Annotated in this window: 42 protein-coding genes, 6 tRNA genes and 1 other annotated feature; of the genes, 10 read left to right on the plus strand and 38 right to left on the minus strand. The window is 46.8% G+C overall.

Going from position 1 to position 52,167, the window contains the following annotated elements:
* Window positions 1–253: 253 nt before the first annotated feature.
* The 7 genes from corA to lptM all read right to left on the minus strand — a co-directional run bounded on the left by corA (window position 254) and on the right by lptM (window position 7,028).
* On the minus strand, window positions 254–1,204 hold the full coding sequence (gene corA / locus Xbed_RS04445; protein WP_086111741.1) for a magnesium/cobalt transporter CorA: 951 nt from the start codon (window positions 1,202–1,204) through the stop codon (window positions 254–256).
* An 88-nt stretch (window positions 1,205–1,292) separates the two neighbouring features.
* A complete protein-coding gene (uvrD, locus tag Xbed_RS04450; RefSeq protein WP_479688289.1) occupies window positions 1,293–3,458 on the minus strand; it encodes a DNA helicase II in 2,166 nt (721 codons plus the stop codon).
* Window positions 3,459–3,601: 143 nt separating this feature from the next.
* The gene (gene yigB / locus Xbed_RS04455) at window positions 3,602–4,318 is read right to left on the minus strand and encodes a 5-amino-6-(5-phospho-D-ribitylamino)uracil phosphatase YigB (RefSeq protein WP_086111743.1); all 717 of its coding nucleotides are present in this window, start codon (window positions 4,316–4,318) and stop codon (window positions 3,602–3,604) included.
* Window positions 4,318–5,232, minus strand: coding sequence for a tyrosine recombinase XerC (xerC, locus tag Xbed_RS04460; protein WP_086111744.1), 915 nt, complete (start codon window positions 5,230–5,232; stop codon window positions 4,318–4,320). The genes yigB and xerC overlap by 1 nt, the downstream gene beginning before the upstream one ends.
* Window positions 5,229–5,933: a DUF484 domain-containing protein gene (locus Xbed_RS04465; protein ID WP_086111745.1), complete on the minus strand. Its 705-nt coding sequence runs from the start codon at window positions 5,931–5,933 to the stop codon at window positions 5,229–5,231. Before Xbed_RS04465 ends, xerC begins: the two co-directional genes overlap by 4 nt.
* Window positions 5,934–5,980: 47 nt before the next feature.
* Window positions 5,981–6,805 (minus strand): diaminopimelate epimerase, encoded by an 825-nt coding sequence (gene dapF, locus Xbed_RS04470; RefSeq protein ID WP_086111746.1) that lies wholly within the window; start codon window positions 6,803–6,805, stop codon window positions 5,981–5,983.
* A gap of 34 nt (window positions 6,806–6,839) precedes the next feature.
* Complete coding sequence (lptM, locus tag Xbed_RS20655) at window positions 6,840–7,028, minus strand: LPS translocon maturation chaperone LptM (protein WP_086111747.1); 189 nt, start codon at window positions 7,026–7,028, stop codon at window positions 6,840–6,842.
* A gap of 75 nt (window positions 7,029–7,103) precedes the next feature.
* On the opposite strand from lptM, the gene cyaY reads away from it, so the two are divergent.
* Window positions 7,104–7,424, plus strand: coding sequence for an iron donor protein CyaY (gene cyaY, locus Xbed_RS04480; protein WP_086111748.1), 321 nt, complete (start codon window positions 7,104–7,106; stop codon window positions 7,422–7,424).
* Window positions 7,425–7,575: 151 nt separating this feature from the next.
* On the opposite strand, the gene Xbed_RS04485 is transcribed toward cyaY, so the two are convergent.
* Entirely contained in the window at window positions 7,576–10,176 is a 2,601-nt protein-coding gene (locus tag Xbed_RS04485; RefSeq protein ID WP_086111749.1) for a class I adenylate cyclase, read from the minus strand.
* 628 nt (window positions 10,177–10,804) lie between these two features.
* Here Xbed_RS04485 and hemC point away from each other — a divergent pair.
* From hemC to hemY, 4 genes are read left to right on the plus strand one after another with little or no spacing between them, the layout of a single operon-like run.
* Complete coding sequence (gene hemC, locus Xbed_RS04490; protein WP_086111750.1) at window positions 10,805–11,746, plus strand: hydroxymethylbilane synthase; 942 nt, start codon at window positions 10,805–10,807, stop codon at window positions 11,744–11,746.
* Window positions 11,743–12,483 carry a uroporphyrinogen-III synthase gene (gene hemD, locus Xbed_RS04495; RefSeq protein ID WP_086111751.1) on the plus strand — a complete coding sequence of 247 codons (741 nt, stop codon included), beginning with the start codon at window positions 11,743–11,745 and terminating at the stop codon, window positions 12,481–12,483. The genes hemC and hemD overlap by 4 nt, the downstream gene beginning before the upstream one ends.
* Before the next feature lie 20 nt (window positions 12,484–12,503).
* Window positions 12,504–13,661 (plus strand): uroporphyrinogen-III C-methyltransferase, encoded by a 1,158-nt coding sequence (hemX, locus tag Xbed_RS04500; protein WP_086111752.1) that lies wholly within the window; start codon window positions 12,504–12,506, stop codon window positions 13,659–13,661.
* Window positions 13,662–13,663: 2 nt separating this feature from the next.
* Window positions 13,664–14,869 carry a protoheme IX biogenesis protein HemY gene (hemY, locus tag Xbed_RS04505; protein WP_086111753.1) on the plus strand — a complete coding sequence of 402 codons (1,206 nt, stop codon included), beginning with the start codon at window positions 13,664–13,666 and terminating at the stop codon, window positions 14,867–14,869.
* 747 nt (window positions 14,870–15,616) lie between these two features.
* Here hemY and Xbed_RS04510 read toward each other — a convergent pair.
* The 19 genes from Xbed_RS04510 to trxA all read right to left on the minus strand — a co-directional run bounded on the left by Xbed_RS04510 (window position 15,617) and on the right by trxA (window position 33,665).
* Window positions 15,617–15,693, minus strand: a tRNA-Pro gene (locus tag Xbed_RS04510).
* 25 nt (window positions 15,694–15,718) lie between these two features.
* Window positions 15,719–15,805 (minus strand) — tRNA-Leu (locus Xbed_RS04515).
* Window positions 15,806–15,820: 15 nt separating this feature from the next.
* A tRNA-His gene (locus tag Xbed_RS04520) sits at window positions 15,821–15,896 on the minus strand.
* Window positions 15,897–15,996: 100 nt separating this feature from the next.
* A tRNA-Arg gene (locus Xbed_RS04525) sits at window positions 15,997–16,073 on the minus strand.
* A 148-nt stretch (window positions 16,074–16,221) separates the two neighbouring features.
* The gene (gene thrP / locus Xbed_RS04530; RefSeq protein ID WP_086111754.1) at window positions 16,222–17,607 is read right to left on the minus strand and encodes a bifunctional threonine/serine APC transporter ThrP; all 1,386 of its coding nucleotides are present in this window, start codon (window positions 17,605–17,607) and stop codon (window positions 16,222–16,224) included.
* Between the two features lie 322 nt (window positions 17,608–17,929).
* Entirely contained in the window at window positions 17,930–18,667 is a 738-nt protein-coding gene (gene wecG, locus Xbed_RS04535; RefSeq protein WP_086111755.1) for a lipopolysaccharide N-acetylmannosaminouronosyltransferase, read from the minus strand.
* Entirely contained in the window at window positions 18,654–20,096 is a 1,443-nt protein-coding gene (wzyE, locus tag Xbed_RS04540; RefSeq protein ID WP_086111756.1) for an ECA oligosaccharide polymerase, read from the minus strand. The genes wecG and wzyE overlap by 14 nt, the downstream gene beginning before the upstream one ends.
* Window positions 20,093–21,196 carry a TDP-N-acetylfucosamine:lipid II N-acetylfucosaminyltransferase gene (locus Xbed_RS04545; protein WP_086111757.1) on the minus strand — a complete coding sequence of 368 codons (1,104 nt, stop codon included), beginning with the start codon at window positions 21,194–21,196 and terminating at the stop codon, window positions 20,093–20,095. The genes wzyE and Xbed_RS04545 overlap by 4 nt, the downstream gene beginning before the upstream one ends.
* Complete coding sequence (wzxE, locus tag Xbed_RS04550; protein WP_086111758.1) at window positions 21,193–22,443, minus strand: lipid III flippase WzxE; 1,251 nt, start codon at window positions 22,441–22,443, stop codon at window positions 21,193–21,195. The genes Xbed_RS04545 and wzxE overlap by 4 nt, the downstream gene beginning before the upstream one ends.
* A 1-nt stretch (window position 22,444) precedes the next feature.
* Complete coding sequence (rffA, locus tag Xbed_RS04555) at window positions 22,445–23,575, minus strand: dTDP-4-amino-4,6-dideoxygalactose transaminase (RefSeq protein WP_086111759.1); 1,131 nt, start codon at window positions 23,573–23,575, stop codon at window positions 22,445–22,447.
* A gap of 1 nt (window position 23,576) precedes the next feature.
* Window positions 23,577–24,308, minus strand: a complete 732-nt coding sequence (rffC, locus tag Xbed_RS04560) for a dTDP-4-amino-4,6-dideoxy-D-galactose acyltransferase (protein WP_086111760.1) — start codon at window positions 24,306–24,308, stop codon at window positions 23,577–23,579.
* Entirely contained in the window at window positions 24,286–25,167 is an 882-nt protein-coding gene (rfbA, locus tag Xbed_RS04565; RefSeq protein ID WP_086111761.1) for a glucose-1-phosphate thymidylyltransferase RfbA, read from the minus strand. The genes rffC and rfbA overlap by 23 nt, the downstream gene beginning before the upstream one ends.
* Before the next feature lie 18 nt (window positions 25,168–25,185).
* Window positions 25,186–26,268 (minus strand): dTDP-glucose 4,6-dehydratase, encoded by a 1,083-nt coding sequence (gene rffG / locus Xbed_RS04570; protein WP_086111762.1) that lies wholly within the window; start codon window positions 26,266–26,268, stop codon window positions 25,186–25,188.
* Window positions 26,265–27,527, minus strand: coding sequence for a UDP-N-acetyl-D-mannosamine dehydrogenase (wecC, locus tag Xbed_RS04575; protein WP_086111763.1), 1,263 nt, complete (start codon window positions 27,525–27,527; stop codon window positions 26,265–26,267). The genes rffG and wecC overlap by 4 nt, the downstream gene beginning before the upstream one ends.
* Window positions 27,524–28,654 carry a non-hydrolyzing UDP-N-acetylglucosamine 2-epimerase gene (wecB, locus tag Xbed_RS04580; protein ID WP_086111764.1) on the minus strand — a complete coding sequence of 377 codons (1,131 nt, stop codon included), beginning with the start codon at window positions 28,652–28,654 and terminating at the stop codon, window positions 27,524–27,526. The genes wecC and wecB overlap by 4 nt, the downstream gene beginning before the upstream one ends.
* A gap of 157 nt (window positions 28,655–28,811) precedes the next feature.
* On the minus strand, window positions 28,812–29,885 hold the full coding sequence (gene wzzE / locus Xbed_RS04585) for an ECA polysaccharide chain length modulation protein (protein WP_086111765.1): 1,074 nt from the start codon (window positions 29,883–29,885) through the stop codon (window positions 28,812–28,814).
* 30 nt (window positions 29,886–29,915) lie between these two features.
* A complete protein-coding gene (wecA, locus tag Xbed_RS04590) occupies window positions 29,916–31,004 on the minus strand; it encodes a UDP-N-acetylglucosamine--undecaprenyl-phosphate N-acetylglucosaminephosphotransferase (protein ID WP_086111766.1) in 1,089 nt (362 codons plus the stop codon).
* Window positions 31,005–31,408: 404 nt separating this feature from the next.
* Complete coding sequence (gene rho / locus Xbed_RS04595) at window positions 31,409–32,668, minus strand: transcription termination factor Rho (protein ID WP_086111767.1); 1,260 nt, start codon at window positions 32,666–32,668, stop codon at window positions 31,409–31,411.
* A gap of 670 nt (window positions 32,669–33,338) precedes the next feature.
* On the minus strand, window positions 33,339–33,665 hold the full coding sequence (gene trxA / locus Xbed_RS04605) for a thioredoxin TrxA (protein WP_086111768.1): 327 nt from the start codon (window positions 33,663–33,665) through the stop codon (window positions 33,339–33,341).
* A gap of 120 nt (window positions 33,666–33,785) precedes the next feature.
* Here trxA and rhlB point away from each other — a divergent pair, with 120 nt between their 5' ends.
* A complete protein-coding gene (gene rhlB, locus Xbed_RS04610; RefSeq protein ID WP_086111769.1) occupies window positions 33,786–35,072 on the plus strand; it encodes an ATP-dependent RNA helicase RhlB in 1,287 nt (428 codons plus the stop codon).
* 43 nt (window positions 35,073–35,115) lie between these two features.
* Window positions 35,116–36,624, plus strand: a complete 1,509-nt coding sequence (gppA, locus tag Xbed_RS04615) for a guanosine-5'-triphosphate,3'-diphosphate diphosphatase (RefSeq protein WP_086111770.1) — start codon at window positions 35,116–35,118, stop codon at window positions 36,622–36,624.
* Between the two features lie 71 nt (window positions 36,625–36,695).
* Here gppA and rep read toward each other — a convergent pair whose 3' ends face one another.
* Complete coding sequence (gene rep, locus Xbed_RS04620) at window positions 36,696–38,726, minus strand: DNA helicase Rep (protein ID WP_086111771.1); 2,031 nt, start codon at window positions 38,724–38,726, stop codon at window positions 36,696–36,698.
* A 265-nt stretch (window positions 38,727–38,991) separates the two neighbouring features.
* Window positions 38,992–40,470 (minus strand): ketol-acid reductoisomerase, encoded by a 1,479-nt coding sequence (gene ilvC, locus Xbed_RS04625; protein ID WP_086111772.1) that lies wholly within the window; start codon window positions 40,468–40,470, stop codon window positions 38,992–38,994.
* Between the two features lie 156 nt (window positions 40,471–40,626).
* Here ilvC and ilvY point away from each other — a divergent pair, with 156 nt between their 5' ends.
* Window positions 40,627–41,508, plus strand: coding sequence for an HTH-type transcriptional activator IlvY (gene ilvY, locus Xbed_RS04630; protein ID WP_086111773.1), 882 nt, complete (start codon window positions 40,627–40,629; stop codon window positions 41,506–41,508).
* A gap of 69 nt (window positions 41,509–41,577) precedes the next feature.
* Here the strand turns inward: ilvY and ilvA are convergent, their stop codons facing one another.
* From ilvA to Xbed_RS19325, 6 genes are all read right to left on the minus strand, one after another.
* Entirely contained in the window at window positions 41,578–43,125 is a 1,548-nt protein-coding gene (gene ilvA / locus Xbed_RS04635) for a threonine ammonia-lyase, biosynthetic (protein ID WP_086111774.1), read from the minus strand.
* 2 nt (window positions 43,126–43,127) lie between these two features.
* Complete coding sequence (gene ilvD, locus Xbed_RS04640; protein WP_086111775.1) at window positions 43,128–44,978, minus strand: dihydroxy-acid dehydratase; 1,851 nt, start codon at window positions 44,976–44,978, stop codon at window positions 43,128–43,130.
* Between the two features lie 89 nt (window positions 44,979–45,067).
* Entirely contained in the window at window positions 45,068–45,994 is a 927-nt protein-coding gene (locus Xbed_RS04645) for a branched-chain amino acid transaminase (RefSeq protein ID WP_086111776.1), read from the minus strand.
* A 46-nt stretch (window positions 45,995–46,040) separates the two neighbouring features.
* On the minus strand, window positions 46,041–46,301 hold the full coding sequence (gene ilvM / locus Xbed_RS04650) for an acetolactate synthase 2 small subunit (protein ID WP_086111777.1): 261 nt from the start codon (window positions 46,299–46,301) through the stop codon (window positions 46,041–46,043).
* The gene (gene ilvG / locus Xbed_RS04655; RefSeq protein WP_086111778.1) at window positions 46,298–47,944 is read right to left on the minus strand and encodes an acetolactate synthase 2 catalytic subunit; all 1,647 of its coding nucleotides are present in this window, start codon (window positions 47,942–47,944) and stop codon (window positions 46,298–46,300) included. Before ilvG ends, ilvM begins: the two co-directional genes overlap by 4 nt.
* 144 nt (window positions 47,945–48,088) lie before the next feature.
* On the minus strand, window positions 48,089–48,184 hold the full coding sequence (locus Xbed_RS19325) for an IlvGEDA operon leader peptide (RefSeq protein ID WP_139837451.1): 96 nt from the start codon (window positions 48,182–48,184) through the stop codon (window positions 48,089–48,091).
* Between the two features lie 599 nt (window positions 48,185–48,783).
* Between Xbed_RS19325 and Xbed_RS04660 the strand changes: the two genes are divergently transcribed.
* Window positions 48,784–50,310: a YifB family Mg chelatase-like AAA ATPase gene (locus tag Xbed_RS04660; protein WP_086111779.1), complete on the plus strand. Its 1,527-nt coding sequence runs from the start codon at window positions 48,784–48,786 to the stop codon at window positions 50,308–50,310.
* A 55-nt stretch (window positions 50,311–50,365) separates the two neighbouring features.
* On the opposite strand, the gene Xbed_RS04665 is transcribed toward Xbed_RS04660, so the two are convergent.
* On the minus strand, window positions 50,366–50,704 hold the full coding sequence (locus tag Xbed_RS04665; RefSeq protein WP_086111780.1) for a MaoP family protein: 339 nt from the start codon (window positions 50,702–50,704) through the stop codon (window positions 50,366–50,368).
* Between the two features lie 116 nt (window positions 50,705–50,820).
* On the opposite strand from Xbed_RS04665, the gene hdfR reads away from it, so the two are divergent.
* Window positions 50,821–51,657: an HTH-type transcriptional regulator HdfR gene (gene hdfR / locus Xbed_RS04670; RefSeq protein WP_086111781.1), complete on the plus strand. Its 837-nt coding sequence runs from the start codon at window positions 50,821–50,823 to the stop codon at window positions 51,655–51,657.
* Window positions 51,658–51,854: 197 nt separating this feature from the next.
* Here hdfR and Xbed_RS04675 read toward each other — a convergent pair.
* Both Xbed_RS04675 and Xbed_RS04680 read right to left on the minus strand, forming a co-directional pair.
* Window positions 51,855–51,930 (minus strand) — tRNA-Trp (locus tag Xbed_RS04675).
* A gap of 8 nt (window positions 51,931–51,938) precedes the next feature.
* Window positions 51,939–52,015 (minus strand) — tRNA-Asp (locus Xbed_RS04680).
* Between the two features lie 66 nt (window positions 52,016–52,081).
* Window positions 52,082–52,167, minus strand: a sequence feature (5S ribosomal RNA rRNA prediction is too short).

Raw genomic sequence — 52,167 nt, forward strand, 5'->3', positions numbered from 1 at the left:
GTTCATTGCCTGTTCCTCCCCAGAGCGGTTTTTGGTGTGCACCAAAACTTTGCTCTTGGAACAGGCACTTCGTCAATTCCTTATCCGGAATTCGGGTTACTCAGATAATTTTCAATTCACTGACATCTTTAAAACCCAGATACTTGAGTAGGCAGACAGTCCCCCAAAAAATAGATGGCTAAGTAACAAGACCAGTGAAAGTAGCTGACAATGCAGCTACTTGGCAGATAAGAGAGAGATGACGGCGGGATGATTACAACCAGTTCTTCCGCTTAAAGTAGAGATAAGGCGCCAGTCCCGCAGCGATCATCAATCCAATGGCCGCAGGGTAGCCGAATGTCCAATTCAACTCCGGCATAAATTCGAAGTTCATGCCATAACTGGACGCCACCAGCGTGGGCGGCAGGAATACCACGGAAACAACGGAGAAAATTTTAATAATGCGGCTCTGTTCAATGTTGATAAAACCCATCGCCGCCTGCATCAGGAAGTTCACTTTCTGGAACAGGGATTCGTTGTGTGGCAATAGGGATTCGATATCCCGCAGGATCTCACGCGCCTGTTCCAACTGATTAGCAGGCAAGCGGGCACGACGCACAAGGAAGTTCAGGGCGCGCTGGCTATCCATCAGACACAAGCGGACTTTCCAGCCGATGTCTTCCTGTTCAGCAAGGTTGGACAGGGCTGAGTCAAACTCATCCCCCTGTTTGCCTTCCATTATCACCCGACTTAGGGATTCCAGCACACTGTAGATATTTTCAATCACGTCGGCCAACTGTTCGATCTTGGTTTCGAACAAGTCCATCAGCAGTTCATAGGCATTCCCGTCAACCAGAGTCTGGTTACGGGCGCGCATTCGGTATAATCGAAATGCAGGGAGTTCACGCTCTCGCAATGTGTAGAGACGACCGTCGCGAATAGTAAAGGCGACTGTCGAGTTGCCAGCATGGTCTTCGGCGTCTTCAAAATAGAAAAATGAGTGGACGTGCATACCATCTTCATCTTCAAAAAAACGGGCCGATGCCTCAATGTCATCCAATTCAGTGCGGGTCGCCAAGACTTGTCCCAGCTCATTCTGGACCCGGAGACGATCACTATCCCCCAGCCCCACTAAATCTACCCACATGGAGTCAGATAACTGATCACCTTCTTCAAATTCAAGACGGAGCAGGCGATTATTCTCTAATTTAAATGCGTTCAGCATGTACCATAAGTCTCCTTATTTTCCCTACGTTGATCGTAAGGCGCGAATGTTACGCTCAGAAGAAAAAATTTGTCAACATTCGACCGGATTATTGGCCCGTTTCGAGTCTGGCATAAGCCGCCACCAGCCACTTGATGCCTTCACCCTGAAACGCGATTTGCAAGCGACAATGTTCCCCACTGCTTTCAATGTTGATAATTGTCCCTTCACCAAATTTGGGATGGCGTACACGCTGCCCAAGGGCATAGCCACTGTCATTGGCGCTGATAGGCGTACCCAGCCGTTTATGACTGACCGGACGGGATACCGTCGCCCGCAAACGGACTTCTGTGACACATTCTGTCGGCAATTCCCCAATAAAACGCGATGGGCGGTGGTTCACTTCCTTACCATATAAACGGCGGCTTTCTGCGTAGGTCAGCGTCAGTTTTTCCATCGCCCTTGTGACCCCCACATAGGCCAGGCGACGTTCTTCTTCCAGCCTCCCGCCCTCTTCAATGGACATTTGGCTTGGGAACATGCCCTCTTCCATGCCGACAATAAAGACTTGCCGGAATTCCAGACCTTTTGCCGAGTGCAGAGTCATCAATTGCACGGCATCCTGATAAGCATCAGCCTGACCTTCCCCTGATTCAAGCGCGGCATGAGAAAGGAAGGCTTGCAGTGGCATCAGGTCTTCGTCTTCATCCTGATAACTGAATTGGCGGGTTGCCGTGACCAATTCTTCAAGGTTTTCGATACGCGCCTGAGCTTTTTCGCCTTTTTCTTGCTGATACATAACCCATAGACCAGAATCCCGGATAATGCGATCGGTTTGGATATGCAGTGGCATTTCCTGTGTTTCCGTTTCCAGCGCCTCAATTAATTCGATGAAACGCTGCAATGCCGATGCCGCCCGCCCTGCCAGCACTTTCTCCTGAATCAATGACAGGCAGCTTTCCCATAACGTTTTTTGCTGGTCACGCGCGACTTGACGCACAACATCCAGCGTTCTGTCACCGATGCCGCGCGTGGGCGTATTCACCACACGCTCAAAAGCTGCGTCATCATGGCGGTTTGCCACCAAGCGCAAATAAGATAAGGCATCTTTTATTTCCTGACGCTCGAAGAAACGCTGACCACCATAAATGCGGTAAGGCATGGAAACCTGCAACAAGGCTTCTTCCAGGACACGGGATTGAGCATTACTGCGATAGAGGATCGCACATTCTTTCAGTGCCCCGCCATTATCCAACCAATGCTTGATACGACCGACAACATAGCGGGATTCATCCAGTTCATTGAAGGCGCAGTAAAGTGAAATCAGCTCGCCTTCACTCCCTTCTGTCCACAATTTTTTGCCCAAGCGATCGCTGTTATGCGCGATCAGGGCATTGGCAGCCTTAAGAATATTGCTGGTCGAACGGTAGTTTTGCTCCAGGCGGATGGTTTCCGCGCCGGGAAAATCCTTGAGGAAGCGCTGGATATTTTCCACCTGCGCGCCCCTCCAGCCGTAAATGGACTGATCATCGTCACCGACAATCATCACCTTACCGCTATCGCCAGCCAGCAGGTGAATCCAAGCGTATTGAATACTGTTCGTATCCTGAAATTCGTCTACGAGAATATTAGTAAAACGTTCACGGTAGTGTTGCAGAATTTGGGGTTTATTTAACCACAGTTCATGGGCACGCAACAGCAGTTCGGCAAAATCGACCAATCCTGCGCGATCACACGCCTCTTGATAGGCTTGGTAGATTTTCAGCCATGTCGCTTCTACGGGGTTACCATAGCTTTCAATGTGTTGAGGACGCAGCCCTTCATCTTTTTTGCCGTTGATGTACCACATGCCTTGGCGAGCCGGCCACTGTTTGTCATCCAGATTCATCGCCTTGATGATGCGCTTGATTAAGCGATGCTGGTCTTCGCTATCGAGGATTTGGAAATCCTGCGGCAAATTGGCATCAAGATGATGGGCTCGCAGTAAACGGTGGGCGAGACCATGAAACGTGCCTATCCACATGCCTCCCTGACTGGTTCCAATCAGGTTTTCAATTCTATGACGCATTTCAGCGGCGGCTTTATTGGTAAATGTGACCGCCATGATGGAAAACGGGGAGGCATTTTCAACTGACAGTAACCAAGCGATCCGGTGAACCAATACGCGCGTTTTACCGCTGCCAGCACCAGCCAGCACCAGCATATTAGTACGGGGTGCCGCGACCGCCTCGCGTTGTTTATCATTCAGGCTTTCGAGCAGAGAAGAAACGTCCATAATTACCATCAGTTAGTTTTAATGACTTATTTTTCAATGACTTATTTTTCAATGAATTAGTTTTCAATGAATTAGTTTTCAATGGCCCTGTTTGGGTATATCACTCAGTCTCACTGTTCTTTTATACAGATTACAATCTGAAATTATATCAGTGCTATCAAAGAAGCCAAATCAGAAATCTCAACATGTGGAACCAAGCGTCCCTCAGGTTCCTGCATGAGATCTTTATGCTCAATGTTAATCCAGCAAGCCTGCATTCCACTACGCAGCGCCCCTTCTACATCCGTGCTTAAGTTATCGCCCACATGCAGGATCTGATGTGTGGGTAAATTCAACCGGTCAGCCGCCAGATGGTACATATCCGGATAAGGTTTCGCGCGTCCATCCTGACCGGCTTTCAGCACAAACTTGAAATAAGGGGCAAGCCCACATGCCGCAGGTTCAGCATTCCCATTGGTGATCGCCACCAACGGAATTTTTTCCGCCAGTACGGACAGGGTGTGATGGGTCGATTCCGGAACGGTGATTTGATTACGCCAGTATGCAAAGCAGGACATCATTTCATCCGTACCACGCACCGTTTCCTCATGATTAAAACCGTAGTGATTGAACATCAGCTCTACGGACTGCCGACGCCATGATGTAACGTCGTGGTAAATATCAGGCGCCAGTTCAAGAACGGCCTGACGATATAAATACAGATCTTCACTCTCAAAGTGACTAAACTTGGCATCGTAGCGCCTGATAAAACACAACACTTCTTTTTCGGTTTTATCGATGACAGGATGGTTATCGTAAAGAGTATCATCCAGATCGAATGTCATCGCAGCAAACGGCGCGATAGGCCGATAAAAACGCATTATGATTTCCCTCGTTTGGCTCTTGGGTGGGCTACATCATAGACTTTGGTTAAATGCTGGAAATCCAGATGGGTATAGATTTGCGTCGTTGACAGGTTGGCATGACCCAGCAATTCCTGTACAGCACGCAGATCACCACTGGATTCCAGAATATGCGTGGCAAAAGAGTGGCGCAATTTATGGGGGTTGATATGACTGTTTACACCTTGCCGAATGCCCCACTGTTCAAACCGTTTTTGTACGTTACGGGCAGAGATCCGTTTCCCGCTCTGGGAGGAAATGAAAACCGCATTATCTTCCGGCTCAAACAGCTCCCGCATTTCCAGCCAGCGCTGAAGCCATTCCTGCGCCATACGGCCAAACGGCACCTTACGTTCTTTGCTGCCTTTACCGAGCACCCAGACTTCACCACTTTCCAGATCCAAATGGTGACAATCAAGGCCAACCAGCTCAGACAGACGCAAACCTGCGCCATACATCACTTCCAACATGGTTCGGTCACGCACTGACAAAGGGTCATTTAAATTGATGTTAAGCAGTTGGTTAACTTCATCCACATCCATGTTTTTAGGTAAGTGGCGTTTCTTACGGGGCGCGCTGACACTCTTGGCGGGGTTGGCAGCCAATTTCCCTTGTGTCACCATCCAGTCAAGAAAGCTGCGCAAGGAAGAAAGGCGCAGGGCAAGACTGGCAGACTGCAACCCTGCCCGACGACTGCGGGAGACAAACATTCTGACTTTCACCGGATCAAGCGCCTGCCATTCACGCATTCCGATCTCCAGTGACATTTCCGCCAGCACGGCCAAATGGCGTCGATAGTTGGTTATCGTGACCGGGCTTAAACGCCGTTCAACCCTCAGATAGTGCAAAAAGACTTCTACCGGCTCCAGCAGCAGATCGATCGGCTGATTCATGCGCGTTCAATCCAGCGAGATAATAGTCCCGGCAATAGCTTCGACAAATGGTCGAGAATGTCAGTTCCCATACCTTCGTGATAATGCTGTTTATTATGGCTATTGAAGATCACCATCCCCAAATCCCCTTGTGACCCTAAAAGGGAAATTGCCACTGAACCCACATGACGGGCTTGTGGCATCAACAATAAAATTTCCGAGCCATACAAAGTGCCAAGGTAATGATTGGTATCACCAAATCGCTTAATGCGAACAGGCTCAAAAGCGTGGCGGGATATCGTCAACTCCGGTGAATTCAGTGGTGCTCCAAGATGCCATTTATCACTGAACAGTCGAATATAGCTGTTACTTAAACCCAGCGTTTTTGACCATAAACTCAAGCGGGAAAGGAAATCCTGCAAACTTTTGGCACCAGAGAGATCTGACAATAATTGCAGCAGGCGGCTGAACAGCACTTCATTCTGTTTTGCCTGCTCCACCAGATGGATCAAATCATCTTCCAGGTAGCTGATACGTTTTCTCTGACGGTTCATATGCCATTCCATCAAAGAAATGCACTCCCGCACCGGATGGGGAACTCTTATCTTATCGACCATATTGGCATTGCGGATAAAAAAATCGGGATTATTCAGCAAATAATCCACTACCGCCTGATCATCCAGCCTGTTTGCGATATGCAGTGGTTCGTCTTTTTCACCCATTTCCAATGCCCCATATTACAAGAATGATTCAATAAACACTGAATCAATCATAAATGAATCGTGCCATCATAAACGTGGGTTGCAGGCCCAGTCATAAAGAGGGGGTTACCCGGCCCATCCCAGCGGATTTGCAAGGAACCGCCGGGAAGATCGACTTGAACCTGCTTATCCAGAAGATTTTGCTGGATACCTACCGCCACGGCGGCACATGCACCGCTGCCACATGCCCGCGTCTCGCCGGCACCACGCTCGAAGACACGCAGCCGAATACGGCTCCGGTTTATGATCTGCATAAAGCCAACATTCGTCCGCTCAGGAAAACGTTCGTGATTTTCCAGCACCGCTCCCAACACGTCCACCTCAGCCGTCTCTACATCTTCAACCTGTATGACACAGTGGGGATTTCCCATCGACACGACACCACAAAGCACTGTGCGTTCGATTGCCCGGATAATATAGGTCTTTTCGGCTTTCTGGGCACGAAAGGGAACCCGTTGCGGCTCAAAGTCTGGCTCTCCCATATTGACACAGACTTGATCATCATTTGTGATGCTCAATACCATCCGCCCTGCCCGCGTACTGACCTTGATATCACGCTTATTGGTCAGCCCCTTCAGACGAACAAAACGGGCAAAGCAACGCGCCCCATTGCCGCATTGGGAAACTTCGCTGCCATCAGAATTAAAAATGCGGTAGTGGAAGTCTAAGTCAGGATCATAAGGGGCTTCAACCATCAAAAGTTGATCAAAACCTATCCCAGTATTCCGATCAGACAGACGGCAAATTAATTCCGGAGAAAAATAAACATTTTGGGTCACTGCATCAACGACCATAAAATCATTGCCAAGACCGTGCATTTTGGAGAACTGCATATACGACTCCAAGAAAAATCACATTACCGGCTCACTATTTTTGAGCATCCGCTGGCGTGTTATTTGATATATTCTTTGGTTGCGCCCTATCCACATTGTTCACAGGGGGCTGTGTTGCAGATGCCTCTGCGGGTGGAAAATAGAGAGGACCTTTCAAACCGCAACCAGTCAGAGAGAGTAGTGTTATGATAGTCAATGACCAACGGAGTTGTTTTTTCATCATATTAATGCCTGTGATTCATACGCCAATACTCTCTATAATCGCAGCTAGGCCCTGAAAAGCAAATAGGAAATAAACATGAACGATAGCGAATTTCATCAATTAGCCGATCAATTGATGCTTCATCTTGAAGAACAATTGGATAATTATGATGGAGATGCGGATATTGACTGTGAAACCAATGGCGGCGTGATGACGCTAAGTTTTGAAAACGGCAGCAAAATCATCATTAACCGCCAAGAACCTTTCCATCAAATTTGGCTGGCCGCCAAAAATGGGGGTTATCATTTTGATTATCGGGATAGCCAATGGATTTGTGATCGCAGTGGGGATGATTTTATCTCCATGCTGGCACAGGCCATCACTGAGCAGAGCGGTGAGCCATTTCAATTTTCGTGACTCTTTGTCGTTTATACCTGACAAAAGCCATTTTTTTATAAAAACTGTCACCTTATAAAAACGGTCACTGTATAAAAACAAGCGCCTAATCAAACAGGCGCTTAGAGAATTTGATGGAGACAATGACTTTTTTCAATTAATGGTACAGCTATCAATAATGGTACAGCGAACGATAAGACTCATGCGCCCGAGATGGCTCTTCGAAGCGCCCATCAAGATGGAACCTGGTGTTGTTGGTTTCCATCTCATCCAGTGGGAACGTCCCCTCCACAAATGGCGTGACATGAGTACGTTCGCCTTTCTTAATGATTTGGTAGAACTGCGGCAGGTTGAAATTGATAAAACTGGAGCCATAAGTAAAGCGATCATGCGAGGAAGAATAAAAACGGCTGATATCACGTACCAGCTCCTCTTTGCTTCCTTCACAATGGGAGTAAATTTCTACCCGATTTGATTCGTCAAGAATATAGATATTGAATCCTTGTTCATTTTCTATGTCTTCGAAAAAAAACTGGATCATGCCCTCACAGGCAAACCCGTCGATTACCGGGGGTAAATGTTTTTCCTTGGTGTCAATCTTAACGGGCAAACCGTGCAGTTTGGTATTGGAAATTGCACCATAGAACTCCACCGCATTTTCCAATTTTTGTACCGAAACGTTGAGCCGTTCAAAGAATAATCCCCAGGTTTGGCCTGAAATTCGTAAGGCTTTAAAACGATTGGGGTTCTGACGATTACTGGAAAGACGCAATTCTATACATTCGGAAACCAATTGCCGGATACGGGTACAGATAAGCCCACTCAAGTGTTGGCTATAACAAAAGACCTCAACGTCAGACGGAGGTGCGGCATCCTGATGCATTTTGCCTAATATGGTCTTCAATGCTTCCAGGACTGATTGTTCACCACTGAAATGCAGGGTTCTTACTTCATTCCATGAATTGCGGTAAAGCAAATCGATACTGCCTACCAAACATTGTTGCAATTCACCAAAACTGAAAACATTCAGCTTCCTTAAATCAAAATGCACAAGCTGATTGGAAAAGGCCACGGTAGGATCTTCTTCCAAATTGACAATAATTGCCAAGTGACGAATTTCACAAGGACTGTACAACGCTTTTGGCGTGGGTGCAGGTAAACGGATGGGGAAATGCGTCGCAATATCATTGACCAGATCACACAATTTATTTCTGTCGCACTGAGATTTCCCGTGATGAATGTGAATCCGGGTCTCTTTGGTCAATAAGCCATTGAAATAGGTCCAGGAAACTAATTTATTCAAATAACGGTTATATTCCAGCGGCTGATACCCAATGATCGATTCTATCGTCGGGGCACGATTGTAAAGATACCAACCACTGCGGTTGATACGCCCCGGAGGAACATAAATGAAAGTCAGGTCCTGCTCAGACAAATCTGGCGATATCTGCGGATTCACCAGGGTCACTTTACCGGGTAATGCTTCAAAAGCCGCATATAATTTGCGGGTCAATACCCCGATATCCTGCGGGCTGGCGCTGACACTTAAATTGTTGCGGCGGGCAAAACGGATCAGGTTGCGATAACTTTGCATCATGGTATCGAGCAATTCATTGTGGGCTTCACGCACCTGCTCAATCTTCCACGCGCTGCGATTATCCAGCATGGCCAATTTGTTGCCATCCCAGCCCCATTCATGCACCAACTGGGACATGACTTGACGACGCCAGCCTGTGCAACCCCTATCATCACGGCTGTCCAGTAACTTCTCACAGACCTTCAGGTAAAAACAACGACGCGCCAAGTCCAGGCGCGTCAGATCGTTTGTGGCCGTAAGATAACGGGTGACGCGCTCCAGCATCATGCTATAAGCATCAAGGCCAAAGGAAACAATCGAGCCATCATGGAAGTATTGCTTCATTTCCATTGCCAGAAGTTTGCCATTGGGGTATTCCCATGAATAAGCCTCCAGAAGCAGGCTTTTCAATACCGCCTTATAAGGGGAATCCACACTTTTATAAAGCTGCCAGAGGCTCGCGCCAAAATATTCTTCCGCAGATAATTCACTCAACCCGCCGAGATCCAGCCATTCATTTGGCGTTAAAACACCTTGTGCATAGAGGGAAAGGACATATTCGTCGTAATGCGCTTCTTCTTCCACAGGAACCATCGCCCACAGCAAGCGCTTACCCGCCATACAGACCGCCGTGCGATAAAATTCATCAAGCAGGAGAATGTGTTGGGTAGAACCGCAATCTTCACCGTTCAGACTGCCACTGGCATTGTGCCGAAAGCGATTTTCATCAATCAGAAAAAAGGTAACCTCAATCCCCAGTGTCGCGGCCCACTGTTCTATCAAGGTACATTTTTGCTCCAGTAACACTTTCTCATCATTATCCAACCAGGATTGATGACAAACCCAGATATCCACGTCAGAGGAATAACTTTGCCCGATAGAAGAGGTACTGCCCATTGAGTAAATGCCTGTAATCGGCAATTCACCATTAGAGGTCTGTGACAAGGCACCAGCAAGCTGGTTTTCCAAATCATTAATCCAAAACTGCTGTGATTCATCAGGCGTAAAAAAACAAACGCCATGGGGAGCGTTGCCTTTGATATAACCCGGCATCATTGGATGATGATAATGTAATAATACTGGAATTAAACTATAAACTTGCTTAAAAGCGTCACTCATTGAGCTAGTTGCGCGTTCTAGTCTAAGTTGGTTAATTGCATCCAGTCGCTGCTTCAGCGTTTCAATATAGAGATACAAGAGTTTCGCCTGATATCAGTTCCAGTGCCCGAAGTAGTCCCCTGTTTCCGATAACGCATGGTATTACAAGATCATTTAAAATTATTTTTACAAACTTATTGTCGGAAACGTGATCAATTTAACACCTTGCAGTCGAAGCGTAAAGTATGCGCGACTCTCTCCCTCCCTTCCCCACAGTAGTCAGGTAACAATTAATTTATTGTAAAATAAGGAGTTAAGCATAATATCGATACATTAATATGTTTTTTTAAATAACTATTATAGTTGATTATTTTTCATATAGGCGATGTAAGGTATTGTAAAGCATCAGACTTCCATCATTATTTCTCCTAATAATATTTTTTAATTGTTAATCGCCTTTCTTCGTTTTTTACTATCCAACTCTTCTTGAATTTTTAATTTGCTTTTAAATCAGTCTGTTTGTTTATTTTCACTATTTAAATAAACATTATTTTAATATTTAAAATTATTTTTATCTCATAACCTGTATATCCATCGCCTATTTTGCTTTTTCTTGTGTTTTCGTAACTGGAAAAAAAATCATTGAAATGTTAAAACTGGCACTATTTTCTCACTAATTGGTGGCTAACGAGTGGCTAACAAGCCGCTATGCCCAATAGACTTATCCATGACAATGAAAATCATTCGCATCGCTACCCGCCAAAGCCCATTGGCTATGTGGCAGGCGCAATATGTTCAAAAACAGTTGGAACACTTTCATCCCGAATTGAAAGTCGAGCTGGTTCCAATGGTCACTCGTGGCGATATTATCCTCGATACACCCTTGGCAAAGGTGGGGGGCAAGGGCCTGTTTGTGAAAGAGTTGGAACTGGCATTGCTTGAAAAGCGCGCGGATATTGCTGTCCATTCCATGAAAGATGTCCCGGTCGAATTTCCTGCCGGTTTGGGGTTGGTCACAATCTGTGAACGGGATGATCCACGGGATGCTTTTGTTTCAGTAAAATATGCGTCGCTCGATGACTTACCGGCTGGCAGTATTGTTGGGACTTCCAGCTTACGCCGTCAGTGTCAAATCTGCCAGATTCGCCCTGATCTTGTCGTCCGCGATTTGCGCGGTAATGTCGGCACTCGCCTGAGCAAACTGGATAACGGCGATTATGATGCCATTATCCTTGCCGCCGCCGGGCTAAAAAGGCTGGGGCTGGAAGAACGCATTCGTATGCCATTGGCACCAGAGTTACTGCTGCCTGCCGTCGGTCAGGGCGCGGTAGGGATTGAATGCCGGCTTGATGACCCGCAAACCCGTGAATTACTGGCGCCCTTGAACCACGCCAAGACCGAAACTTGCGTTCTCGCTGAACGAGCCATGAATACCCGCCTTGAAGGGGGTTGTCAGGTTCCGATTGGCAGTTATGCCATTTGGCAAGGAAGCAATATCTGGCTGCGTGCCTTGGTTGGCGCTCCTGATGGCAAAACAATCGTGCGCGGTGAAAGAAGAGTCTCACCAGAAGAGGCCCGTCAGGCTGGAGTGGCGCTGGCGGAGGAATTATTGGAAAAAGGTGCCCGCCAGATTCTGGCTAACGTATATCAGAGGAATCCACCTGAATGAGCATTTTGATCACCCGCCCTGCTCCCGCAGGAGATGAATTGGTCAAACGACTGCGGGCTGTCGGGAAAACAGCTTTCAGCGCACCACTCATCGAAATTTATCCGGGAGCCGATTTGCCATTGTTGTCTCAAAAGCTGCAATGCCTGTCTGCGGGGGATCTGGTTTTCCTGTTATCAAAAAACGCCGTTCATTATGCCAATGAGCGGCTGGTTCAAGAAGGTCTGTCATGGCCCGATAAGCTATCTTATTATGGCATCGGCAAATCAACTTCCCTGATGTTTCATCAACAAACCGGGTTGGAAATTTTCTGGTCTGGGCAGGGTGAAACCAGTGAAGACCTACTGCAACTCCCCGCCCTACAACAGATGAACAATAAAAAAATTTTATTGCTCCGGGGAAATGGGGGACGTGAAGTCATTGCTTCTACACTAAGGATACGGGGAGGCACCGTGGATTACTGTGAATGTTATTCACGGCAACCTGTCAAATACCATGCAGCCGACTTCAGTCGTCACTGGCAGCAATGTGGTATAAAAACCCTCGTTGTCACCAGTGGCGAAATGTTGCAACTATTATATAACTTAATCACTGACAGCGATGGAAAAGCCTGGTTATTGGGTTGCTATTTAGTTGTGGTCAGCGAACGCCTTGCCAAGATCGCCCAAACATTAGGCTGGCAGACAATCAAAGTCGCCAAGAGTGCAGACAATGACGCCTTAATTCAGGCGCTAAAATAAACCAATATGGGATGTCCATTATGACGGAACAAAAGCAATCCACCGATGCGGTTGAGACAAAACACCCTCAGCAGCCTGAAACGGCTCCCCATAAACCCAAACGTTATGGATGGGTGGGCAATACCCTCTCAATTGCCATTTCGTTGGCGATAGGTGTGGGTGGCCTTTACATTTATTATCATGGTAAACAGCAGAACGCCGTATTAAGTGCCGAAAATCTCGCTCTTCAGCAAGAGCTTGCCTCTCTGACACAACAGCAGTCTGCCGATAAACAAAATTTTGATACCCATCTTCAGGCACTACAATCTTCCTTACAGCAATACAGCTCACAAAATCAGCAACTAGATGACCGCCTCGAAGAGCTTCAAACCCGTATTTCAGCCCTTTCACATACGGATCTCGAAAGCTGGCGACTGGCACAGGCAAGTTCCCTCGTCAAGATGGCGGGACGCAAGATATGGAGCGAACAAGATGTCACGACGGCCATTGCATTACTGAAAGATGCCGACCAGAACCTTGCTGAGATGGATGATCCCAGTTTGATCTATGCCCGCAAAGCTATCATGGCAGATATCGATTCTCTGACCAAAATCAAGCAGACTGATTTGGATGGTATTATTCTGACGCTGAATCAGCTATCAAACCAAGTCGATAACTTACGTCTGGACGATCAAGTAGAACAGACTGAGCCAATGGAAACCAATAACCACGAAATCTCGGCTTCACTTTCCGACTGGCGTAAAAACCTGAGCAATAGCTGGCACAGTTTTATGGATAATTTCATCACTGTCACTCCACGGGATGGCAGCAAAGAACCCCTGTTGGCACCGAATCAGGATTTTTATCTACGTGAAAATATCCGTTCCAAACTGCTGATTGCCGCACAAGCCGTTCCCCGCCATCAAAATGAAATTTACCAGAAGGCGCTTGGCTCGGTTGACGAGTGGGTAAGAAGTTATTTTGATACCTCGGTCACCGATGCAAAAAACTTTTTAGCGGATGTTGACTCACTGGAAAAACAACCACTCTCTATTGATGTTCCTGAGCAACTCAGTAGCCAGCCAATACTGGCAGACCTGGTACGCAAGCGGATCTACAACTTACCGCATTCTGTACAATCGCAACCGGCTCCCGCAGAAGCGTCCGGTCAGGCAGAAACCTCTGTTGAGGGGAGCTGAGTATGCTGAGAATATTATTGCTATTCATTATCCTGATTGTGGGCTGCATACTTGGCCCCTTATTGTCCGGGCATCAGGGGTACGTTTTGATCCAAACGGACAGTAAGAATATCACCACCAGCATCACTGCTCTGGTGATTATGTTCCTTTTGTTACAGTTCCTGCTGATTTTCATCGGCTGGTGTTATCGTCGGTTAAAGCGTACCAGTACATTCACTCATAGCTGGATTTTTGGTGGCTATAAACGCAGTCGGGCACGCTCACAAACCAAACAGGCACTGCTCAAACTGGCGGAAGGGGATTTCAAGCAGGTTGAACGCCTGATGACCCGTAATGTTGATCATGCAGAGCACCCTGTCGTGAACTATTTATTGGCCGCAGAAGCCGCCCAGCAGCGGGGAGATTATTTCCGTACCAACCAGTATATTGAGCGTGCCGCAGAAGTTGCAGATAAAGATCAACTCCCTGTCGACATTACCCGCGTGCGTATCCAACTGGCACAAGGCGAAATTCATGCCGCGCGCAACGGGGTGGATAAGCTGTTGAATGATGCCCCGCGCCATCCTGAAGTATTGCGACTGGCTGAACAGGCTTACACGCTTTCAGGTGCTTATCAATCACTAATTGATATCTTGCCGACAATGATAAAAGTTGATCTGCATAGTGAGGACGAGATCCTTAAATTGCGTCAGCAAGCCTATATCGGGTTAATGAATCAGGTGATGGCAGAAAAAGGCAGTTCCGGCCTGAAAGAATGGTGGAAAGACCAAAGCCGCAAGATCCGCAATGACATCATGTTACAAGTGGCTATGTGCGAACATTTGATTGAGTGCAATGATCATGACACTGCCCAGCAAATCATTCTGAATGGATTAAAACAGCAATATGATGAGCGTCTCCTGCTATTGATTCCACACCTTAAGGGCAGTGACTCCGAAGCCATACAAAAAGCGCTCGCCCATCAATTAAAGCAACATGGTGCAACCCCCTTGCTCAACAGTACCCTGGGACAAGTTGCTTTGCGTCATGGTGAATGGGCTCATGCTGAAACCGCATTTAAAGCCGCTCTTGCGCAGCGACCGGATGCCCATGATTACGCATGGCTTGCCGATGCACTCGATAGATTGCAAAAACGCGAAGAAGCCGTTCAGACCCGTAATAAAGGCTTTATGCTCACCCTGAAGCGCGATAACACCCCTGAATCCTGACCAAGCATAAACCACGATATTCCCCACCACAGTTAACGATAATCTCTGCCAAATCGTTAACTGAGGTGCGCCGGATTTCATTTCTACCGGTTTCTACAGGCAAAAAAAAACACCTATCAAAAAAGACAGGTGCATAAATACAATCAGGTTTACAGACGGATAGTGCCTCACTCAACGTTGTGTCCGGTTTGTGATGAAAAGACAGTGATGCTTACTCATCTATAACGTGGACCATAGGCACTGATAATCAGCTCTACATCATCCTGGGGTTTATGAAGCCATATGCTGTCATAAGAAGTGGGATGAGTATCTACAGGCCATGATAATGCATTTTACGTGCCAATCTTTTCAATCAAAATAAATTTCCCTTACCCGCGTGCTGATTGACTTTCCATAATCGACATTCTGACTTTTACCAAAAATCACCCAAAATACCGTCTCCCATTTGAGACACCTTTTAAGATGCTTACATATAGCCAATAAAAATCATGCAGTTAAATGTCATCATTTTGAGACACTTAATGATGCGGTTTGTCGTTGAAATACAACATTTATCTAAAAATCACTTTTAAAACACTGAGTTGATGCATTAAAAAAAGCGATATTCTTCGATTTTATGCCAAAGGAATCACCGAGAAAGTAGAGGAAAATAATGAGAAAACCAGAATGTTTTTATCGGAAAGGAAACTTTTATCGACAGGAAAATAGAAAGAAAAATCCCCGCAATAGCGGGGATTTTTCAGAATTTGGTCGGCGAGAGAGGATTCGAACCTCCGACCCACTGGTCCCAAACCAGTTGCGCTACCAAGCTGCGCTACTCGCCGAAATGCTTTTTCAAGCTCTTTTTTATGGTGCGAAGGGGGGGACTTGAACCCCCACGTCCGTAAGGACACTAACACCTGAAGCTAGCGCGTCTACCAATTCCGCCACCCTCGCGTATCATAAAAAAGATGGGGTGGCTAACGAGACTCGAACTCGCGACGACTGGAATCACAATCCAGGGCTCTACCAACTGAGCTATAGCCACCATGACAGTTTTTCATATACTGTTTACTGCTTCTTACTACTTTTGCAACGAACTGCTTTAACCACGATAACTCATTGCCACTGCTCTTGCACGCTTAAAATGGCGCGCCCGACAGGATTCGAACCTGAGACCTCTGCCTCCGGAGGGCAGCGCTCTATCCAGCTGAGCTACGGGCGCTTAACGCCGTTGCGGTGGAGGATAGTACGGATTTAAAGTCGTACTGTCCAGTGCTTTTTTAAAAGAAATGATGCGTTTGATTACGCTTTGTTCATTTGGCTGATAAAGACAGCAGATTTCCATCGCAACGGGTTTAATCGTGTAAGAATCAATCGGTCAAACTAGGTTGGTTTTTCCTGCAAATAAATTTTGTTAGCCAATAAATCAATGACACTATCAACAAAAATATCCCACCGACCATCAGTGAGAAGCGGGTATCTGGATTAACGGCCATTCCCACCAGAACACAACAAAGGAAAATCAATGTCAGATAATTGACATAAGGGAACAGGATCGATTTAAACTGATGCTGTTTCAAGGCTTCCTCATGGTGTTTGCGGAAGCGCAATTGACTCACCAGGATCACAAACCACGGCACCATGCCGGGTAATACGCTGGCACTATAAACGTAAACAAATACCGACTGTGGGTTTGGGATCAGGTAATTGAGGCTGGAACCTGCAATCAGGCAACCAATGGTGATGGCTATACATTTCACCGGCACACCATTTTTCGATAACTTCAGCAGTGAGGCTGGCAACTGGCGGTTTTGCGCCAAGGCGTACAGCATTCTGCCACCACTGTACATGCCGCTGTTACACCCAGAAAGGGCGGCAGTCAGCACAACAAAGTTAATCACTGCGGCCGCAGAAGCAATCCCGACTTTAGAAAAAGTCATCACGAATGGGCTGCCATGCGTGCCAACGTCTGTCCACGGGAACAGCGTCACAACAATAAAAATAGCACCCACATAGAAAATCAGAATACGCCACAGAATATTGTTGATCGCTTTTTTGAGCGTCACTTGTGGATTTTTCGCTTCACCCGCAGTAATACCCACCAGTTCAACGCCCTGATAAGATGCGACAACAATACACAAAGCAAACAAAAAGCCTTTCCAGCCACCAGAGAAAAAACCACCATGCGAGGTCAGGTTATCTAATCCAATGGGTTGCCAATCATTCCCCAAGCCAAAGAAAATTAAGCCAACACCAACCAAAATCATCACAATAATCGTCGTGACTTTGATCATGGCAAACCAGAATTCCAATTCACCATACAGGCGTACCGCCGCCAAGTTCGCCAGGGCCACTAACCCGACCGCGACCAGTGCAGAAACCCACTGGGGTAATTCCGGGAACCAGAACTCGGCATAAACACCGATGGCCGTGATCTCTGAAATTCCCACCGAAACCCACATGAACCAATAGCCCCATGCCGTCAGGCAGCCCCAATAAGGGCTAAGGTATTTATGGCCGAAAGCCGCGAATGAACCCGTGACAGGTTCAAGGAACAGCATTTCTCCCATCGAACGCATGATGAAAAAGACAAAAAGTCCAGCAATAATGTAAGCCAGCAAAACAGAAGGACCGGCCCATTTCAATGTACTGGCTGATCCCATGAACAACCCTACGCCGATTGTGCCACCTAGCGCAATCAGCTCAATATGACGTGCCTCAAGTCCCCTTTGCAGGCTCTGTTTTGAATCACTCATAAAACTCCCTATCCACTTTTATGATGTCTATATTTGCAAACAGAAAAAATACAGGAATTGATAATCAATCGTTGTAAAAAAGGCTGGGATCAAAACACGTTTTGCCCATCAGTGAAATAAAAAATTATAAAATTGCGCTGATACCTGTTTTATCGGGTATCGCTGTTGGCGTGAGCAGCATCATTAATGACCCGTGCCTAACCACATAACAAGATAGTGATTTCATGCTTTGACTAAATACCAAGACACCACAGATGGGATAGAACGCGGGAACCTGCTACGTATGATCAACATAGCAGGCTGAAAACGAAAAATTACCGGGCTAGAGCTTACCACCGTAATAATAACCCAGGAACCTCAATAGCTTAATCTGCCTACGGATGCGACTTGGCTGGGATAGTAGACGATACAACCACTCTAAACCTAAATTTTGCCACATTTTCGGGGCACGTTTGATATGTCCGGTAAAGACGTCATAAGTCCCCCCAATCCCCATATACAACGCATCGGGATGGATTTTCCGGCAATCACGCATGAAGATCTCCTGTTTCGGTGATCCCATTGCGACAGTAATAATCGCAGCACCACTGGCATGGACCCGCTCAAACAACGCTTCACGCGCTTCCGGTGCAAAATAACCATCCTGGCTGCCCACGATATTGACATTCCATTGGGTACGCAATTTATTCTCTGTCTGAGCCATGACATCCGGTTTTCCACCGACCAAAAAAACCGGTGTCCTTTCACGACCTGCCCGTTCCATCAAGGCTTCCCACAAGTCGGCTCCCGCAATCCGGGCCACATCCGCATCAGGGTATTTACGGCGAATTCCCCGCACGATGCTAATGCCATCGGCATATAAATATTCGGCTTCATCCAGCAACATATTCAGCGCATTATCGTTTTCTGCCGTGAGAACTTTTTCTGCATTAATCGCAACCAGCGTCCCTGTTTTTACTTGGCCATTCTGGAAAAGATGATCAAGAAAATGCGACATACCACGAAATCCCCAGATATTGAGGCCACGAATACGGTATTTAGGAATGCTATTCAACGCCATTTTTTTTCCTTACATCCAAAATAACGGATGGTTTTTGCGGGGCCGCCAAATTACTGACCACCAACTTTCTAACCAGCCCTGCACTTTCAAACAACCAATACAGTAATTTTGCCGCGACCAAACATAAGCCAAAGACAATGCAAAAGAACACAACCCGGGAAACGAAAGAATCCACCCCCTCACGGGCCAGTACAATCATGTTAAAAATTGCACCAAAACAGAAAGCCTGCAAGATTGCGGCCTTATAACGATTAGTTTCCTGCTTCCCGGCTTCATAAATCCAGTCAAACCATTTGATAATAAAACCGACTGCAATCGCGCCCAGAGGGATAAAGAACACGCCGCCCATCACCACAAGCGAACCAATCAGCGTGGGGGAAATCGCAAGGCCGGAGTGGTTATTCAGCACATCCCATGTGAAGTAATTCGCCGTATTCCAGACCAGACCCGGTCTGTCCGGCCACAACCAATTGGGAATAAAAACATAAAAATCACGGATAATCGGCGCCAAACCCTGAAACTCTATTTTGTCGTAGTTATCCAGCAGCAGGGCCAGGTTTTCCCAAGGAGAGAAAGTATCCCGCGTGAGATACAGGAAAGTATAAAATGCTTCCGCACCACTCACATCCAAACCGTAGCGTTTTAACGCCAGCCAGAACATACCGACAATGCCGAATATGCCCGCAGCAAATAACATCCACAAGGTGATCCAGCCACGGACAATCCCAATAAACAGGAACAGGGCAAAAGCAATAATGATGTTAGCCCGTGTTCCGCCAACAATCACATAAGTCAGGATGCCAAAACCAACCGTGCCCACTAAAAAACATATCCAGCGGATTTTAGTCGGGTTCAGAAAAAAGACCACCAACATGGCAGGAATGAAGAAATAAAAGAAACGCTTGAGTGCCACGCCGGAAACTTGACTGGAGAATATCTGATTATAGGACTGTAACTTAAACAATAAGAAGCCGTTCTGCATAAAGAACGATCCCACCGTAACAATGGCAATACCGGCAAGCAGCAACCATGTGAGATTCGTTTCCACTCGATTCATGCTGAACAGGGGCTTTCTGATTGAAGCCATCGGTGATGTTGCAGGCTCTATCGTATGTTTGCGGGTTTTATCGCTCAGGGGCGTTTTATAGCTCAGGCGTGTTTTATAAGCCACATAATAAATGGCGTAGAAACAGCCAGATGCCAACATAGCATGCAACAACGAAGCGACAGGCACAACCTGTACATCAAACTGGAACACTAACATGCTGGTCAGCGGGAATCCGAAATAGAATGTCAACAAATACAACAATGAAAAGAAGACATTAAAGTTAAAACGGACACGCCGAAATTCTTGATACGTCAAGGTCAGAATAAGGACCAATGAGATCACGTAAACGACAAATAGCCCACCGAATTGTGTCAAGGTCATTGATGCTCTCCAGATACCGCCACCAATAGGGCGGTTTTCCACCCCTCAATGAAATTGGGATCAAAAAAGGCAATCGCCTTTTTATCGAGGGACAGCATCTGACGCTGTGCTTCCTGCACCCAGTGTTTATTCAGTTCATCGCCATCAAACAGAACAGGAACCTGCTGTTCCGTCAAATCATGCCAGAATGGATTTTGCCGGCTCAGAACAAACGGAATACCAAATTGGATCAGCAAACAGAGTGTTCCAATCCCCTGCTGCCGGTTGAAGATGAAATAGCCCAAATCGCATTGACGCAGTAAGGACAAATAGTCATCAAACGCCATTTTATCTTGCAAGATGCGCACGTTTTGCGCCGGAAACAGCGATAATGCCGTTTGCTCTACGCGCTGGATATAGGCTTGGTTATTTTCGGGGTAGCCCATTGGAATAATCACCTGTGCCTCATCCCCAAACTGATGGTGGATCTTATGCAGTGCTTCTATATGACGATTGGATTGATCCCCTGAATTCCCCAGCAAGATAGTGATCCCTTGCGGTGAAAATGTTTTTTCCGTTACGGTAAGAGCCGGGTTCATCCTGGTTGGGAAGTAAAGCACTGACGATGGCACCTGCGGTTTGGATTGGCCTGTGTGCCGGAAAAAATGCCGGAGATCACCGCGCGTGGCAAATATATGCCCTACTCGCTTCTGCGCCAAACGGCGAAGCAGATAGAACAAACGGAATTTCAGTTGGCGGGATTCTTCATATAAGTCAGCGCCCCATGCATGCCAGCAAAATTGATGCCGCTTGATTTTGCCCATCAATAAAGCCAGCCACAAGGCAGCATTAAACTGCCCGTGGAAAAAGAAACGGGTGGTCCTATTTGCCTGTGCCTTTTTGATCACCGCCCGTGAAAGAGCGGCTTTGCTATCATAAACAGCGATCGTCAGGCCGGAATAATTCGAATTCGATAGCCATGTATGGTCTTTGGACACCACCATAAAACACGGTTTGGCCGGAAAATTTATTTCCTGAGCCAAGACGTCATTAAAGAAACGCAGCAACGTTTGATTGTGATGTGGGATATCCGATCCCAGAACGTGAATTAGGGTTGTCATGCTCGCCTGCGATAAATAATAAATACGCTACAACAAAGAATGAAATAAACAATATAAGTGGCCATATATGACTGAGCCGCTCCCAATGCCCCATTTTCCGGTATTAACCAATGGGAGAAACCCGTCAGTAAAAGGAACTGACTGACCTCAGCCAGAACATAAAAACGCAGTGCCGCTTTCGCTATCACCAGATAACCAAAAACATAAGCGCCGACTTTCAACACGTCGCCCACCAACTGCCATGCGAATAACCCCCGCATTGCGGTAAATTTGTCTGAAAACAGCAGCCAAATGACAAAATCACGCAACAACCAGACAGACAAGCTGGCCGCAGCCACAGCAGGTAAGACAAATTTCAGGGCCTTTACGATTTCGCGGGTAATATCTTGTTTATTCTCCAAACGGGAAAGCGTTGGCAGCAGATAGACCGTGAAAGAGGCCGTAATAAATTGTAAATAGGCATCCGATATGCTGCTCACCCCCTGCCAGATGCCGACGTCTTCCCAGCTATATCGTGCCGCCAGCAGGTTTCGCATCATGACATAAGCCACGGGCAACGTGATGGAGGTCAGCAATGCCATCAGGGTAAATTTTCCCAAATGGCCGGCAATCGCCCGATCCCACATCGGTTTCAAGGCGGAAAATGCAATAGTCTTGCGGCGCAGGATCATCAACCCAGCCGGCAGGACCACTAACGCAGGCACCAAAGCCAGCCCGGCCAATGCACCTTCATATCCCCCCAGCCAATAGCAGAGGCTATAGGCCATCACCCCCGTCAGACTGCCCAAAATAATCGCCAGCGCATTTCCCTGAGCATCCCTGAATCCTTTCAAGATAGCCAGAAAATAGTTGGCGTAAGCGATCCCCATTTGAATAAATGCGAGCGCCTGCACAACCGTTTTGTAATCGTTATGACCAAACAAAGCCCTGCTGATGGTGTCACTGAACAAGAGGAGAACCACCGCCAGCAGGGTCGAAAAGCCCAGAATAATCGAGGATGATGTGCCCAACACGCGCCTGAGTTTTTCCGGGTGCTGATGATGTTGCGCCACGTATTTGGTGACACCATTAAAAATCCCCGCACCCGACAGTACGCCCAATACGGTAATAAGCTGGCGAAAGTTGCCTGCCTGCCCCACTCCCGTAGGGCCAAAAGACACCGCCAGCAGTTTAATGACCAGCAGCCCGGCCCCGATCTTGATCAGTGTGGAACCTGCCGTCCAGACAGAAGTTTTGGCAAGTGACATATCAGGCAAAAAATTCCTTGATACGACTGATGACCACTTGCTGCTCTTCATCAGTGATGTTGTAAAACATCGGCAAACGCACTAAACGGTCACTTTCACGGCTGGTAAAGCGATCTTCTCCGTGGAAACGGCCACACTTTTCGCCGGCAGGACTGGTGTGCAATGCGACATAATGGAATACGCTCAGGATGCCGTTTTCTTTCATGTAATGATTAAATGCACTGCGCTCTTCCATATCTTTCAGCTTGATATAGAACATATGGGCGTTGTGTTCAAAGCCTTCTGGAATGATTGGTAAGGTCAGGTGCCCCGCATCCGCCAATGGTTTCAGCGCCTGATAGTAGTTATCCCACAAGGTCAGACGACGCTGGTTGATTTCCTCAGCCACTTCCAATTGCCCCCACAGGTAGGCCGCTTGCAGGTCAGACAACAGGTAGCTGGAGCCGATATCACGCCATGTGTATTTATCGACTTGCCCACGGAAGAATTGGCTGCGGTTAGTGCCTTTTTCACGAATAATTTCAGCACGGGCAATCATGGACTGATCATTGATTAATGTTGCACCGCCTTCACCACCGGCCGAATAGTTTTTGGTTTCATGAAAGCTGAAACAGCCGATATGTCCAATCGTGCCCAATGCTCGGCCTTTATAAGTTGACATCACGCCCTGTGCCGCATCTTCCACCACATACAGGTTATATTTTTCCGCCAGCGCCATGATAGTCTCCATTTCACAGGCGACTCCCGCATAATGTACTGGCACAATGGCACGGGTTTTTTCTGTAATGGCTGCTTCAATTTGGGTTTCATCAATATTCATGGTATCAGGACGGATATCCACGAACACAATGGTTGCCCCGCGCAGGACAAAAGCATTGGAGGTCGAGACAAAGGTATAACTCGGCATGATGACTTCATCACCCGGTTGGATATCCAGCAAAATCGCCGCCATTTCCAGTGAAGCCGTACAAGAGGGGGTCAACAGTACCTTTGGACAGCCAAAACGCTGCTCCATCCAGGTTTCACAACGTTGGGTAAATTCACCATCACCACACAATTTACCACTGGCCATCGCTTGTTGCATGTATTGCAGTTCAGTGCCGACTATCGGTGGTTTGTTAAATGGAATCATTTCATCCTCTGTATAACCAATATGCAGTGCTCTCAATGATGGCACCGCGACGTGTATAAAGGCGCAAGGCAGTGATGTTACTGATTTGTGTTGCCACTCTCAGCCGTTGTATCTGATGGTTCTGACACCATTGCTGCGCCGCCGACATTAATTTTTTGCCAATTCCCTGATGGTGATGACCCGGTACGGCGGCCAATAAGCCAATGCGCGCCTCATGGCTACCCCTATTTCTGAGGGTGACAAAGCCCATCATTTTACCGTGTTCATCATTGATAAGCAGGCATTCATGGTCAAACGTGCCCAAAACCGCTTTTTCGACCCAAGCCGCATAGAATCGACCACTGTCATCCGGCTGATACCACGGAGAACGGAAACGGCTGGCCGTAAAGACATGAGATGCGACTGATCTTAATTCGGGTATATCTTGTGGTTTTGCAGAAATCAGTTTTTGTTCTGCTTGCAGTTGCTTTCCGGTATACGCAGCCGTGTTCTCTTGCGCTTCAATCGATAACAACAAATCGGCTTCACCTTCCACCAAAGAAAAGCCTAAAGCGGACAGCCCATCAATGATGGGCGTTTGTTGAGCGGGAATTTTTGCCTGCACCAGTGCGTATTTATCCAACCGGGCAGCCGTCAGCACCGCCGCCTCGGGTGAGAAATTCAGGCGCGCAGTGGACAAACCAAAGAACCGGCTATCCCAGACCAGAGGTTCAAGGTTGGCGTGAATAAACATTGAGCAAATCCATTAAATATTTGCCATAGCCCGTTTTAGTCAGTTCCAAAGCCGCCATTTTTAATTGTTCAGCGCTCAACCAACCGTTACGCCAGGCTATCTCTTCCAGACAGGCGATTTTGAAGCCTTGGCGTTTTTCAACGGTCTGAACGAAGGTACTGGCTTCAATCAAGCTGTCATGGGTTCCTGTATCTAACCAAGCAAAACCACGCCCTAATAGTTCAACGTTCAATTCGTCACATTCCAGATACATCTGGTTAATGCTGGTGATTTCTAATTCACCACGGGAAGAGGGCTTCACTTGTTTAGCAAAATCGACCACTTTGTGGTCGTAAAAATAGAGCCCGGTTACCGCCCAGTTAGATTTAGGCTGCACCGGTTTTTCTTCGATGGAAAGTACCCGATATTGCTCATCAAATTCCACGACGCCAAATCGATCGGGGTCCATCACTTGATAACCAAATACGGTTGCTCCGGTTTCACGCGCCGCCACACTTTGCAGTTTTGGGCTAAATGACTGACCAAAAAAGATATTATCACCCAGCACCAGACAGCAGGCATCACTGTCAATAAATTCTTCACCAATCAGAAACGCTTGGGCCAGACCATCTGGAGAAGGCTGTTCGGCATAACTCAAATTAATGCCAAATTGCTCGCCATTGCCCAGTAGCCGTTTAAAAGCCGGTAAATCATCCGGTGTAGAGATAATCAGGATATCGCGGATCCCCGACAGCATTAACACTGACAGCGGATAATAAATCATCGGCTTGTCATAAATCGGCAATAATTGTTTTGATACGCCACGCGTTATTGGATATAAACGGGTGCCAGAGCCTCCCGCCAGTATAATTCCTTTCATGCTGTCCCCCAGATGGGCTTATTCATTTCCCAGCCCAAGACGCTCACCGGCATAAGAACCATCCTGAACCCTACGCCACCAGTTTTCATTTTCCAAATACCATTGCACGGTCTTGCGAATGCCGGATTCGAAGGTTTCTTGTGGACGCCAGCCCAGCTCACGCTCAATTTTCGCTGCATCAATCGCATAGCGCCTATCATGCCCGGGGCGATCCGTCACATAAGTCACCAAATCCCGATAATGTGCTATTCCCGCCGGTTTTGGGCACAGGTTGTTGAGCGAAAATTCTTCCAGCAAGGCACAAATCGTTTCCACAACCTCGATATTTTTCCGTTCGTTATGTCCACCGATGTTATAGGTTTTACCGGGTTCGGCCTGGGTGACGACCAAATACAATGCCCGCGCGTGATCTTCCACATACAGCCAGTCACGGATTTGCTCCCCTTGACCATAAACAGGCAGAGGCTTACCCGCCAACGCATTCAAGATCACCAAGGGGATCAGTTTTTCCGGGAAATGATACGGCCCATAGTTATTGGAACAATTGGTGATCACGGTCGGTAAACCATAAGTACGCCGCCATGCCCTGACCAAATGGTCGCTGGAAGCCTTTGATGCCGAGTAAGGACTGCTTGGTGCGTAAGGCGTGGTTTCCGTGAAGAAACCCTCTTCATCCTGCAAATCCCCATAAACTTCATCGGTTGAGATATGGTGAAAGCGGAATTCCGCTTGTTTTTTCTGATCCAGCGACTGCCAAAATGCGCGGGCAGCTTCCAACAAAGTATAAGTCCCTATGATGTTGGTTTCGATAAAAGCGGCCGGCCCATCAATGGAGCGATCAACATGACTTTCTGCCGCCAGATGCATAACCGCGTCCGGTTGGTATTGCTGGAATACATGATCCAAGGCATCGCGCTGGCAGATATCAACCTGTTCGAACGCATAGCGGGGGTGATGAGCCACCGGAGCCAATGACTCAAGATTGCCGGCGTAAGTCAGGCTATCGACGATGACAACACGGTCTTCCGTCTGATTGATGATGTGGCGAACAACCGCAGAGCCGATGAAACCAGCACCACCGGTGATAAGAATACGTTTCAACGCCAAACTCCTTTGGTATCAACAACCCATTTTTGCTTTATTGCATCACAATGAATGGCTTTAAACTGGCTGTGATCCACCAGCATCAATACAACATCGGCTTCTGCCAATGCCGGTTCCACATCCATTAATTCAACCAGACCTTTCAATGCGTGAGGCAGTTCATGGACATTCGGCTCAACCGCCACGGTTTGCCCTGCATGCCACTGCGCAACCATTTCTGTGATATGCACAGCCGGGCTTTCGCGCAAATCATCAATGTTCGGTTTGAACGCCAACCCAAAACAGGCAATTTTAATTTCATTCGCCCGTTTACCACTTTCAGTCAAACAATCTGCCACCGCAGCTTTTACTTGATCAACCACCCAAAGCGGCTTGCTATCATTGACCAAACGCGCGGTATGAATCAGACGCGCTTGTTCAGGATTTTGGGATACGATAAACCACGGATCGACGGCAATACAGTGCCCACCCACCCCCGGACCCGGTTGCAGGATATTTACGCGCGGATGACGATTTGCCAGACGAATCAGTTCCCAGACGTTGATGTCCTGTTCGGCACAAATCAAGGAAAGTTCGTTGGCAAACGCGATATTGACATCACGGAAACTGTTTTCTGTTAATTTGCACATTTCTGCCGTTTTGGCATTCGTGATAACACATTCGCCTTCAAGGAAAATGTTGTACAGCTCACTTGCCCGGCGGGATGATTTGGCCGTCATTCCCCCCACCACGCGATCATTTTTGATCAATTCCACCATAACCTGACCCGGCAACACACGTTCAGGACAGTAGGCAATATCAATATCCGAATTTTCACCCGCCTGTTGGGGGAATGAAAGATCAGGGCGTGCCGCAGCCAACCACTGTGCCATTTGTTCTGTGGCACCCACCGGCGAGGTGGATTCCAGAATAATCAAATCGCCTTTCTTCAAGACTGGTGCAATTGATTCCGCCGCAGAACGCACATAAGCCATGTCCGGCTCATGCTCTCCCTTGAAAGGCGTAGGGACAGCAATCAAGAAAGCGTCCGCAGTTTGTGGAACCGTTACGGCTCTCAGGTAACCGCCTTCAACCGCGATTTTCACCACTTGTTCTAAATCAGGTTCAACGATATGGATCGCGCCACGGTTAATCGTTTCTACCGCATGTTGATTGACATCCACACCGATGACGGTCTTTTTGCGCGAGGCAAAGGCGGCGGCGGTAGGTAGGCCGATATAACCCAGGCCGATCACAGAAATTGTTTCAAAACTCATAATGTCACCTGATTTTTCTTCAATGCGTCAAGAATTCGCTGGCAAGCCTGACCATCACCGTAAGGGTTATGGGCGTGGCTCATGTGTTGATAGGCGATGTCATCCGTCAATAGGCGTGTAACTTCTGCAACGAGAGTTTGTGTTTCTGTCCCCACCAGTCGCACCGTCCCCGCATCAACCGCTTCTGGCCGTTCCGTGGTACTGCGCATGACCAGTACCGGTTTTCCCAGAGAAGGCGCTTCTTCCTGAATTCCCCCTGAATCCGTCAAGATCATGTAGGCATGATTCATCAAATAGACGAAAGGCAGGTAATCCTGAGGCTGGATAAGGATCACGTTATCAATATCATGCAGAATACGCTTAACCGGCTCACTGACATTGGGGTTCAGATGAACAGGGTAAACCACCTGAACATCGGGATGCGCTCTGGCAATCTGGGCCAGCGCTTCGCATATGCGCTCAAATCCCTGACCAAAGCTCTCCCGACGATGGCCCGTCACCAGAATCATTTTCTTATTGGGATCAATAAAGGGATAAAGCTCAGCAAGCTGACCATACATGGTTTTGTCATTCATGATACGGTCACGTACCGACAGCAGGGCGTCAATCACCGTGTTACCTGTAACAAAAATACGGTTTTCTGCAATGGATTCTTTTAAGAGGTTATTGCGGGAATTTTCCGTCGGTGCAAAATGGTACATCGCCAGGTGCCCTGCAATCTTACGATTGGCTTCCTCCGGCCAGGGAGAATAAAGATCTCCGGTTCTCAACCCCGCTTCAACATGGCCCACCGGGATATGCTGATAAAATGCGGCCAGGCTGGTTGCCATCGTCGTCGTCGTATCACCATGCACCAACACCACATCCGGCTTGAATTCTTCCAATACAGGCTTGATGCCTTGCAGGATACGGCAGGTAATATCGGTAAGATCCTGCCCTTTTTGCATGATATTGAGATCAAAATCCGGCGTTATTCCAAACAAGTGCAACACCTGATCCAACATCTCTCTATGTTGGGCAGTGACACACACTTTTGCGTCAAAGGCCGTATCCCTAGCCAATGCGTGTACCAACGGTGCCATTTTGATGGCTTCCGGTCGAGTACCAAACACAGTCAACACTTTCACAGTGGCTCTCTTATTTTGTCAATCATTGCGCATGCTTCCACAAAAGCGGAGGGTTAATCACCATCTCCATCCCTGCTTCCGAGCAATGTGCATACAGAATGCAGGCTACCGGGAACAGTCATTAACCCTGAAAAACCGATGAATTATTTACATGAAGTTATTTATATGAACTGATGGGGCAGCGTGAACGCCTTACCAAAGCGACTCCTGCGCCAACCAACATACCAATGGCACCCCACATGATCATCATGAAAGTACGGCGAGGGCTGGCTCGGTTAACAGGTTCCTCAGGAGTCCTGAGATAACGATAAGTCTGGAAGGTGTCTTGCAGAGTGGGGCCGACATTCAATGTCGCCAGCATCGCCATGTTTTGATCATAATCAATGCTGTAATTGGGACCCGTAGCTTCCAATGTTTCAATCTGGGCTTGCAATAATGGCATTCCCAACATAAACATTTTGGATTCCGGCAATTCTTCGATAGGAATATTCGTTTGGTTTCGGTGAATGCCTTGTTTCTCTGCCACTTTCAGTGATTGCTGCAAAACATTCAATTCCCGATTGTACATTGCCTTGGCGACCATCTCCTGACGTTTAACCAAGGCTTTCATTGATTGGGTTCGTGTCGCCCATGCCCCTTTAATTTCGTTGTTCAGGTGGGTGCTCGCCCGTTGATTGGCAAACGCAATATATTTACGTAACAGTTGGTTCGCATCAACGGCGGTTTCTACCGTTAGCCTGATATTGTCATTGAGTGTTTTTCTGTCATCACTCCGTGTGATCTTAATATTGTTGATCAATTCTTCCAGCAACACGGCATCCGCTTTAGCACGCCCTTCCCTGCGCTGTTTGTAATAATCAGAAGAAAGCCAAAATTCACGACGGGTATCATACGCTGCGACCTGTGTCATGAATTCTTTGTATGCCCCGTCTGGAATGGTCGGCAATTGTGCCTCAGGTGAGGCATTGATGTGAGTGTCCAGATTGCGCAAAAATTGTTGTTGCGAATAATAGCTACCCAGATTATTGGTTGTCGGTAAATCCACAGTAGCGGTTGCGCTCCACTTTTGCTGCATCAGATAAGATGCACCCAGAGCGACGGCAGCGAAAATGATTGCCAGTGCGATAATCCATATCTTTCCACGCCACAGAGCATGACACAGTGCACGAATATCCAGTTCATGCTCTATAGTCTGTTGATCCTGTTTAAATTGCGTTTCTGAATTTATCACTGCACAAAACCTCTTTGATAAGTCAATGTGTTAATGATGACTTGTTGCCCGACGCATACGACGTTTACACCGTTTGATAAAACGGGCCACCCGCCATGCTCGTTTGATGCAATAGCCATATAGCATAAAAGCAAGCAAAAATAATGCCAACATCACCCATTCAGGCACAAAACTTAACCGTTCGCCAATAATTCCAATTGATGCCAATAAAACCGCCGCCAGAGTAATCAAGATGAATGCCTGACGGGAAGTAAACCCAGCACGCATGATTAAGTGGTGAATATGTTGGCGATCTGGGGAAAACGGACTCATGCCCTTGCGCAATCGACGGTACATAATGGCCACCATGTCCATCAATGGAATCGCAATGATCCAAAGTGCTGTCACCGGACGAATAGCAGGGCTTTCCCCTTGAGTCGTTGCAGTCAGTAGCCAGATAATGGTAAAGCCGATGAGGGTACTTCCCGCATCCCCCATAAAGACTTTGAAGCGTTTCCCGACCAATCCGAGATTGAGGAATATGTAAGGTAAGATCCCGGCGATAAACGCAAAACACCAAAATGCCAGTGCGGTATTGCCACTTTCATACAGCAGAATCCCCAATGCCCCGAACGAGACGCAGGATAATCCGCCTAATAAACCATCAATACCATCCACCATATTGAAAGCATTGATGGCGGCCCAGACCGCGAATAGTGTCACAACATAACTGAATGGACCCAGTGTCATTTCCCATGGCCCGAAGGTATTACCCAAGCTCTCAAGTTTAAGACCGGCAAAGTACATCATGCTGATACCCACTAGTGCCTGAATGGTTGCCCTAATCTTCACGCTGATATCAAAACGGTCATCTAATGCGCCAATAAAAACCAAGATCCCTGCACAAGACAAGTATAACCATTTATGGAGAATAAATTCTTTTGTAATAACAAATGCAAAACAAATACCAAAAAAAACTGAGATTCCACCAACCAAGGGAACTAAGCCATGGTGACGTTTACGGTAATTGGGCTTATCAACCAAACCAATTTTTTTTGCTGCCTTACGAGCTACAAACAAAAATGCGAATGAGAATATAAATACGCAAAAAATTTCGGCACTCATGCTAGGAATATTCACAATAACAACTCTCTGTAAAAATAATGATGGGGCATCTATTATTCATTGACTTATGAATGCCCAATTCGACACCAAACCCATAAGTTCCCTGTTCACAAAACAAGGCATTCTGTCTTATAAAAATTATCAAATGGAGCATACAAGCTATAGACCGTGGTCAATAATTATCTACTAAACAATGAGTCATCGTTTGTTTATGAAATATGCTGCCAATCATTCGAAAAACATGCAAAAAATGTACCATTTCAAGCGAATAGGGTAAGCTACAGATAAAAAAAACGCCACAAAAACGTGGCGTTTTAAAGTAATGACTGCTTTTCGAACTCATTCAGAACGATACCCGTCGTCTTTCAAGTTGCAGATTTGTCAGCAACATCTTGAAATTCATTGGGTATATATCAAAACTATGAACGTTTCATAAAGTCGAAGAATTCTTCGTTTGTTTTTGTCATAGCCAGTTTGTTGATCAGGAATTCCATCGCATCGATTTCACCCATCGGATGAATGATCTTACGCAGGATCCACATTTTCTGTAGCTCATCCTGTGTCGTGAGCAACTCTTCTTTACGTGTGCCAGAACGGTTGTAATCGATGGCAGGGAAGACACGTTTTTCAGCAATCTTACGGGACAGGTGCAATTCCATGTTACCTGTACCTTTAAATTCTTCGTAAATAACCTCATCCATCTTGGAACCGGTATCAACCAGCGCAGTTGCGATGATGGTCAGGCTACCGCCTTCTTCAACGTTACGGGCAGCCCCAAAGAAACGTTTTGGGCGATGCAGCGCATTCGCATCCACACCACCTGTCAATACCTTACCGGAAGCAGGAACGACGGTGTTATATGCACGAGCCAGACGGGTGATGGAATCCAGCAGGATAATAACGTCTTTCTTGTGCTCAACCAGGCGTTTCGCTTTTTCAATGACCATTTCGGCCACTTGGACGTGACGGGAAGCGGGTTCATCAAAGGTTGACGCAATCACTTCACCTTTGACCAGACGCTGCATTTCAGTCACTTCTTCTGGACGCTCATCAATCAGCAGAACCATCAGAACGCAGTCTGGGTGGTTGTTGGCAATATTAGCTGCAATATTTTGCAGCAACATGGTTTTACCTGCTTTTGGTGGAGCCACAATCAAACCACGCTGACCACGGCCAATCGGTGCGGCCAGATCCAGCACACGCGCGGTTAAATCCTCGGTAGAACCATTACCACGTTCCATGCGCAGACGGCTGTTGGCATGGAGTGGGGTCAGGTTTTCAAACAGGATTTTACTGCGGGCGTTTTCAGGCTTGTCAAAGTTAACTTCATTAACTTTCAGCAGGGCAAAATAACGTTCACCTTCTTTTGGTGGGCGGATTTTCCCTGAAATGGTGTCACCGGTACGGAGGTTAAAACGGCGGATTTGACTAGGGGAAACGTAGATATCATCAGGGCCTGCAAGGTAAGAACTATCTGCGGAGCGGAGGAAACCAAATCCATCCTGTAATATCTCCAGCACACCATCTCCGAAAATATCCTCTCCGCTTTTCGCATGCTGTTTGAGAATAGAGAAAATGATGTCTTGCTTGCGCATACGAGCCAGGTTTTCCAGCCCCATATTTTCGCCGAGAGTAATCAACTCAGATACCGGCGTATTCTTTAATTCGGTAAGATTCATAATGGTGGGTTCTTTAACTCGGGGTATATCTCGAACTATGAACGTGAATGGTATGGCAGCGTTATCGGTGCCTGTTTATTTGTACCAGAAACGAATAAAACCTTCTAACATATTAAATTATATTACAAGGCAGTAGCTTGAAGTACTCAGATTGATTTCAAAATAAGGCTGACAAACTGTCAAAACACGACTGAGATAATAACAAAACGTGGTTAACTTCAATATAGGGGCTATCTCAGCGTAAGCATTATCTCGGTGTGAGTACTGTTTATAACTATAAGAACATCTTATAACTATAAAAACATCCAGCTTAAAGATGTTCAGCATCAGGACGCTATCAGCATGCCAAGCTATATATTGGATGCTTCATATATAGGCTCAGAAACTTTATCAAATGCGATATGCTATCAGATACTTCAGGTGATCCAGAAATAACAGATTTATCAGGCACTACAGATTGTTTAGTATGCAACATGCTTAATGTCAAATCTTTATATCAATAAACCTTTTATATCGAATAAAGATGTCGAATAAAGAATTCACTCATGCAATGCCTCATACGAGCACGTGACCGCTAACTTACCACGCTTCGCAACGGACGTCTAGCGGTCAAATGGGATAAATCACTCTATACGCTAAACGCCCGTAATTACTGTGACCAGACTCTAAATTAGAGGTGTTGTTCCAAAAACTCTTTCAACTGAGTTTTTGACAATGCACCCACTTTTGTCGCTGCCACTTCACCGTTTTTAAACAAAATCAGTGTAGGAATACCGCGAATACCGTATTTTGGTGCTGTATTTGGGTTGTCATCAACATTCAGCTTGGCGACAGTCAGCTTACCTGCGTATTCGGCAGAAATTTCATTCAGAATAGGGGCAATCATTTTGCAAGGACCACACCATTCAGCCCAGAAATCAACGAGGATTAGGCCTTCTGCTTTTAGTACATCGTTTTCAAAACCAGCATCAGTCAGATGGGTAATATTCGCACTCATTTTTTTGCTCCAAAAGTAAAATCTTTTACAGTGTCAGTGTACATTAACCAACATAAGGGTGTCTTTATTTCAGCGGATACACTTTCTTAAAGCAATAGTTAACTGATATTCTACCACACTATGAGCAAAACACATTTGACAGAAAAGAAGTTTTCCGACTTCGCATTGCACCCCAAAGTCCTAGAAGCCCTTGATAAAAAAGGGTTCTCCAACTGCACGCCGATTCAGGCGTTAACATTGCCTTTTACTGTCGAAGGCCGAGATGTTGCGGGGCAAGCACAAACCGGAACAGGCAAGACGCTGGCATTTCTGGCGTCTACTTTCAATTATTTACTGGCTAATCCAGCCGCCAAGGAGCGTAAAATCAATCAGCCAAGGGCGCTGATTATGGCTCCGACCCGTGAACTGGCTGTCCAGATTTATTCTGATGCAGAAGAACTGGCAGAAGCCACTGGATTGAAAATGGGTCTTGCCTACGGTGGCGATGGCTATGATAAGCAACTTAAAGTGCTGGAATCTGGCGTCGATATCATCATTGGTACAACCGGTCGTTTGATTGATTATGCAAAACAAGGGCATGTTCATCTGGGTGCCATTCAGGTTGTGGTACTTGATGAAGCCGATCGCATGTATGATTTGGGCTTTATCAAAGACATCCGTTGGTTGTTCCGTAGGATCCCGGCTGCGACGGAAAGAATGAATTTGCTGTTTTCCGCAACCCTGTCTTATCGAGTGCGTGAACTGGCCTTCGAACAAATGAATAATCCTGAATATGTGGAAGTGGAACCCTTGCAAAAAACGGGGCATCGCATTCAGGAAGAGCTGTTCTATCCTTCCAATGAAGAAAAAATGCGTCTGCTACAGACTCTGCTGGAAGAAGAGTGGCCTGATCGCTGCATCATTTTCGCCAATACCAAACACCGCTGTGAAGATGTCTGGGCTCATTTGGCGGCAGATGGTCATCGGGTCGGTCTGCTGACGGGTGATGTTGCGCAGAAAAAACGCCTGCGGATCCTCGAAGAATTCAGTGTGGGCAATTTGGATATTCTGGTCGCCACTGATGTTGCCGCTCGTGGGCTACACATTCCCTCTGTGACGCATGTATTTAACTATGACCTACCCGATGACTGTGAAGATTATGTCCATCGTATTGGCCGGACGGGTCGTGCCGGAGAGAGTGGTCACTCCATCAGCCTGGCATGTGAAGAATATGCGCTGAATCTACCTGCCATTGAAGAATATATTCAGCACCAGATACCGGTCAGCAAATATAACAGTGATGCGTTGCTGGAAGATCTGCCGATACCTAAGCGCCGTAACCGCACCCGTTCAGGAGGTCACCCGCGTCGTACCAATATGCCGCGCCGTGGTAATCCAACACGTAGCCGCAAACGGCCAACACCATGATGAAATTACGATGCTGAAATAACACAGGCCGGAATAAAATATTATGCTGAGTTCTTCTTCGCTCTATGCCGCCATCGATTTAGGCTCAAACAGTTTTCACATGCTGGTTGTCCGTGAAATATCCGGTAGTATTCAAGTGGTCACCCGCATCAAACGCAAGGTCAGGCTGGCCGCCGGATTGGATAAAAATAGCCATTTATCACAACAGGCAATGGAACGGGGATGGCAGTGCCTTCGCCTTTTTTCCGAATACTTGCAGGATATTCCTGCCACGCAGATCCGGGTTGTAGCTACAGCAACTTTACGACTTGCCGCAAATTCGGATGTATTTGTGGGGAAAGCGGCAGCAATATTGAACAGCCCGGTCAATGTCATCAGTGGTCAAGAAGAAGCTCGCCTGATTTATCAAGGTGTTGCCCACACCACCGGTGGGTCTGAACAACGGCTTGTCGTGGATATTGGTGGCGCCAGCACAGAACTTGTCGCGGGGACCGGAGCCACGGCCAGCCAGCTATTCAGTCTGGAGATGGGCTGCGTCACCTGGCTGGAACGCTATTTCAATGATCGCAGCCTGACAGAAGAGAACTTTGCCACAGCGGAATCGGCTGCCCATGATATTCTCAGTTCTGTCACCACCGCACTGCTTGAGCAGGGGTGGCACATTTGCGTAGGGGCTTCCGGCACAGTACAAGCCTTGCAGGAAATCATGATTGCTCAGGGTATGGATGAGCTGATTACCCTGCCTAAACTTCAGCAACTCAAGCATCAGGCGATTGAGTGCGGCAAGCTGGAAGAACTGGAAATTGATGGGCTGACACTCGAGCGGGCCTTGGTTTTTCCTAGCGGATTGGCCATCTTAATTGCCATTTTCCAGGCATTGAACATCGAAAGTATGACACTGGCAGGCGGTGCTCTGCGTGAAGGGTTGGTTTATGGAATGCTGAATTTATCCATTGAACAAGATATTCGCGCCAGAACCCTGCGTAATATACAGCACCGCTTTCAGTTGGATATTGAACAGGCACAACGTGTCAGGCAGTTGGCCGAACATTTTTGCCAGCAAATTGCTCAACCATGGGCGTTGAATGAACGCTGCCGCGAATTATTAAGCACGGCATGTTTACTCCATGAAATCGGTTTGTTCATTGATTTTCGTCAGGGAGCCGCGCACTCCGCTTATTTGATTAGCCATTTGGATCTGCCCGGTTACACGCCTGCTCAAAAGCGTTTACTGGCCATCCTGTTGAAAAACCAAAGTGGTCCTGTCGATTTAGCATCACTCAGCCAGCAAAATGCGCTGCCAGCATTGCAGGCACAACGATTATGTCGCTTATTGCGCCTCGCGATTATTTTCGCCAGCCGTCGGCGGGATGACACCTTGCCTGCCTTACGGTTACTCGTGGAAAATGAAACGCTCATCATTACCCTGCCCTACCAATGGCTGATGAAACACCCACTCAGGGCCGAAGCATTGCAGCAGGAAATGAAATGGCAAAGTTATGTCCAATGGACACTGTTCCTTGAGGAACAGAATCATTCCCGCTTGGGTTAATTCGATTTGAAAGACAACGGGTATCTGCCCTGTATTCATGATGAATACAGGGTTCTCCTCAATTGAGCGGCTTACTTACCCACATTTTTCTGCCCAAGCCCCAAACGTGATTTAATATCCTCAAGGCGCGACTGCCCCTGTCTCATTCGCTCTTCCGCACTGATCACCCGTTTACCCTGTGGCCAATCCAGATCATCTTGAGGTAATTCCAGCAGGAAGCGGCTTGGTTCAGGGCGAATAAGTTCACCATATTGACGGCGCTCTTTGCACAATGTGAAAAACAGTTCCCGCTGCGCCCGCGTAATGCCGACATAAGCCAGACGGCGTTCTTCCTCTATATTGTTTTCATCAATGCTGCTCTGGTGCGGCAACAGGCCTTCTTCCATGCCCACCAAAAATACATAAGGAAACTCTAATCCCTTGGAAGCATGTAATGTCATAAGCTGAACTTGATCCAATTTTTCATCTTCCTCTCCCCGCTCCAACATATCTCGCAGCGTAAAACGGGCTACCACTTGAGAAAGAGACATGGGATCATTCAAATCATCTCCTTCAAGCATTTCGCTCATCCAAGTGAAGAGTTGGTTGACGTTCTTCATTCTCATTTCAGCCGCTTTTGGGCTGGGTGAAGTTTCATACAACCAACTTTCGTAATCCATGCCACGAAGCAAGTCTCTCACTGCCAACAATGGCTCACGCTCTGCCTGACGGGCTATTTCATCCATCCAATGGGTGAAACGCTGTAATGCAGCCAGACCACGGCCAGTCAGGTGCTGCTCAAGGCCAAGGTCAAAACTGGCTTGATATAGACTTTTGTTACGCTGATTTGCCCATTCCCCCAATTTTTGGATCGTTACCGCACCAATTTCTCGCCGTGGTGTATTGACGATACGCAGAAATGCACTGTCATCCTCAGGATTGGTTAGGACACGTAGATAAGAGAGTAAATCCTTGATTTCAGGCCGGGAAAAGAATGATGTTCCTCCCGAAATCCGGTAAGGAATGCGGTTTTGCATCAGCATCTTTTCGAAGATCCGGGACTGGTGATTACCACGATAAAGGATGGCGTAATCTTTATATTCTGTTTTATTAATAAAGTGATGAGCAAGCAGTTCACCCACCACGCGCTCAGCTTCGTGATCTTCGTTGTTTGCTTCTATCACCCTGAGTTGGGTGCCATAACTCAATTCTGAAAAAAGTTTTTTCTCAAATACGTGGGGATTGTTGGCAATCAGGATATTGGCGGCTTTCAATATCCGTCCCGAAGAACGGTAGTTTTGTTCCAGCTTAATCACATTTAACTGCGGAAAGTCCTCTTTCAGCAGGATCAAATTCTGTGGACGAGCGCCACGCCACGAATAAATGGACTGGTCATCATCACCCACCACCGTAAAACGCGCACGATGGCCAACCAACAGCTTCACCAGTTGATACTGACTCGTGTTGGTATCCTGATATTCATCCACCAGCAAGTAACGAATTTTTTGCTGCCAGCGTTCCCTGACTTCTTCATCACGCATTAACAGCCGTGTTGGTTTGGTGATCAGATCATCAAAATCAAGTACATTACAACTGCTCAGATGCAAATCATAACGACGATAACACTCTGCAAATTGGTGTTCCTGCGCCGAATGCGCCATCCTGATCACCTGCTCTGGCGACATCAAATCATTCTTCCAGTTGGAAATGCAGGAAGTGAGTTTTTGTAGCAGATCTTTATCTTCTTCCAGCAGGTCTGCGGTCAGATCTTTCAACAAAGCCATCTGGTCCTGATCATCAAACAGTGAGAAATTACTTTTCATTCCCAGCGCCTTGTATTCACGCTTGACGATCTCCAAACCCAAGGTATGGAACGTCGAGATCATCAACCCTTTTGCCTCCTTGCGGCCCAGGGTCTGCGCCACACGCTCTTTCATTTCACGTGCCGCCTTATTGGTGAAAGTCACTGCGGCAATATGACGGGCTTGATAACCACAGACGCGGATAAGATGAGCTATTTTATGGGTGATCACCCGGGTCTTGCCGGAACCTGCACCAGCCAGAACCAGACAAGGTCCTGTGACAAATTCAATCGCTTGTTGTTGGCTTGGATTTAATCGCATACTGTTTAGAAAATTATATCAGGATGAAAGATCTGGGAGTGGAATTGTAACAGAATGAAGATCACTTGATGATTAATTAGTAGAGCAAATTGAATTGATGATTTTTCACTGAAAATTTAATGACGTTATCTCCTTCAATGGAGATCCTCTCTTAATTAAAATATACCCGCCATACTTCAATTTGTTGCTTGAAAGACAAAAAGAACATCCTGCCCGATACAGTCATTCCGGGCAGGATACAGATTATATTATCCGCCAGCGGCAATTATCCACCAACGGCAATGCGTTTCATATCTGTCATATAACCGCGCAAGGTACGGCCGATAGTTTCAATCGGATGGTTATGGATCGCTTCATTTACATCACGCAACTGCGCATTGTCGATGCCACGCTCTGCAATGGCCTTCCCTAAATCCCCGGCTTGCAGAGTTGCCATGAATTTTTCTTTCAGCAGTGGAACCGCGACATATGAGAACAGGTAGTTACCGTATTCTGCGGTATCAGAAATCACCACGTTCATTTCATACAGACGCTTGCGGGCAATGGTGTTCGCAATCAACGGCAGTTCATGCAGGGATTCATAATAGGCGGATTCTTCAATAATGCCGGTATCCACCATGGTTTCGAATGCCAGTTCTACTCCGGCCTTGACCATTGCAATCAGCAAAACGCCATGATCAAAGTATTCCTGCTCACTGATGTTGCCATGATAGTCCGGGTAATTTTCGAAAGGGGTTCGGCCCGTTTCCTCGCGCCAAGTCAGCAGATTTTTGTCGTCATTCGCCCAGTCAGCCATCATTGTAGAAGAGAATTGACCAGAAATGATGTCATCCATATGTTTTTGGAACAACGGGGCCAGGATAGTCTTCAACTGCTCAGACAGCGCATAAGCACGCAGTTTCGCGGGATTGGAAAGGCGATCCATCATCAACGTAATGCCGCCCTGTTTCAAGGCTTCTGTAATCGTTTCCCAGCCAAACTGAATTAATTTCCCTGCATAGCCCGGCTCAATGCCATCGGACACCAATTGGTCATAACACAGCAGGGAACCGGCCTGTAACATGCCACACAGAATGGTCTGCTCACCCATCAGGTCAGATTTAACTTCTGCCACAAAAGACGATTCCAGAACCCCTGCGCGATGCCCACCCGTTGCGGCGGCCCACGCTTTGGCAATCGCCATCCCCTCGCCTTTCGCATCATTTTCCGGATGTACGGCAATCAGGGTCGGAACACCAAATCCACGTTTGTATTCTTCGCGCACTTCGGTTCCGGGGCACTTAGGGGCAACCATCACAACCGTGATATCTTTGCGTACCTGTTCACCCACTTCGACGATATTGAAACCGTGGGAATAGCCCAATGCGGCGCCTTCTTTCATCAAGGGCTGAACTGCCTGAACTACCGCTGAATGTTGTTTGTCTGGTGTCAGGTTGATAACCAGATCGGCTTGTGGAACGAGTTCTTCATACGTGCCAACCTTGAAACCATTTTCCGTGGCCTTGCGCCATGATGCTCGTTTTTCATCAATCGCTGCTTTACGCAGGGCATAAGAGATGTCCAGACCAGAATCGCGCATGTTAAGACCTTGGTTTAACCCTTGCGCACCACAGCCTATAATCACCACTTTCTTACCTTTTAAATACCCTGCCTCGTCAGCAAATTCTTCCCGCGCCATAAAACGGCATTTGCCCAACTGCGCCAATTGCTGGCGTAAGTTCAACGTATCAAAATAATTAGCCATGGTGACTCCGATATCATTAGGTGTGAGGTCGTTTGCATAGTGCCAATATATGACATGAACGCCATTGCTTAAATTGATATATTGACAAGACTATATTGCAATTTATGCAATGACTTTTCTCTCATCCCAAAGTCTCCAGACAAAAGGCGCGAAACGATGGATCTCCGTGATTTAAAACTGTTTTTACACCTTGCAGAAAGTTGTCACTTCGGACGTACCGCCAAAGCGATGCACGTCAGCCCATCCACGCTTTCACGCCAAATCCAGCGTCTTGAAGAATTATTGGGGCACCCGCTTTTTCTACGCGATAACCGAACGGTAAAACTGACCTCCGCCGGTGAACAATTAAAGCAATTTGCCCAGCAGACTCTGCTGCAATATAAGCAACTACAGCATTCATTAAACCATCAAAGTTCATCATTGACCGGGGAGTTGCGTCTGTTTTGTTCCGTGACGGCGGCATACAGCCATCTTCCACAAGTCTTGGATAAATTCAGGGCAGAGCATCCTTGGGTGGAAATCAAGCTGACAACAGGGGATGCCGCTGATGCCGTTGATAGAGTTCAATCCGACATTGCTGATTTAGGGATTGCAGGCAAACCAGAGAAACTGCCTGATAATGTGAGTTTTACTAAAATAGGCGAAGTGCCGTTAGTTTTGATTGCTCCCTCCCTCCCTTGTGCCGTGCGAACCCAAGCGACGCAGAAACAGCCCGACTGGAATGCCATTCCCTTTATCTTGCCTGAACATGGCCCTTCCCGTAAGCGCATTGAGCTTTGGTTTCGCCGACATAAGATCCTGCATCCGGTCATTTACGCGACGGTTTCCGGCCATGAGGCCATTGTTTCCATGGTGGCATTAGGTTGTGGGATTGCGTTGATCCCTGCGGTGGTTGTCGAAAATAGCTCGGAAGCGGTACGTAACCGAATCTCCCTGCTGGAAAATATTTCGCTGGTAGAACCCTTTGAATTAGGTGTTTGTACGCTGAGTAAGCGTTTAAACGATCCTTTGGTCAAGGCGTTTTGGAATCTGTTATAACCTGATCATGATAATCTGAAATGGAATCAGCAAAATAACCCACGAATGGGTTATTTTGCCATGTGTGGATTAAGTCAAAAATAATTTAAACGAAGAGTTATCGGTTTCGTCATGATATTCATAACCCAACTCATTCAAATGGCGTTCAAAGCAGACTTCCGAACCTGAGAGTTCAAAAGCCGCCAGTACACGCCCATAATCCGTGCCGTGGCTACGGTAATGAAACAGGGTAATATTCCAGTGAGTACCCAAGGTCTGCAAAAATTTCAGCAAAGCCCCCGGAGATTCAGGAAAGGCAAAACTAAACAATCGTTCCTGCAATGGCTTGGATGGCCTGCCGCCGATCATGTAGCGAACGTGGAGTTTCGCTATTTCATCGTCGGTAAAATCAGCGACCTGATAGCCAGATGCTTTTAGTTCTTCAATGATTTCAATTCGTTCCGCATTTCCACGCCCCAACCGGATACCGACAAAAATGCAGGCTCTGCTTGGGTCTGTGGTATCCGAATAACGGTAGCTGAACTCTGTCACAACACGGGTTCCCAATATCTGGCAAAAATTCAGGAAACTGCCCTTTTGTTCAGGAATAGTGACCGCCAGCAAAGCCTCACGTTGTTCCCCCAGTTCACAACGCTCTGAAACATAACGCAAACCATGAAAATTCACGTTGGCTCCGGAAAGAATATGCGCCAGCCGTTCTCCCTGAATTTGGTGCTGCTGGACATATTTTTTCAATCCGGCCAATGCCAGTGCACCGGATGGCTCTGCAATCGCCCTGACATCTTCAAAAATATCTTTCACGGCGGCACAAATGGCATCGCTGTCTACCGTAATAACATCATCAACATATTGCTGGCATAAGCGGAATGTTTCATCGCCAATACGTTTAACTGCGACGCCTTCCGCAAACAGCCCCACTCTGGGTAAATCGACCGGATGCCCGGCTTCCAGCGCGGCTTTCAGACAGGCGGAATCCTCTGCTTCCACGCCGATAACTTTCATTTCGGGTACCAGTTGCTTGATGAGAACGGCGACCCCTGCAATCAATCCCCCGCCACCAACCGGAACAAAGATGCGGTCAAGGTGAACATCCTGCTGTAACAGTTCCATCGCCAATGTTGCCTGACCGGCAATCACGGCAGGATGGTCGAATGGGGGGACAAAAGTGTAACCGTGCTCTTTGGCCATCTCGATCGCTTTTGCTTTTGCTTCATCGAAGTTTGCGCCGTATAACAACACCTTCCCACCAAAACTGCGTACTGCATCAACTTTGATATCCGCTGTAGCGATTGGCATCACAATCGTGGCCTCTACGCCAACCTTACTGGCCGACAACGCAACACCTTGTGCATGGTTGCCCGCCGAAGCTGTAATCACGCCTCTGGTTTTCTGTTCTTCCGTCAGACCCGCAATCATCGCGTATGCACCACGCAATTTGAAACTGTGCACCAACTGGCGATCTTCTCGTTTAATCAAAATCGTATTATTTAAGCGAGCAGAGATCTTTTTCATTTCCTGTAATGGGGTCACTTGAGCAACATCATAAACGGGTGCACTCAATGCGGCTTTGAGGTATTCAGCCCCTTTGGGTTCAGAGTTAAGAGAATAGACGGCCACGATTAACCCCCCAGTTTGGTTTTATCGCGCACAGCCCCTTTGTCAGCACTGGTCGCCAACGAAGCATAGGCCCGCAATGCTAAAGAAACCTGACGTTCCCGGGATTTAGGTGTCCACGCTTTATCCCCGCGGGATAATTCAGCCTGCGTGCGTTCAGCAAGCTCTTTTTCGCCAACATCCAACTCGATTTTGCGGTTTGGAATATCAATCTCAATGATATCTCCATCATAAATCAGCCCGATCAAACCGCCACTGGCCGCTTCCGGGGAAACATGCCCAATGGATAACCCCGATGTGCCCCCAGAAAAACGGCCATCAGTGATCAATGCACAGCTTTTGCCTAACCCCATTGATTTCAAGTAAGTGGTGGGATAGAGCATTTCTTGCATGCCCGGCCCCCCTTTCGGGCCTTCATAGCGAATGACGACTATATCACCTGCCAACACTTTTCCGCCCAGAATGGCATCTACCGCATCTTCCTGACTCTCATAAACCTTGGCTGGGCCACGGAAAAACAGACTTCCTTCATCCACCCCGGCCGTTTTCACGATACAGCCATCCACAGCAACGTTACCAGACAGAACCGCCAAGCCGCCATCCTGACTGTAAGCGTGGGTGCGCTCACGAATACACCCGTTCTCACGATCAGTATCCAACGATGGCCAACGACAATCTTGTGAGAAAGCCTGAGTGGTACGAATGCCTGCCGGCCCTGCGGCATACATGCTCTTAATCCCTTCATCCCCGGTCAGCATGATGTCGTAATGAGCCAAAGTTTGTGGTAAGTCCAATCCCAAAACATTCTTCACATTTCGGTGTAAAAGCCCTGTACGATCCAGTTCGCCGAGAATCCCCATCACGCCACCAGCACGGTGTACATCTTCCATATGGTATTTCTGGGTACTTGGAGCCACCTTGCACAAATGAGGCACCTGACGAGACAAACGATCAATGTCTGTCATAGTAAAGTCAATTTCACCTTCCTGTGCCGCAGCCAACAAATGCAGAACCGTGTTAGTCGATCCCCCCATCGCAATGTCCAGTGTCATGGCATTTTCAAATGCCGCTTTCGTCGCAATATTACGCGGTAAAGCACTGTCATCATTTCCTTCATAGTAACGTTTGGTCAATTCAACAATTCGCTTACCTGCGTTGATGAATAGATCCTTGCGATCGGCATGCGTGGCAAGCAATGAACCATTACCCGGTTGTGAAAGCCCCAATGCTTCAGTCAAACAGTTCATCGAGTTCGCAGTAAACATGCCAGAGCAAGAGCCGCATGTCGGGCACGCTGAACGTTCGATTTGATCGCTTTGTTCGTCGCTGACATTTGGATTGGCTCCCTGAATCATGGCGTCAACCAGATCCAGTTTGATGATCTGATCTGATAAACGGGTTTTCCCCGCTTCCATTGGGCCGCCGGAAACAAAAATGACCGGAATATTCAGACGCAGAGATGCCATAAGCATCCCCGGGGTGATTTTGTCACAATTAGAAATACACACCATGGCATCAGCGCAGTGGGCATTAACCATGTATTCCACCGAGTCAGCAATTAATTCACGCGAAGGCAGTGAATAGAGCATGCCGCCATGCCCCATCGCGATACCATCATCAACAGCAATTGTGTTGAACTCTTTCGCCACCCCTCCTGATGCCTCAATCTGTTCTGCCACCAGTTTGCCAAGATCGCGCAGATGTACATGCCCCGGCACAAACTGAGTGAATGAGTTAACAACCGCAATAATCGGCTTCCCAAAATCTGCATCAGTCATACCTGTGGCCCGCCATAAAGCACGGGCTCCCGCCATATTGCGGCCATGTGTTGTTGTAGCAGAACGGTATTTAGGCATTGCTTTCACTCCCATGTTCTTCTTATCTAATGAACTTCAACAATGAAAACAGGCGGGGAACGACCGCCTGTTGGGGTTTATATTTTTAATTAAGGGTTAATGGGGTCCAGCCAGCCCCATTTGTCTTCTGTCGTACCGTCAAACAGACCAAAAAACGCGTTTTGGATTTTTTTGGTGATAGGGCCTCGTTTGCCAATGCCGACCTGAATGCCATCGACGCTACGCACCGGCGTGATTTCCGCCGCCGTTCCTGTCATGAAGACTTCATCTGCCAAATAGAGTGATTCACGAGACAGTGCCTGCTCGCGGACTTCCAAACCCAGATCCTGCGCCAATTTGATGATGGCATCACGGGTAATTCCCGGCAGGGCAGATGAAGTCAATGGCGGCGTGAACAGAATCCCCTCTTTTACTTCAAATAGGTTTTCGCCCGCACCTTCTGAAATATAGCCGTGAACGTCCAGAGCAATGCCTTCCTGATAACCATGACGTCTTGCTTCACTTCCCACCAGCAGAGAAGAAAGATAATTGCCCCCGGCCTTTGCTCCCGTTGGGATGGTATTTGCGGCTACACGATTCCATGAAGACACCATCGCATCGATGCCCTGCTCCAACGCTTCTTCACCGAGATAAGCGCCCCATGGAAAAGCGGCAATAATGACATCTGTTTTATAACCGGCGGGAGGATTGACTCCCATACCAACATCACCAACAAAGACCAATGGACGAATGTAAGCACTGACCAATTTATTTTTGCGCAATGTTGCTCGGCAGGCTTCCATCAACTCATCAACACTCTGACTCACTGGGAAACGGTAAATCTTGGCTGAGTCACGTAAGCGCTGCATATGTTCACGATGACGAAAAACAACGGGACCTTTGTGAGAATCATAGCAACGAATCCCTTCAAATACGGAAGTACCATAATGCAGGGCATGGGACATAACGTGAACTTTAGCCTCTGCCCAAGGCACCATTTCTCCATTGAACCAAATATAATCAGCTTGCTTTGTCATTCTCAGTTTTCCTTCAATTGCGCACTATTCGCGTACGATGCGCGTATTAATTGGCGCGTATTAATTGTGATTCTTTATCTTGGATCTCAACACCAGCAACATCCACTAATTTCATCAGTTGAGAAAAAAGTAAATTAACCGGGCGCTGACTGGTCACGGTGAGTTCAATGCTTACATTATCACTATCTCTTGTATGATCCATATTCAATGCGCATACCCGAAATCCACGATGACGAATGACTCTCAGAATTCGCTCCAAAATCTCAGGACAAAATTTCGCCTGAATAGCCAGTTGATGCTGCATCATAATGACTTCTCCCACATGGTTTCGTTACCTGCGCCTGGTGGAACCAATGGCCAGACATTCTCTAGTTCTTCAATGGATACGTGTAATAAATAAGCCCCATCGCTGTTGAATAAAGCGTCCAAAGCCTCATCCAATTGCGCTTTATCGGTGATTCGTTGCCCCGGGATACCAAAGGCCCGTGCCAACATAAGAAAATCTGGATTATCCGTTAAGGTCGTTTCGCTATAGCGTTTTTCAAAAAACAGTTCTTGCCACTGACGCACCATCCCTAATCGCTGGTTATCCAATAGAACCATTTTGACTGGCAACTGCTTGCGTTTGATGGTTCCCAACTCCTGAACATTCATCATGAAAGAACCGTCACCGGATATGCAGATAACCCTATCTTCAGGGCGTGCCATCTGAGCGCCAATCGCCGCTGGAATACCAAATCCCATCGTGCCCAACCCACTTGATGTAATGAAATTCTCCGGCTGGCTGAATGTCATGTGCTGGGCAGACCACATTTGGTGCTGTCCAACATCGGTGGTAACCACTGTACTCGACGATGCACGGTCAGAAATCTGTTTCAACAGCAAAGGAGCATAAATGCTTTCGCCCTGATAGTCGTAACGCCATGCGTGTTCATTTTTTAATTGTTTGACTTCGTGCTGCCAGCTTTGGATTGATAAAGATTGCTGTAAGTGAGGCAACAATGTTTTTAAATCACCCAATAATGAGATGTGGGTCTGACGTAATTTATTGAATTCAACCGGATCAATATCTAAGTGGATCACTTGGGCATGAGGTGCAAAAGTATTCAGCTTTCCTGTCACGCGATCATCAAAACGAGCACCAACGGCAATCAATAAATCACAGGACTGAACAGCAAGATTGGCCGCTTTGGTTCCGTGCATCCCTAACATGCCCAAATAACACTCATGTTCTGAGTCCGCAGCTCCCAAGCCTTTTAATGTGGAAACAACAGGTATTCCGGTTTCTGCAACAAAACTGCGCAATTCAGGAACGGCCCCAGACATTCCAACTCCTCCCCCCACGTACAGAACGGGCTTACGAGACGAGGCCAACAGTTGGCGCGCCTGCACCAATTCTTGTTTTGGGAGAGGATATGTTGGGGAGCTTGGGAGCAAATAGGGAGCAAAATCACCTTGAGCTAATTGAATATCTTTCGGTAAATCAACCAGAACCGGGCCTGGGCGGCCACTCATGGCAATCGTGAAAGCCTCAGCCATGATTTGGGGGAGCTTTTCCAGTGAATCCACAAGAAAACTGTGCTTTGTGCAGGAAAGGGACATTCCCAACATATCGATTTCCTGAAAGGCATCCGTCCCTATAAGTTCAGAACTTACCTGACCCGTAATCGCCACAACAGGAACAGAATCCAACAAGGCATCAGCCAATCCCGTGATTAAGTTTGTTGCTCCCGGCCCCGATGTTGCGATACAAACCCCGGGCTTGCCACTTGCTCTTGCATAGCCGATTGCTGCCATGACTGCCCCTTGTTCATGACGGCATAACACGTGCTCAATTCCCCCGTCATACAGCGCATCATAAACTGGCATGATGGCTCCGCCGGGGTAACCGAAAACGATTTCAATTCCCTGCGTTCGTAATGCTTCTACAACCGATTGTGCCCCGTTCATTGCCGCCTCCCCGTTATGTTTACCTTATAATTGGCTATTGTGATGTTTTGTTATGCTCATTTCTAAATGTCAAAAACTGTGCCAAAAAAAACCCCCGCGCCTTTCGGTGCGGGGGTTTTTGTGGAATCTGGCTATTTTTTCTGTCTAAGCCCTCATTCGTCCAAATGCAGCCCCGCACGGTGGGATAATCACCACCACGCTCACTATAATTAGGCTAATCACTAGGACAAATGTGTTCATAATATTGTTCGTTTTAACTCGTATGCTTGACGTATATTTAAGAGTTATCACTTTCTATGATTATTGACAATAATTATTTTTATTTTTTTATAACAAAATTATTTTATTTATATTTTTCATTTAGATAGGATCATCAACAGATGGATTCACTGATATTTTCCTTTTTTCATTCAGAAAAAATTGCTATCTGACTGTTTCATAAAATAATTAATAAATTAAATACCAAAAAACAAGTTAATCATCTAGCTACCAATAACATGACATCACAACAAAACCAAAATTAATATTGCTGGTTAATAGTAAGTATTGTTAGTAAAAAACAACCAAATAATGCATGAATAAAAATTATTAATTCAGGTGGGGAGATAATGGATGTCTATGCTATCCGCATACTCTCAAACTGTTTAGCAGAAAAACGCTCATTCTTTATATTATTTATAAATAACATTTAGTTATTATTTTATCTTGAATGAAAAATAATCCCCGTGGTCACCATCATGATAAATATATTTACGAGCCTCTTCGCACAATAACAAAAAGCGACTTTTTATTATTTTTTATCGATTCATGATAGCAGCTTTCTTGCTAAGGAGAGCATCATGGCACTCGCCGTTATTCATACTCGGGCAACAATAGGTATCGATTCCCCAATCGTCACGATAGAGGCACATATCAGTAATGGCTTACCCGGTTTAACACTCGTTGGCTTGCCTGAAACGACCGTTAAGGAAGCCAGAGATCGTGTCAGAAGCGCGCTGCTCAATAGCGGTTTTACTTATCCTCCCAAAAGGATAACGGTCAATTTAGCACCAGCAGATTTACCCAAGGAAGGAGGAAGATATGATTTACCTATCGCTATTGCAATTTTGGCAGCATCAGAGCAAATAACAACAGATCAGCTGCACAATTATGAATTTTTAGGGGAATTAGCACTTTCCGGTGAAATAAGACGGGTCATGGGTGCTATTCCTGCCGCCTTGAGTGCAAAAAGGGCTGGAAGGCAACTAATTCTCTCCTCAGAGAATCAAGCTGAACTGGCGATCTTGTCCCAGAATGAAACGTTGATGGCAAACCATTTACTTCAAGTCTGTCATTTCTTACAGGGAGAAAAAGATTCTTTATCCTCCCCTTCCCCCATTAAATTACAAGCAGAATCAACTGGATTGGATATACAGGATATCATTGGGCAGGAACAAGCCAAGCGAACGTTAGAGATTACCGCAGCCGGCGGTCACAATCTTCTGCTACTTGGCCCCCCTGGAACCGGCAAAACGATGCTTGCCAGTCGGTTATGTAGTTTATTGCCTCCATTGACGCATCAGGAAGCGCTGGAGGTGGCGGCAATCAATAGCTTAGTCGGATATCCAGTTAATCCCCAAAAATGGCATATACGCCCATTTAGAGCACCTCATCACAGTTCGTCAATGGCTGCTCTCGTTGGAGGAGGTTCAATACCTAAACCTGGGGAAATTTCTCTGGCGCATAATGGCGTATTATTTTTGGATGAATTACCTGAATTCAATCGAAGTGTTCTTGATTCGCTACGTGTGCCACTAGAATCTGGTGAGATAGTGATATCCCGCGCAAGGGCTAAAGTCTGTTTTCCCGCGCGGGTTCAACTGATTGCAGCCATGAACCCAAGCCCAACAGGTCACCATCAGGGATTACATAACAGAAGTAGTCCACAACAAGTATTACGCTACCTTTCTAAACTTTCAGGCCCTTTTCTAGATCGTTTTGATCTTTCCATTGAAGTTCCTCTACTTCCTCCAGGTATTTTAAGCCAATCGTCAGTAAAACAGGGGGAAAGTAGCCATGAAATCAAGAAACGGGTACAGACCGCCAGAAAAATACAATTAGAGCGATCGGGGTATATCAATGCTCATCTCAATAGCAAACAAACTGAAAATATTTGCAAACTTAAGATTGAAGATGCCGTTTTTCTGGAAAATACTTTATTGAAGTTAGGGCTATCGATACGTGCCTGGCACCGAATACTCAAAGTTTCCCGTACAATTGCAGACTTAAAAGAACAAAAAAGAATAGAAAAACCGGATATTATGGAAGCCCTCAGCTACCGATGTATAGATAGATTACTTATTCAACTACAAAAACAGGCCGGGTAAATTAGAAAAGGGGCAAATTGCCCCTCTTAAGAGATGATCAATATCAATGCTGGTATTAATCATCATTATCGGTATAGTCCTCTGTGGAATCTATCTGCGGTTTTCCGCCAGAAAGAGTATGAAAACGTTTTGGACGGCTGATTTTTGCCAAATACTTAGTCCATACTTTTTCCTCTGTCGTTGCAGGTGCACGTTCACCCCGGCAAACTGCAACAAACAGTTTTTCTACTTCTGTTTGAGGTTCACGTTTACCAAGATCCAATTCATTAAACGCATAACCATAGCGTTCTAACAATTGGGCCTCTTTGATGGTGAAATCACCATGACGGGAAAATCCTCGTGGATAATTTTTATTATCAAAAAAACGATTAGTCGTGATGAAGCTTTCAGCCATCTGACACACTCCTAACTCTGATGTCATACTAATTATGGCGCGGAGTATTAGGGAGGCTTGACATTCTGTAAAACAAAATATTTAAATCTTAACGACAAAAACTATTGGAGATGCATGTGGACACTGAATTACTGAAAACCTTTTTGGAAGTCAGTAAGACTCGTCACTTTGGTCGGGCAGCTGAATCGCTTTATCTAACACAATCCGCTGTTAGCTTTCGGATCCGCCAACTAGAAAATCAGTTGGGTACCAATTTATTCACACGGCATCGCAATAATATTCGCTTAACAGCGGCTGGAGAGCGCCTTGTACCTTATGCAGAGTCATTAATGAATACTTGGCAATTGGCGAAGAAAGAGATCAACTACGTTGCCCAGCATACAAAACTCTCCATCGGCGCGACAGCATCCTTATGGGAAGGCTACCTGACATCCTGGTTAAATACGTTTTATCAACTCCATCAAGAAACGAGGATCGAATCTCTAGTCTCTACGCGCCAATCATTGGTCAAGCAATTACATTCTCGTGAATTAGATCTCTTAATTACCACGGAGCCACCAAAAATGGATGAGTTCCAAAGTCAGTTGATAGGAAATATCCAGCTCGTTCTATTAACGACCCGACATAATCTTGAAAAAGGCGTGGAAAACTACATTAAGTTGGAATGGGGAGCTGATTTCCATCAGCAAGAACAACAAATTTTAAAGCGTGATCACCCTCCTATCATTACAACCACATCAGCGCATATTGCAAGAGAGTTATTGGACAGGGTAAATGCGGCAACCTTTCTCCCGATACACTGGCAAGAAGAATACCCAAAACTTGTGGCTTCACCGGATAATGAGTTAATAGAACGACCATTATATGCTGTATGGCTGCAAAATAACGATCAACAAGCGTTTATCCAACAGTTACTAAAAATTCCTGTCGAAAAAGCACTTCTCACAGTCTGAGGACTACTTACCATAAAAATAGGGACAATAAGTACGCAGAAGAATAGTATCGCCAGACAGAAAAACAGTGACGACAAATAGGTTGGAACAACAATAGATTGGCATAACAAGAAGAAATGATAAAAAAGAAAAAACCCAGCTAAATTTAGCTGGGCTATTAATCTGAAAGCTATATCAATTATTACTTAGTTGTTAACTGGCAGGGGCGGAGAGACTCGAACTCCCAACACCCGGTTTTGGAGACCGGTGCTCTACCAATTGAACTACGCCCCTAAATACGGTGGCGGTGCGGACGGGACTCGAACCCGCGACCCCCGGCGTGACAGGCCGGTATTCTAACCAACTGAACTACCGCACCACCGAATTTCTTTTTCCCCGCTGCCTTTTGGGCCGGCAACCGGGCTTAATTTCATGTCTGGCAGTTCCCTACTCTCACATGGGGAGACCCCACACTACCATCGGCGCTACGGCGTTTCACTGCTGAGTTCGGCATGGGGTCAGGTGGGACCA

The organism is Xenorhabdus beddingii (assembly GCF_002127545.1).
Classification (GTDB): Bacteria; Pseudomonadota; Gammaproteobacteria; order Enterobacterales; family Enterobacteriaceae; genus Xenorhabdus; species Xenorhabdus beddingii.

Bases quoted from the DNA above. Each gene is read 5' to 3' on its own strand.
- corA (WP_086111741.1), bottom strand. From the start codon at position 1,204: ATGCTGAACGCATTTAAATTAGAGAATAATCGCCTGCTCCGTCTTGAA.
- uvrD (WP_479688289.1), bottom strand. From the start codon at position 3,458: ATGGACGTTTCTTCTCTGCTCGAAAGCCTGAATGATAAACAACGCGAG.
- yigB (WP_086111743.1), bottom strand. From the start codon at position 4,318: ATGCGTTTTTATCGGCCTATCGCGCCGTTTGCTGCGATGACATTCGAT.
- xerC (WP_086111744.1), bottom strand. From the start codon at position 5,232: ATGAATCAGCCGATCGATCTGCTGCTGGAGCCGGTAGAAGTCTTTTTG.
- Xbed_RS04465 (WP_086111745.1), bottom strand. From the start codon at position 5,933: ATGGGTGAAAAAGACGAACCACTGCATATCGCAAACAGGCTGGATGAT.
- dapF (WP_086111746.1), bottom strand. From the start codon at position 6,805: ATGCAGTTCTCCAAAATGCACGGTCTTGGCAATGATTTTATGGTCGTT.
- lptM (WP_086111747.1), bottom strand. From the start codon at position 7,028: ATGATGAAAAAACAACTCCGTTGGTCATTGACTATCATAACACTACTC.
- cyaY (WP_086111748.1), top strand. From the start codon at position 7,104: ATGAACGATAGCGAATTTCATCAATTAGCCGATCAATTGATGCTTCAT.
- hemC (WP_086111750.1), top strand. From the start codon at position 10,805: ATGACAATGAAAATCATTCGCATCGCTACCCGCCAAAGCCCATTGGCT.
- hemD (WP_086111751.1), top strand. From the start codon at position 11,743: ATGAGCATTTTGATCACCCGCCCTGCTCCCGCAGGAGATGAATTGGTC.
- hemX (WP_086111752.1), top strand. From the start codon at position 12,504: ATGACGGAACAAAAGCAATCCACCGATGCGGTTGAGACAAAACACCCT.
- hemY (WP_086111753.1), top strand. From the start codon at position 13,664: ATGCTGAGAATATTATTGCTATTCATTATCCTGATTGTGGGCTGCATA.
- thrP (WP_086111754.1), bottom strand. From the start codon at position 17,607: ATGAGTGATTCAAAACAGAGCCTGCAAAGGGGACTTGAGGCACGTCAT.
- wecG (WP_086111755.1), bottom strand. From the start codon at position 18,667: ATGGCGTTGAATAGCATTCCTAAATACCGTATTCGTGGCCTCAATATC.
- wzyE (WP_086111756.1), bottom strand. From the start codon at position 20,096: ATGACCTTGACACAATTCGGTGGGCTATTTGTCGTTTACGTGATCTCA.
- Xbed_RS04545 (WP_086111757.1), bottom strand. From the start codon at position 21,196: ATGACAACCCTAATTCACGTTCTGGGATCGGATATCCCACATCACAAT.
- wzxE (WP_086111758.1), bottom strand. From the start codon at position 22,443: ATGTCACTTGCCAAAACTTCTGTCTGGACGGCAGGTTCCACACTGATC.
- rffA (WP_086111759.1), bottom strand. From the start codon at position 23,575: ATGATTCCATTTAACAAACCACCGATAGTCGGCACTGAACTGCAATAC.
- rffC (WP_086111760.1), bottom strand. From the start codon at position 24,308: ATGTTTATTCACGCCAACCTTGAACCTCTGGTCTGGGATAGCCGGTTC.
- rfbA (WP_086111761.1), bottom strand. From the start codon at position 25,167: ATGAAAGGAATTATACTGGCGGGAGGCTCTGGCACCCGTTTATATCCA.
- wecC (WP_086111763.1), bottom strand. From the start codon at position 27,527: ATGAGTTTTGAAACAATTTCTGTGATCGGCCTGGGTTATATCGGCCTA.
- rho (WP_086111767.1), bottom strand. From the start codon at position 32,668: ATGAATCTTACCGAATTAAAGAATACGCCGGTATCTGAGTTGATTACT.
- trxA (WP_086111768.1), bottom strand. From the start codon at position 33,665: ATGAGTGCGAATATTACCCATCTGACTGATGCTGGTTTTGAAAACGAT.
- rhlB (WP_086111769.1), top strand. From the start codon at position 33,786: ATGAGCAAAACACATTTGACAGAAAAGAAGTTTTCCGACTTCGCATTG.
- gppA (WP_086111770.1), top strand. From the start codon at position 35,116: ATGCTGAGTTCTTCTTCGCTCTATGCCGCCATCGATTTAGGCTCAAAC.
- rep (WP_086111771.1), bottom strand. From the start codon at position 38,726: ATGCGATTAAATCCAAGCCAACAACAAGCGATTGAATTTGTCACAGGA.
- ilvC (WP_086111772.1), bottom strand. From the start codon at position 40,470: ATGGCTAATTATTTTGATACGTTGAACTTACGCCAGCAATTGGCGCAG.
- ilvY (WP_086111773.1), top strand. From the start codon at position 40,627: ATGGATCTCCGTGATTTAAAACTGTTTTTACACCTTGCAGAAAGTTGT.
- ilvD (WP_086111775.1), bottom strand. From the start codon at position 44,978: ATGCCTAAATACCGTTCTGCTACAACAACACATGGCCGCAATATGGCG.
- Xbed_RS04645 (WP_086111776.1), bottom strand. From the start codon at position 45,994: ATGACAAAGCAAGCTGATTATATTTGGTTCAATGGAGAAATGGTGCCT.
- ilvM (WP_086111777.1), bottom strand. From the start codon at position 46,301: ATGATGCAGCATCAACTGGCTATTCAGGCGAAATTTTGTCCTGAGATT.
- ilvG (WP_086111778.1), bottom strand. From the start codon at position 47,944: ATGAACGGGGCACAATCGGTTGTAGAAGCATTACGAACGCAGGGAATT.
- Xbed_RS19325 (WP_139837451.1), bottom strand. From the start codon at position 48,184: ATGAACACATTTGTCCTAGTGATTAGCCTAATTATAGTGAGCGTGGTG.
- Xbed_RS04660 (WP_086111779.1), top strand. From the start codon at position 48,784: ATGGCACTCGCCGTTATTCATACTCGGGCAACAATAGGTATCGATTCC.
- Xbed_RS04665 (WP_086111780.1), bottom strand. From the start codon at position 50,704: ATGGCTGAAAGCTTCATCACGACTAATCGTTTTTTTGATAATAAAAAT.